The sequence below is a fragment of the Neolewinella agarilytica genome (assembly GCF_900110645.1).
Taxonomy (GTDB): Bacteria; Bacteroidota; Bacteroidia; order Chitinophagales; family Saprospiraceae; genus Neolewinella; species Neolewinella agarilytica.
The window spans coordinates 1-57,671 of sequence record NZ_FOFB01000032.1; the positions used below are offsets into that span (position 1 = coordinate 1).

General features: G+C 52.7%; 46 protein-coding genes (1 of these 46 running past the window's edge). 21 read left to right on the forward strand and 25 right to left on the reverse strand.

Features of this window, described 5'->3' with window-relative positions:
- Positions 1 to 62: 62 nt before the first annotated feature.
- From BM123_RS20865 to BM123_RS20880, 4 genes are all read right to left on the reverse strand, one after another.
- Positions 63 to 470: a hypothetical protein gene (locus tag BM123_RS20865; protein ID WP_090172560.1), complete on the reverse strand. Its 408-nt coding sequence runs from the start codon at positions 468 to 470 to the stop codon at positions 63 to 65.
- Positions 467 to 1,024 (reverse strand): hypothetical protein, encoded by a 558-nt coding sequence (locus BM123_RS20870; RefSeq protein WP_090172562.1) that lies wholly within the window; start codon positions 1,022 to 1,024, stop codon positions 467 to 469. The genes BM123_RS20865 and BM123_RS20870 overlap by 4 nt, the downstream gene beginning before the upstream one ends.
- A 149-nt stretch (positions 1,025 to 1,173) precedes the next feature.
- Entirely contained in the window at positions 1,174 to 2,391 is a 1,218-nt protein-coding gene (locus tag BM123_RS20875) for an aminotransferase class I/II-fold pyridoxal phosphate-dependent enzyme (RefSeq protein ID WP_090172564.1), read from the reverse strand.
- Between the two features lie 67 nt (positions 2,392 to 2,458).
- Entirely contained in the window at positions 2,459 to 3,163 is a 705-nt protein-coding gene (locus BM123_RS20880; protein WP_090172663.1) for an RluA family pseudouridine synthase, read from the reverse strand.
- Between the two features lie 141 nt (positions 3,164 to 3,304).
- Between BM123_RS20880 and BM123_RS20885 the strand changes: the two genes are divergently transcribed.
- The 4 genes from BM123_RS20885 (at position 3,305) to BM123_RS20900 (ending at position 6,608) form a co-directional block, all read left to right on the forward strand.
- Positions 3,305 to 4,252 (forward strand): menaquinone biosynthesis family protein, encoded by a 948-nt coding sequence (locus tag BM123_RS20885; protein ID WP_090172565.1) that lies wholly within the window; start codon positions 3,305 to 3,307, stop codon positions 4,250 to 4,252.
- 35 nt (positions 4,253 to 4,287) lie between these two features.
- A complete protein-coding gene (locus BM123_RS20890; RefSeq protein WP_090172567.1) occupies positions 4,288 to 5,067 on the forward strand; it encodes a hypothetical protein in 780 nt (259 codons plus the stop codon).
- 181 nt (positions 5,068 to 5,248) lie between these two features.
- Positions 5,249 to 6,016, forward strand: a complete 768-nt coding sequence (locus tag BM123_RS20895) for a hypothetical protein (RefSeq protein ID WP_090172569.1) — start codon at positions 5,249 to 5,251, stop codon at positions 6,014 to 6,016.
- A 64-nt stretch (positions 6,017 to 6,080) separates the two neighbouring features.
- Entirely contained in the window at positions 6,081 to 6,608 is a 528-nt protein-coding gene (locus BM123_RS20900) for a GNAT family N-acetyltransferase (RefSeq protein WP_090172571.1), read from the forward strand.
- Positions 6,609 to 6,625: 17 nt separating this feature from the next.
- On the opposite strand, the gene lptE is transcribed toward BM123_RS20900, so the two are convergent.
- From lptE to BM123_RS20920, 4 genes are all read right to left on the reverse strand, one after another.
- The gene (lptE, locus tag BM123_RS20905; protein WP_090172665.1) at positions 6,626 to 7,135 is read right to left on the reverse strand and encodes an LPS assembly lipoprotein LptE; all 510 of its coding nucleotides are present in this window, start codon (positions 7,133 to 7,135) and stop codon (positions 6,626 to 6,628) included.
- A 213-nt stretch (positions 7,136 to 7,348) separates the two neighbouring features.
- Entirely contained in the window at positions 7,349 to 8,041 is a 693-nt protein-coding gene (locus BM123_RS20910) for a Crp/Fnr family transcriptional regulator (protein ID WP_090172573.1), read from the reverse strand.
- Between the two features lie 225 nt (positions 8,042 to 8,266).
- Complete coding sequence (locus BM123_RS20915) at positions 8,267 to 8,809, reverse strand: NUDIX domain-containing protein (protein ID WP_090172575.1); 543 nt, start codon at positions 8,807 to 8,809, stop codon at positions 8,267 to 8,269.
- A 219-nt stretch (positions 8,810 to 9,028) separates the two neighbouring features.
- Positions 9,029 to 12,256, reverse strand: coding sequence for a S41 family peptidase (locus tag BM123_RS20920; protein ID WP_245748636.1), 3,228 nt, complete (start codon positions 12,254 to 12,256; stop codon positions 9,029 to 9,031).
- 301 nt (positions 12,257 to 12,557) lie between these two features.
- On the opposite strand from BM123_RS20920, the gene BM123_RS20925 reads away from it, so the two are divergent.
- The gene (locus tag BM123_RS20925) at positions 12,558 to 13,679 is read left to right on the forward strand and encodes an Sb-PDE family phosphodiesterase (RefSeq protein WP_090172577.1); all 1,122 of its coding nucleotides are present in this window, start codon (positions 12,558 to 12,560) and stop codon (positions 13,677 to 13,679) included.
- Between the two features lie 10 nt (positions 13,680 to 13,689).
- Positions 13,690 to 14,076 (forward strand): VOC family protein, encoded by a 387-nt coding sequence (locus BM123_RS20930; RefSeq protein WP_090172669.1) that lies wholly within the window; start codon positions 13,690 to 13,692, stop codon positions 14,074 to 14,076.
- Between the two features lies 1 nt (position 14,077).
- Here BM123_RS20930 and BM123_RS20935 read toward each other — a convergent pair whose 3' ends face one another.
- Both BM123_RS20935 and BM123_RS20940 read right to left on the reverse strand, forming a co-directional pair.
- Complete coding sequence (locus tag BM123_RS20935) at positions 14,078 to 14,338, reverse strand: GlsB/YeaQ/YmgE family stress response membrane protein (RefSeq protein ID WP_090172579.1); 261 nt, start codon at positions 14,336 to 14,338, stop codon at positions 14,078 to 14,080.
- A gap of 191 nt (positions 14,339 to 14,529) precedes the next feature.
- The gene (locus BM123_RS20940) at positions 14,530 to 14,775 is read right to left on the reverse strand and encodes a GlsB/YeaQ/YmgE family stress response membrane protein (protein WP_090172581.1); all 246 of its coding nucleotides are present in this window, start codon (positions 14,773 to 14,775) and stop codon (positions 14,530 to 14,532) included.
- A 186-nt stretch (positions 14,776 to 14,961) separates the two neighbouring features.
- Here BM123_RS20940 and BM123_RS20945 point away from each other — a divergent pair, with 186 nt between their 5' ends.
- Complete coding sequence (locus BM123_RS20945) at positions 14,962 to 16,143, forward strand: serine hydrolase domain-containing protein (RefSeq protein WP_245748640.1); 1,182 nt, start codon at positions 14,962 to 14,964, stop codon at positions 16,141 to 16,143.
- Positions 16,144 to 16,157: 14 nt separating this feature from the next.
- On the opposite strand, the gene BM123_RS20950 is transcribed toward BM123_RS20945, so the two are convergent.
- Both BM123_RS20950 and BM123_RS20955 read right to left on the reverse strand, forming a co-directional pair.
- Positions 16,158 to 17,348: a hypothetical protein gene (locus BM123_RS20950; RefSeq protein WP_090172585.1), complete on the reverse strand. Its 1,191-nt coding sequence runs from the start codon at positions 17,346 to 17,348 to the stop codon at positions 16,158 to 16,160.
- 68 nt (positions 17,349 to 17,416) lie between these two features.
- Positions 17,417 to 17,983 (reverse strand): phosphatase PAP2 family protein, encoded by a 567-nt coding sequence (locus tag BM123_RS20955; RefSeq protein ID WP_175489498.1) that lies wholly within the window; start codon positions 17,981 to 17,983, stop codon positions 17,417 to 17,419.
- Positions 17,984 to 18,109: 126 nt separating this feature from the next.
- On the opposite strand from BM123_RS20955, the gene glmM reads away from it, so the two are divergent.
- Positions 18,110 to 19,474, forward strand: a complete 1,365-nt coding sequence (gene glmM / locus BM123_RS20960) for a phosphoglucosamine mutase (RefSeq protein WP_090172588.1) — start codon at positions 18,110 to 18,112, stop codon at positions 19,472 to 19,474.
- Positions 19,475 to 19,817: 343 nt separating this feature from the next.
- Here glmM and BM123_RS20965 read toward each other — a convergent pair whose 3' ends face one another.
- Together BM123_RS20965 and nth are read right to left on the reverse strand one after the other, a co-directional pair.
- Positions 19,818 to 21,956, reverse strand: a complete 2,139-nt coding sequence (locus BM123_RS20965) for an HD family phosphohydrolase (RefSeq protein WP_090172590.1) — start codon at positions 21,954 to 21,956, stop codon at positions 19,818 to 19,820.
- Positions 21,957 to 21,968: 12 nt separating this feature from the next.
- Positions 21,969 to 22,616 (reverse strand): endonuclease III, encoded by a 648-nt coding sequence (gene nth, locus BM123_RS20970; protein WP_090172592.1) that lies wholly within the window; start codon positions 22,614 to 22,616, stop codon positions 21,969 to 21,971.
- A 177-nt stretch (positions 22,617 to 22,793) separates the two neighbouring features.
- On the opposite strand from nth, the gene BM123_RS20975 reads away from it, so the two are divergent.
- Positions 22,794 to 23,468, forward strand: a complete 675-nt coding sequence (locus BM123_RS20975; protein WP_090172594.1) for a hypothetical protein — start codon at positions 22,794 to 22,796, stop codon at positions 23,466 to 23,468.
- A 213-nt stretch (positions 23,469 to 23,681) separates the two neighbouring features.
- Here the strand turns inward: BM123_RS20975 and BM123_RS20980 are convergent, their stop codons facing one another.
- From BM123_RS20980 to BM123_RS20995, 4 genes are all read right to left on the reverse strand, one after another.
- Complete coding sequence (locus BM123_RS20980) at positions 23,682 to 24,368, reverse strand: YjjG family noncanonical pyrimidine nucleotidase (protein WP_090172596.1); 687 nt, start codon at positions 24,366 to 24,368, stop codon at positions 23,682 to 23,684.
- Positions 24,369 to 24,410: 42 nt separating this feature from the next.
- Positions 24,411 to 25,199: a class I SAM-dependent methyltransferase gene (locus BM123_RS20985; RefSeq protein ID WP_090172598.1), complete on the reverse strand. Its 789-nt coding sequence runs from the start codon at positions 25,197 to 25,199 to the stop codon at positions 24,411 to 24,413.
- 75 nt (positions 25,200 to 25,274) lie between these two features.
- A complete protein-coding gene (locus tag BM123_RS20990) occupies positions 25,275 to 26,732 on the reverse strand; it encodes a phospholipase D-like domain-containing protein (protein WP_090172600.1) in 1,458 nt (485 codons plus the stop codon).
- A gap of 16 nt (positions 26,733 to 26,748) precedes the next feature.
- Entirely contained in the window at positions 26,749 to 27,618 is an 870-nt protein-coding gene (locus BM123_RS20995; protein ID WP_175489499.1) for a tetratricopeptide repeat protein, read from the reverse strand.
- Between the two features lie 508 nt (positions 27,619 to 28,126).
- On the opposite strand from BM123_RS20995, the gene BM123_RS21000 reads away from it, so the two are divergent.
- Complete coding sequence (locus tag BM123_RS21000; RefSeq protein ID WP_090172603.1) at positions 28,127 to 30,730, forward strand: hypothetical protein; 2,604 nt, start codon at positions 28,127 to 28,129, stop codon at positions 30,728 to 30,730.
- Positions 30,731 to 30,936: 206 nt separating this feature from the next.
- On the opposite strand, the gene BM123_RS21005 is transcribed toward BM123_RS21000, so the two are convergent.
- The gene (locus BM123_RS21005) at positions 30,937 to 32,391 is read right to left on the reverse strand and encodes a S41 family peptidase (RefSeq protein WP_090172605.1); all 1,455 of its coding nucleotides are present in this window, start codon (positions 32,389 to 32,391) and stop codon (positions 30,937 to 30,939) included.
- Between the two features lie 326 nt (positions 32,392 to 32,717).
- On the opposite strand from BM123_RS21005, the gene BM123_RS21010 reads away from it, so the two are divergent.
- From BM123_RS21010 to BM123_RS21025, 4 genes are all read left to right on the forward strand, one after another.
- Positions 32,718 to 34,193 (forward strand): glycosyltransferase family protein, encoded by a 1,476-nt coding sequence (locus tag BM123_RS21010; RefSeq protein ID WP_090172606.1) that lies wholly within the window; start codon positions 32,718 to 32,720, stop codon positions 34,191 to 34,193.
- A gap of 346 nt (positions 34,194 to 34,539) precedes the next feature.
- Positions 34,540 to 34,803 (forward strand): co-chaperone GroES, encoded by a 264-nt coding sequence (locus tag BM123_RS21015; protein ID WP_090172608.1) that lies wholly within the window; start codon positions 34,540 to 34,542, stop codon positions 34,801 to 34,803.
- A 170-nt stretch (positions 34,804 to 34,973) separates the two neighbouring features.
- Entirely contained in the window at positions 34,974 to 36,617 is a 1,644-nt protein-coding gene (gene groL, locus BM123_RS21020) for a chaperonin GroEL (RefSeq protein WP_090172610.1), read from the forward strand.
- A gap of 145 nt (positions 36,618 to 36,762) precedes the next feature.
- A complete protein-coding gene (locus BM123_RS21025; protein WP_139212012.1) occupies positions 36,763 to 37,365 on the forward strand; it encodes a Uma2 family endonuclease in 603 nt (200 codons plus the stop codon).
- A 69-nt stretch (positions 37,366 to 37,434) separates the two neighbouring features.
- On the opposite strand, the gene BM123_RS21030 is transcribed toward BM123_RS21025, so the two are convergent.
- From BM123_RS21030 to BM123_RS21045, 4 genes are all read right to left on the reverse strand, one after another.
- Positions 37,435 to 38,574 (reverse strand): phytase, encoded by a 1,140-nt coding sequence (locus tag BM123_RS21030; protein WP_175489500.1) that lies wholly within the window; start codon positions 38,572 to 38,574, stop codon positions 37,435 to 37,437.
- Positions 38,575 to 38,722: 148 nt separating this feature from the next.
- Complete coding sequence (locus BM123_RS21035) at positions 38,723 to 41,491, reverse strand: TonB-dependent receptor (RefSeq protein ID WP_090172615.1); 2,769 nt, start codon at positions 41,489 to 41,491, stop codon at positions 38,723 to 38,725.
- 549 nt (positions 41,492 to 42,040) lie between these two features.
- Positions 42,041 to 44,956 carry a TonB-dependent receptor gene (locus tag BM123_RS21040; protein ID WP_090172617.1) on the reverse strand — a complete coding sequence of 972 codons (2,916 nt, stop codon included), beginning with the start codon at positions 44,954 to 44,956 and terminating at the stop codon, positions 42,041 to 42,043.
- Positions 44,957 to 45,179: 223 nt separating this feature from the next.
- Positions 45,180 to 48,260, reverse strand: a complete 3,081-nt coding sequence (locus BM123_RS21045) for a T9SS type A sorting domain-containing protein (protein WP_090172618.1) — start codon at positions 48,258 to 48,260, stop codon at positions 45,180 to 45,182.
- 297 nt (positions 48,261 to 48,557) lie between these two features.
- On the opposite strand from BM123_RS21045, the gene BM123_RS21050 reads away from it, so the two are divergent.
- The 4 genes from BM123_RS21050 to BM123_RS21065 all read left to right on the forward strand — a co-directional run bounded on the left by BM123_RS21050 (position 48,558) and on the right by BM123_RS21065 (position 50,918).
- Positions 48,558 to 48,995, forward strand: coding sequence for a DUF2147 domain-containing protein (locus BM123_RS21050; protein WP_090172620.1), 438 nt, complete (start codon positions 48,558 to 48,560; stop codon positions 48,993 to 48,995).
- 218 nt (positions 48,996 to 49,213) lie between these two features.
- Positions 49,214 to 49,423: a hypothetical protein gene (locus BM123_RS21055; RefSeq protein ID WP_139212014.1), complete on the forward strand. Its 210-nt coding sequence runs from the start codon at positions 49,214 to 49,216 to the stop codon at positions 49,421 to 49,423.
- A gap of 171 nt (positions 49,424 to 49,594) precedes the next feature.
- A complete protein-coding gene (locus tag BM123_RS21060; RefSeq protein WP_245748641.1) occupies positions 49,595 to 50,095 on the forward strand; it encodes a metallophosphoesterase family protein in 501 nt (166 codons plus the stop codon).
- A 97-nt stretch (positions 50,096 to 50,192) separates the two neighbouring features.
- Complete coding sequence (locus BM123_RS21065) at positions 50,193 to 50,918, forward strand: inorganic pyrophosphatase (protein ID WP_090172626.1); 726 nt, start codon at positions 50,193 to 50,195, stop codon at positions 50,916 to 50,918.
- 415 nt (positions 50,919 to 51,333) lie between these two features.
- Here BM123_RS21065 and BM123_RS21070 read toward each other — a convergent pair whose 3' ends face one another.
- Positions 51,334 to 52,491, reverse strand: coding sequence for a CNNM domain-containing protein (locus BM123_RS21070; protein WP_090172628.1), 1,158 nt, complete (start codon positions 52,489 to 52,491; stop codon positions 51,334 to 51,336).
- A 115-nt stretch (positions 52,492 to 52,606) separates the two neighbouring features.
- Positions 52,607 to 54,613, reverse strand: a complete 2,007-nt coding sequence (locus BM123_RS21075) for a LysM peptidoglycan-binding domain-containing protein (RefSeq protein WP_090172629.1) — start codon at positions 54,611 to 54,613, stop codon at positions 52,607 to 52,609.
- A 175-nt stretch (positions 54,614 to 54,788) separates the two neighbouring features.
- Between BM123_RS21075 and BM123_RS21080 the strand changes: the two genes are divergently transcribed.
- The 3 genes from BM123_RS21080 to BM123_RS21090 all read left to right on the forward strand — a co-directional run.
- A complete protein-coding gene (locus BM123_RS21080) occupies positions 54,789 to 55,532 on the forward strand; it encodes an HpcH/HpaI aldolase family protein (RefSeq protein ID WP_175489501.1) in 744 nt (247 codons plus the stop codon).
- Positions 55,533 to 55,766: 234 nt separating this feature from the next.
- On the forward strand, positions 55,767 to 57,134 hold the full coding sequence (locus tag BM123_RS21085; protein ID WP_175489502.1) for a M23 family metallopeptidase: 1,368 nt from the start codon (positions 55,767 to 55,769) through the stop codon (positions 57,132 to 57,134).
- A 232-nt stretch (positions 57,135 to 57,366) separates the two neighbouring features.
- A protein-coding gene (locus BM123_RS21090) for a hypothetical protein (protein WP_090172635.1) crosses the window boundary here: on the forward strand, positions 57,367 to 57,671 show its 5' portion. Its footprint extends 2,095 nt past the window's final position; only the first 305 of its 2,400 coding nucleotides appear in the window; its start codon is at positions 57,367 to 57,369; its stop codon lies beyond the right edge, outside the window.

Genomic DNA, 57,671 nt, shown 5'->3' on the forward strand with positions numbered 1-57,671 from the left:
GTTTCTCAAAAGATTTTGATAATCATGTATCGGCAATCCGTTATTTCATATGGAAGCGAAACCTAGCTTCTCACCCTTACATTTGATACACCGCCATGGTCTGAAACGTACAACCCGAGGTGGTCGAGCAACTCACAAACACAAAGAGAATCGGAAAGTACTTTCTGAACGATCAAGCTTTTAATTTTCGAGTGAATACCGTTATCGTACGGCATACGAAAATCTTCACGACGATCATTACCTATAAGATAAATCAATGTATCACATCCTTTCTCGTTGACCACTTCGATCATTCTGAAAGCAAGTGCAGTATCGGAAGCTATTGGGATATTTCTGTACCCTGCGGTATTTTGCTCAGCTCTGAGTTTATAATCCATCGTTTCTTGAGCAAAGACAAGGCTATTACAGTAAGCAGTAATGAAAACCAAAAAAAAGAACCGGATAAGGAAGGGTTGTAAATGTCTTTTCATGGTGTTACGAAAATTTGATTATTGGGGAGAACGGCTTGATTGAACACCAGAAATTGCAAGGGAATATTATTCGGAAAACGATTCCCTCCCCGTTTAATCAAAACTCGTAGATTGTTGGATTGGATTAGCCAAGGCCCTGCTGAAGAGGTATTAGAAACCGCAATAGAATCATACATATAAGGTACACTAGCAAATTTTAGCGTCCAGAAAACATCACCGGTCGAATCTGGCCTTGGAACTATTTCATAAGCATTAACCACCGATGTATCTGCCATACTTAGGGAGTCAATAATGATTTGGCCGTTAGCCCGGTAATTATTACTTTGACCTGCAACAACAGTGTCAATATTATCTACAATAGTATCTCCATCGGTATCGTTCAAATTGGCGACCGTGATCGCTCCCAATGAATATTCATCAGCATCCGGTACACGATCTCCACCAAACTGCCCATACAAACCATTGTGTATTTGAAGGTCGACTACGCCGCCGCATCCACAGTCTTGGTATTTGAAATCGCCAGATAAATTCTGTGCGAAACTGTTAACACTCATAAAGAGGCAAACAAGCGAAAAAATTACGCAGCGACTTGCGACTTGCGACTTGCGACTTGCGACTTTTCATAATAGGAATCTTAGTATTATAATGCTAGAACAAACATAGTGAAATAAACGGGAAATAAAAATCACGACTAAAAGTATTTCTATATATTATTTCCAACCAAACCCCCTACCAACCCCTCCACTTCTTCCACTGTATTAAACCCATGCAAACAAATCCGCAACCGCTCCTCGCCCACGGCCACCGTTGGGGAGCGAATGCCTTTGACGAGCAGGCCTGCCTCCCGGCAGGCGGCCTCGGCCGCCATCACCCGTTCGTTGCCGGGCAGGTGGAGGATTTGTATCGGGCCGTCGGCCTCCGATAACAGCTGAGCCAGGCCCGCTTCGGACATCCCCTGGCGGAACTGCTGGATGCGTTCGTTGAGCAAAGCCAGTCGCTCCGCGTGCAACGATGTCATCCGCTCGTACGCCTGGGCAATGCCTTCCCATTGAGCGGGCGCCGGGCCGGTGGTGTAGATGAAGGGGCGGCAGGTATTGACGAGGTACTCCCGCAAAGCAAGCGAGCCCAGCACGGCAGCGCCGTGGGCGCCGAAGGCCTTGCCGTAGGTAATAACGGTAGCAAAAACCTGCTCCTGCAGGCCCAACTCCGCCACCAGGCCGGCACCACCCTCCCCTTCGATGCCACCAGAATGGGCTTCATCAACTATCAGGTGGGCGCCATGCTGCCGGCACAGCGTCGCCATGTCGGCCAGCGGCGCCAGGTCGCCGTCCATGCTGAAGCGGCCTTCGGTGAGGACGAAGACTTGTCCGTCGGGCCGGCCGCCTGTCGCCAGCAATTCCCCCAGCGTACGCAGGTCGTTGTGCGGAAAGCGGATGGCCTTCGCCATCCCCAGCCGGATACCGTCGCGGCAGCTGGCGTGCATGAGCTCGTCGTAATAGATCGTGTCGGTGCGCTTTAGGACGGCGGAGAGCAGCCCCAGATTCGCCGTATAGCCGGAGTTGAAGACCAGGGCGGCGGGATGGCCGTGGTAATCAGCGATCATTTGCTCGACGGCGTGGTATTCGTCAGCATCTCCCGAAATGGACCTTGAGCCGGTGGCACCGGACGGGTTCAAGGACCTCGAAGCGTCCCGGAGCGAAGCGGAGGGACCTTCGAGCGTCCGGGTGGCCATCTCAGGGTACTGCGGCGCTCGGGTGGCCATCTCGGACGCTCGAAGGTCCCTACCGGGACGCTTCGAGGTCCTGGCCAGCCCCAGGTAATCATTCGACCAAAAGTCTACCCCATCGACCGAGCCCGCCAGCTGGCGGTAATTGCCCGCTGACCGAATTTTATCCAGCCTGTCCGCAAGAAATTTCTTCATCTCTATCCATTAAAACCGAAGCCCTGAAAGCCACGCAGCGGCGTCTAAAGAAAACGCCCAGCGTTTTCTACCACTCCGTCATCTCCGCAAACAGCTGCCACAATTGATCAATTTCGGGGATCGGTGCCTCGATCTTTACGGCTTCCTTCGTCACCGGATGCTGGAACTCCAGCTTGCGGGCGTGCAGGTTGATGTTGCCGTCCTGATTACGCAGGCGGGAACCGTACTTCAGGTCGCCGTGAATCGGTGTTTTGAGCTGATCGGCCAGCTGTACCCGGATCTGGTGCGGCCGACCGGTTTCGGGCTTCACTTCCAGCAATATGTTGGTCCCTACGCGACCCAGCAGGCGGTAATCGAGCTTTGCCATTTTAGCCCCTTTATGGCGGTTAGAATCAGCTTTGGGTACGATTTTACTACGGTTCTTACTCGTGTCTTTGTAGATGTAGCCCTTCAGGCTTCCTTCAATCGGATCGGGCTGTTCTGTCGTAATGGCCCAGTAGGTTTTGGTCACTTTCCGGTCGCGGAAAAGCTCCGTCATCCGCTTCAGGGCTTTACTGGTACGGGCGAAAATGATGACGCCGCTCACCGGCCGGTCGAGGCGATGGATGGAGCCCAGAAAAACGTCGCCCGGCTTGTTGTAGCGATGTTTGATGTAGGCTTTGACCCAGTCCATGACGGTCCGGTCACCGGTTTCATCCCCCTGACTCAGCAGGCCGGCGGGTTTGTTGACGGCGATAAGGTGATTGTCTTCGAAAAGGACTTGGAGATGCATGGGAAAGGGATTCTTGATTCTCGATTCTTGATTCTCGATTTTGGATTTGACTACCGCACGAGAAGGCACAAAGGTCAACATTTAAAACTATGTTTTCTCACTGGGGTTTAATCAAGAATCAAGAATCGCCAATCAAGAATCATGAATCTTTCTCTAGGTTACAGCCCCTGCCCCAACGACACCTTCATTTTTGACGCGCTCGTCCACGGCCGCATCGACACCGAAGGGCTGGAATTTGACGTCCGCCTGGGCGATGTCGAGGAGCTGAATCAGCTGGCGCTTGCGGGGGAACTGGACGTTACCAAGCTGAGCTATCACGCCTTCGGCTACCTGACCGGGACCTACGCTTTGCTGAACGCCGGCAGTGCATTGGGGCGGGGCGTTGGGCCATTGTTGGTGACGGCGGATGCGAATTTGGCGCGGACGCTGGTGCAGGGGGAGGTTCGAGGAGCTGAGGGAGGTCGGACGCTCGAAAATTTTGCGCCAGACCGGACGCTCGAAGGTCCCTCCGCTTCGCTCCGGGACGCTTCGAGGTCCCTGGCAGTAGCTATTCCTGGTAAGCTGACCACGGCGAACTACCTGCTGGGGCTTGCCTATCCCGAACTGACGGACAAAACCGAGGTATTGTTCTCCGACATCGAAGAGCGGGTGCTCTCCGGCGAGTTTGCCGCCGGGCTGCTCATTCACGAAAACCGTTTTACTTACCACGAGCGCGGCCTGCATAAGATCGCCGACCTCGGTGAATTTTGGGAAGGAAGCACCGGCCTCCCTATCCCGCTGGGCGGGATCGTGATCAAACGCTCCCTGCCGGAGGAGGTGCAGCAGACCTTCGATCGGGTGCTCGCCCGCTCCGTCCAGTATGCCTTTGACAACCCCGCCGCTTCAGCGGACTACGTCGCCGCCAACGCCCAGGAGATGGACCCCAAGGTGATGCGGCAGCACATCGCCCTTTACGTCAACGACTATTCGCTCAACCTCGGCCCGCAGGGCCGGGGGGCGGTGCGGGCTTTCCTGAAGCAAGGCCGGGAGCGGGGGGTGATTCCTCTTACTCCGGAGGTGTTTGTACCGCCGACTTCAGTCGGCGGATGAACCACCTCTAATAAACAAGTTTGCATCTTCTTCCTATGCGCCTTTTCCCTATTCTCTTCCTCCTTTTCTTTTTTTCCTGTCATTCCGGCCCGGAATTGAACGGACATTGGCACCTAATCCATAATCGAGATCATTCAATAGAGTCTACAATCGATTTTCTTGACGACACCAGTTTCCTTTATCAAAGTCATCCACTCTATTATGGCGGCTGGGGAGGATATATTGACCGGGAGGCGCAGACGATGCATTGGGGTGGTGAATGTATGATGGGCAACTGGCGCTATCAACTCGAAGCAGATAATCGCTGGGAGGTTTACTCCCTTAAGGATAACGATAAGCTGGTTGGCACAATGCTTCCACACCCAGATTGTAGTGGTGTTGACGACTTATTCCTTGATTCGAAAATGGCTATTCAGCTTCCGATACTTACGGACACCTTGTCGGATCTTGGTTCTCCCGCCCTTGTTTCTTTCCTTTATGTAGGGCCCGTCAAAGAAGAATATCACGCTATTTATCCTAACGAGTGGTATATCTCACTTGGAGATAAAATCATTGACTCAGACCTTTCAAATAATTTCTTGCTGTTTGACGAACAACACCGGGTAAAGCTACCGGAGAGATTACAAGAGAAAATAAAAAAACTAGTATTTCTGGATAAAAACACACCGTTGACTGCACTAGAACCGATTATCAGACACTATTGTCAAAAGGGCTATGGCGAACTGTATTTAGCGGGGATTACCGCATCAGGAAAAGAGGCTCGGCTTGTTTACCGCCGGGAATCGCTCACAGCCTTAGAAGAGCGCCTGGAATAAGAGTGCTTTTCTGGCCCGGCGTAGGCGCTCCTCCGCGCGCGACCGGCCAAAGCCTACTCCGTACGCGATAGAACTAAGTAGCGCGGCTGAAATCCGCTTTGGCCGGGCGCTGCTGGAAGCAGCGTACGCCGGGTAAGCTTTTCCACTTTAAAGCAATACCTTAGCAAAACGAAGCCCGAAGATGAAAATTCATAACGAAGCTGACAGACAAGCCCTCGATCAACGCATCCAAACCGAACTGGGGGTAGACATCAGTAAATACAGGGACCCTGAAGTGACGGAACGCCTCAGCGAACTGATCGTATTTCCGTTGTATGTGCTAAGCTGGACGATTCGCCCCGTTTTGCTGGCCTTTGTTCTCTACCTGCTGGGGTTCTTTTTGCTGGACCTGGTGCACGTCCAACATCTGATATATGCCGTGTTGGGGCTGGTTTTGGCCTTGATCACCGGCTTATTCGCCGGCCTGTTTTACCTGACCATCCGCTTCCGATCAGACATCCGGGCCATCATGACTTATTCGATGGACATACTGAAGGGCATCGTACAGGATATGGATGCCCTTAATACCAGCACCCACGCGGGTAACCGGAAGGATGTGCTGCAGCTACTATTTCTGGGCACGATGCATCTCATCACTATTCCCCTCACGTCGGACATCATTGGCAATAAGGTCCCTTTTATTGGCGGGCTGGTGGCCCGGCTCGTAAGGCGAGTCCTCACCGTGATGACGAACCTCTTCCGTTTCGACAAAATCAATTTGGAAGAAGCCAAAATTGAAGCAGGTGGAGAAGGGAAAATTTTGCCCATGTACCTGGCCTCTGTCACTGGCTTTCATGGTATTATGGACAAAGTGTTGAAGGTTGGCATCCGGGTTATACAGGCACCGATCGGGCTGCTGTTAGGATTCTTCGGCGTGCTGAGTTATTTGTTTATTTATCTGATCAATTGACGGGGCGGGCTTGCTTCACTTTGCTCAGCACCTTATTATTGCACCTGCGGTAAGCGCCCAAAACATGATCACTACTCCTCGACTCCTCCTCCGCCCCTGGCAAAAATCTGACCTCAAGGCCATGGCCGAGATCAACGCTGATGCCCGCGTGATGGAATTCTTTCCCTCCACCAAAACCGAAGCGCAAACCCAGGAATTCATTGATCGCCAGCACCTGCAACAACAGGAGCGAGGCCATTGCTATTTCGCGACGGAACTTCGCGAAAGCGGGCGACTCATCGGTTTTATCGGTATCTCGTATCAGGATTACGACGCCCACTTCACCCCTTGTGTAGACATCGGCTGGCGGCTGCATCCAGACGTCTGGGGGCAGGGCCTGGCTACGGAAGGCGCCAAAGCCTGTCTGGATTTTGCTTTTGAGGAGCTAAAACTACCCGAACTGGTCGCTGTAGCCGTCCAGCAAAATATTGCTTCTACCCGGGTGATGGAAAAAATAGGGATGCGTTACGACAGTTCCTTTGATCATCCGGTACTGGCCCACCGGCCAGATCTGCAAACCTGTGTACTCTACTACGCCAGGCCCGTTAAATAGCTCTCGGCCGGCGCCGTTTACCATTCTTCCGCAAAAGCCTTATTGAAGATTTTCTCGTTCAGGTTTTTCGTAATTTCTTCCAGTGCTTCGTCTTGCACAGAGGCCAGCGTTGCCGTTGATTCAAAGTCGAAGAACTCCGTAAAATTCTGCTTCCAACCTTCTTCATCGGGGTTCCGCAGGTTCTTAAATTCGATGGCAACGACGACGGTAAGGCGGTTAAGGGCTGAGAAGGCCGCTGTTTCGTCCCCCGGTCTTGCGCCTTCCGCAGAGACGCGAAAATCGACCAGTGTACCGTTGAGTTCCAGATCCGGGGCCGTTTCGGTAATGGTTAGCCGGGCTTCATCCCGAACCTTGTTGCGCAAACTCTCCGTCAGATCGAGGTAGAGCGTAGGCGGAGCTCCTACCGCATTGTCGGTAAAATTAGGAACATAGGCCGTTTCCACCCCTTCCGGAATAGAGATACCCCGAAAGGAGTAGCAGGAAGTCAACAGAATGGCTAACCAACAAACAAGTACAAAACGTGACATCAACATAAGCAGTGGAAATGGTAACTGCTAAACGCTATGAGCTTTCATTTTGTGGTCTGATCCTTCCGGAAGAGGCATAAAAAATGCCCTACGAACTGAATCGTAGGGCGTAAAGGACGTACCGTCCTTAATTTCGGTAATTGGGAAAATTTTCAAATATGAGAGAGACACTAAACAAAAATTACACAATCATCAGCCTTCTAACAAGACATATTATGCTGCGCTGGCGCGCAGCGTTTCCATGTCACGAACGAGGATACGGCCGCGATTGAAATAAATAAGATTTTCCTTCCGGAGCTCATTCAATACCAAAGTTACTGTCTGCCGACTCGTGCAAGTAATGTTGGCAATATCCTGATGAGTGAGACTATGCTTAAGTAGCATTTCATAGCCTACCTGGCGGCCACGTTCGGCCACCACCCGGTGTAAGAAGCTAACAATGCGGCTTCTTGCGTCCTTAAAGATAAGGTCTTCCAGTTTATTTTCCGCAGCCATCATCCTTTTTCCGAATAAAAGAAGGACTCGCTGGCTCAAAATGGGGTTCTTAGCCATGATTCGCTGAAAATCAGCGACACGAATAGTGTAGAACTGAACCTCTTCTTTCAGAGATTGAGCCGTTTCCGACCGACGGGTTTCCCCCACCAGGGCCAGTTCCCCGAAAATAGCTTCCGGATGAATCAATTGCTTAATCACTTCTTTGCCTTCACTACTGTGGGTACTGATTTTCAGCGATCCCTTGCAGAGCAGGTAAATGTGTTCACTCACTTCACCGGGCTGATAAATAATGGTATAGCGGGGCTTTTTTCTGAGCTCCATAGCATCAGCCAGCGCTAACTTTTCGTTTTCGGTAAGCGCATCAAAGAGGTCAAATTGCTCCAGGAGGGAAATTTTTGCGGCGGTTTGCATAGTTAACACTTTTGGTTGAGGTCAGGAACGAATAGCATTTGGCAAGGGAGGCAAAAATCCCCTTTTCAAATGGCGGTTATACCTATAGAACACCAAAAGAAGCCCATACCCCCAAGCAAGCGAAAAAAAATTTTGAAACAATGATTTGTCGCTCAGGATACCCAAAAGCGTGTAAGCCGTTCAGGCTTTGTCGTGCAGCCGCCCGAAACCGGCGGATGGCCAAAGTCAATACTTGTCCAAAAGCAAGGCCACCCGCTGTAAAACCATGATACTCAGGGCGTCTTTGATTTGTCCGTCCAGGGTCATTTCAATGGCTTCCCGAAGGGGAAGCCGGCGCAACTGCAATTCCTCCGTATCCTCCGGTTCTGCTTCTTCCTGAGACAAGCCCCTGGCCAGATAAGCAACGCCGTACTCGTTGGTAACGGAATTGGACAGATGAAAATCCATCAATCGGGTCCATTCCCGGGCTACCAGGCCGGTTTCTTCTTTTAGCTCGCGTCGGGCAGTTTCCAGCGGGTCGGTGTCTACGGGACAGCCACCTTCGGGGATTTCCCACTCGTAGGAATTCAGTGCATAGCGATACTGCCCGACGAGCCAGGTATAGCCTTCTTCATCCACCGGCACAATGCCGATGGCGTGGTTTTTGAAGTTCACTACGCCGTAAATCCCCGGGCTTCCGCCGGGGGTGATAACTTCGCTGTGCTCAATGCTGATCCAGGGATTGTCGTAGGCTATTTTTGTCGAGAGTGTTTTCCAGGGGTTTTTCATAGCGGTAAGATACCCGATAGGAGGGATTTGTGGCGGTGGCTACTTTGTAGACAGTAGACGGTAGACAGTAGACGGTAGAGGGTAGAGGGTAGACGGTAGAGGGTAGAGGGTAGACGGTAAAATGCTCCAAAAATGCGAATTACGGGCTAAATGCCCTCGGTGTAGTTTTACTGAGCGTTTTCACCCCGTAATTCGCGTAAACTCACTGTTTACCGTCTATCAATACTTCGCACTTCCCCGCTTCTCAAAGGGTGGTCGTTTGGGCTCAACCACGGGATTAGCTTTCAGTGACTTCAGGATTTCAGCGATGGCGCGCTCCAGTTGTGGATCTTTACCCGCCATTACTTCGGCGGGGAACTGCTCCACCTCAATATCCGGCGCTACGCCTTCATTTTCCACGCGGTAGCCATCCTTGTCCCAAAAGCCAACGTTGGGCGCCGTCACGGAGCCACCATCAATGAACTCGGGGTAGCCGAGTACACCGACCAGGCCGCCCCAGGTTCGCTTACCGATGATGGGGCCGAGGTTGTTTTTGCGCCAGAGGTAAGGAAAGAGGTCTCCGCCGGAGCCGGCTGTTTCGTCGGTCAGCAGCACCTTCGGCCCCTGAATGGAGGCTACGGGAGCATGCTGATCCTTCCCGTAGCGGTACGTCCAGCTGTTTTGGTAAGGGCGCATCAGGTGCTCGATGTAGTAGTCAGCAATCTGTCCGCCGCCGTTAAAACGCTCATCGACAATGATGGCTTTCTTATTCACCTGCGGGAAGAAGTAGCGCTTAAAGTACTGGAAGCCTCCACCACCGGTGTTCGGAACGTAGACATAAGCGACCTGCCCGTTAGTCGCTTCGTCAACTTTAGCGATGTTGCCTTCTACCCAATCGCGGTTTCTCAGCCCGTACTCATTGCTCACGGGCGTAACGGTTACCGTGCGCGCTCCGCTGCCATCCGCGTTGGGGCCTACTTTCAGCTCCACCAGCCGGTTAGCTTTCTCTTCGAAAAAGCGGTAAAGATTATCGTTTCCACTCACTTCTTCTCCGTCTACGGCCAGGATGTATTCACCGGTTTCCACGTTTACACCGGGTTCAGTGAGTGGAGAACGGAGGTTACCGTTCCAGTTCAGCCCACCGTAAATTTTGGTGATGCGGTAACGGTTGTTGGCCACCTCAAAGTCTGCTCCCAGCAGACCGCCACCCACGCGGGGTGGATTGTTCAGCCGGGTGCCCCGGCTGCCGAAGCGATGGTGGCCAACGCCGAGTTCGGAGCCCATCCACTCCATCACCCGATAGAGGTCAGGACGGGTTTTGACGTGCGGCAGGAAGACTTCATACTTCTTTTTCATGGCGTCCCAATCAACGCCGTGCATACCGGGATCGTAGAAGTAGTCCCGGTTGACGCGCCACATCTCGTTGAAGATGTTAGGGAACTCCTTCAGGGGCTCAATTTTCACTTTCATGCCGTAGGCGTCCGGAGATTTCAGGTCTTTTGGCGAAGGATTACCGACCGAGGTAACGCCCCACTGCCCGCGACTTCCAACGAACAGGTGCTTTCCGTCGCCCGTCACCTCAAACCAATTAGCGGGCATCAGTTCTTTGTCCTCCCGTTCGGAGAGCGAATAGCGGTGCATGGACGTGCCGGCGTCCGTGCGGGAGATGTAGAGTAATTCTCCGTCTTTGGCCGATTCGAGGTTGTAAAAATTACCGTTACCAATGGGCAGGTGAACAATACGGGTTTCGAGGCCGTCGAAGTCGATCGTTATCGAGTCGTCATCTTCTTCCTCTTCCTCCCCGGTTTCTTCCTCGTCTTCTTCTTCAATTTCTTCCAGATCATTGCGGCGGATGAGGGGAGAGACTTCGTCACGCTGCAAGGTCAGCAGGTAGATATCATTGGTAATCCGCATATCATTGCTCGACTGCTGAAACCAATTGATCACCGGCCCGGCATCAGTGGAGGCGGAGAGGTACAGGTATTTTCCGGAAGCATCGAAAGTGGGATCAGTCACGTTAGCCAGTGGGTCGGATACGGTCTTCGATTCTCCCGTAGACAGGTTGTAAATAAATGCCTGCTCGAAGTTGGTTTCCGTAATTTTAGAATAGGCCAGCCAGCGGCTGTCCTTTGACCAGGAACCGAACAGGTCCCGGAAATCACCCGGAAAATAGAAGGTGTCTTCGTCTACTTTTTTGACCATCCCGCTCTCTACGTCCAGTACGTAGAATGCCCGACCATTATCCACAAAAGCAATCTTTTTGCTGTCGGGCGACCAGTGCGGAAAGGCATAGAAACCGGATCCCGATAAGGGAATGGCCCGGGCTTCTTTACGCAAATTATCGAAAAGGTGAAGCGCATATTCTCCTGAAGCATCCGAGAAGTAGGCAATCGTCTTACCATCCGGGCTCCAGCGCGGGTGCGTTTCGTGTACGCCGGAAGTATTCGTCAGGTTGTTCACATCACCGTTTTTCACCGGTGCGGTAAGGACTTCGCCACGGAAGTCGGCCACAATTCGCTTACCGGACGGAGAAGCGCCGGCATGCCGGACGTTCTCTCCGCCAGACACCCAATAAGGCCGCACGTCAATGATGTCCGTATTAATGGTAACGTTGATTGGCGTTGATTTACCCGTTGCCGGGTCCAGCTCGTTCAGGTAACCGGCTTGTTCGAAGATGAGCTTTCCGCCGCCGGCCTTCAGGTTCAGCACGGGGAAGTCCTTGAATTTTGTGATCTGAGTAACGGCTTTGGAAGCAGGGTTAAAGCGGTAGACATTGAACTCCTGGTTGCGGTCACTGAGGAAATAGACTTCGTCTTTAATCCACTGCGGCTGGCTGTCATTGCTCCCGCCCTCCGGCTTGGGAATTTCGACGACGGATTTGTCTGACTGGTTCATTACCCAGATACGGGAGATGGTGCCGCCGCGGTAGTTTTTCCACATGGAGAAGCGATCTCTCAGGGGAGTGTAGGCGAGGTATTTGCCGTCTGGCGAGTAGACGGCGTGATTGATGGTGGGAATGCCAAGAGGTTCAGCTTTGCCCCCGTCCAGGCCGATGGTGAAGGCGTGGGTGAAGGCCCCGGTGAAAACATCGCGGGTGGAAGCGAAGAGGATCTTCTTACCGTCGGGGGTGAAGTCGCGGACGATGTCCTGGGCCGGGTGCCAGGTAAGACGTTTGGGGATTCCGCCCTGGGCGGAGACGGTGTAGATATCGAAATTACCGTCGTATTGAGCGGTAAAAGCGATCGTTTTTCCGTCGGGGCTGAATACGGGAGCGGCTTCAATGCCTTCGTCGATGGTAAGACGGCGGGGGTTTTCGCCGTTCCGGTCTGCAATCCATAGATCACCGGCGTAGGTAAAGGCAATGTTGTTTTGGCTGATGGCGGGAGACGACAGGAGGCGGGTCTGGGCCTGCATCGTCAGTGACGTTAGGCAGCAAGCCGCGATCAGCAGGCATAATCTGTGTAACATAGTGGTATGGGCTAAATTTTAAAAGGTTGGAAATTACGCGTAAAAACGCTGGTCCGGGCCATAGATGTCCATTCTTTCGACGAACGGAGTTGGCGCGGACACTTCGGCAGGCACGGCGCGGGTCCGCAGGTGCAGGGGTAAGGACGACAAAGAGCAATGAAGGGTTGCTTTGCCAGCCAACGAAGGGCTTAGCGAAGCCATGCCGCCCCGCCGGAGAGACCGATTAAAATCCTTGCTCATATATCCACACCTAGCACCTGCGGTGAGCGCCCAAAAGCGACAAACAGGTTACATTGCGGATATGAAGACCACTACCTGCCTCCTTTTCTCCCTGTTTTGCTTTCCGCTGTTGGCGCAGCAGCACCAACATCACAGCCATGAGCGGGGTATTCACTTCCCGGATACCAGGGATTACCTGACCTTAATCGTCGACCTGCACTCCCACAGCGTATTTTCCGATGGCAGCGTCTGGCCCGACATCCGGATTCAGGAAGCCGTCCGGGACAGCCTCGATGCCTTCTCCTTCACCGAGCATCTGGAATACCAGCCGCACGCAGCAGACATCCCCCACCCCGACCGCAACCGCGCCCATGACCTGGGCGAAGAACTCGCCCGCCCCTACGACCTGATGGTCATTCGCGGCGCCGAGATCACCCGCAGCCTGCCGCCCGGACACACCAATGCCGTCTTCATCGAAGACGCCAACAAACTCATCGTTGATGACCCGATGGAAGCCTTTCTGGAAGCTAACCGCCAGGGCGGCTTTACCTTCTGGAACCACCCCAACTGGGTGGCCCAACGCAAAGATGGCGTAGCCGAACTCACCCCCATGCACCGGGAATTAATCGACAAGGGCCTCCTACACGGCATTGAGGTGGTGAACGACCTGACAATCTCGAAGGAAGCACTGCAGGTGGCGTTGGACAACGACCTCACCATCATGGGCACCTCCGATGTACACGGCTTGGTGGACTGGCAATATCACGTCCATGAGGGTGGTCACCGCCCGGTAACACTCGTCCTTGCTGAAGAAAAAAACCAGGCCTCCCTGAAGGCAGCCCTGATGGCCGGCCGCACCGTTGCCTGGTTTCAAAACACCTTGGTGGGCAAAGAAGAGCACCTGAAAGCCGTTGTGGAAGCTTCCCTGTCCGTGGAAGATGCTGCCTATCGCGGACCGTCTTCCGTCATCGACATCACGATCCACAACGAAAGCGACTGCGAGTACATTCTGGAAAACACCAGCGGATACTCCCTGCAAAGCGATTTAGGTCTCATCGAATTGCACCCTAATGCCAGCACTACCATCCAGGTTATGACCCTGCGGCAACTGGCTTCGGTTGATCTGAAATTTAAGGTATTGAATGCGGTAACTGCCCCGGAGGAGCGGCTGGAGATTACCCTTTCAGTTAAAGCTGACAATTAGAAAACCGATGATCAAAATTGAACACCTGGCCCTTTGGGTTAATGACCTCGAAGGAATGCGGGCTTTTTACCAGCAATGGTTTTCCGCTACCGCGAACGCGATGTACCACAACGAAAAGAAGCAGTTCCGGTCCTATTTCATCACCTTCGGAGAAGGAGCCCGGCTCGAGCTGATGCAACGGCCAGACGTTGAGGATACGATAGCTCCGGGGGCAGAGTTTCGGGGCCTGACGCATTTTGCGATTCAGCTCGGCAGCGAAGCTGCCGTCGACGAAATGACGGGCCGGATGCAAGCTGCCGGTCTGAGCGTAGTCGGCCCTCCCCGCCGAACGGGAGATGGATATTACGAGAGTGTAGTACTGGACCCGGAGGGAAACCGACTGGAGCTGATGGCTTGATTTAAGCCTGCCGCCGTCCCTTGATCCGGTAATAGATCATCAGCACCAGCACCGAACCCGCCGTTGCGATGATGATGGACCAAAGGTCAAGGCCTGTAGCATCTCCCAAACCGAGCAAAGTGCTGACCGCTCCGCCAAGGGCTGCGCCCGCTACGCCGAGCAGCATAGTCATCAGCCAACCGCCGCCTTCTTCGCCGGGGTGAATCATTTTGCCGAGGTAACCGGCTACTAGTCCGAGAATAAGCCAGGATAGAATGCCCATGTAAATACTGTTTTGGGTTTGACAAAGAGGAAGCGACTTGAAAAGCTTTCAGTCTGTATTGATGTCCTCAATATAAGGTGTCTTCCTAAAACTGAAAGAGTGCCGCCGGGGTGGTGACTAGGGTTTAAAAACAAAAGCAGGCCAGCCGGAAATTTCCGGCTGGCCTGCTTTTTATTCGTCAGGTGAGCTAATCAGGCAAACCGGCGGTAAAGCGCCAGGCAGATTACAGCTCCTACGGTAGCCACGATAATTGACCAGAGGTTAACACCGGAGGCGCCACTCATCCCTACCAGGTTAAAGACAAAACCGCCCACCATTGCGCCCACGACGCCAATAATCAGCGAGGCAAGCCAGCCGCCGGGGTCTGGTCCGGGGTGAATGTATTTTGCGATAGCGCCGGCGATGAGGCCGAGAATGATCCAGGATAGAATGCCCATAGTATTTTTCTTGTTGGTTGTATCTTTTAAGCAGAAGCTACGGCCCACTTGTTCACTTCAAGCCGTAAATAAGTCTGTTTAACCACCTTTTCTGCGCTACCGCAGGTTCAATGGGGGTTGGACAGGCGATGAAAATCTCACTAAATAAGAGAATACCCTAACTTACCTGAAATAATACGCTTGACCATGATCCGCTTTCTTCTTCCCCTTTTATTCATTGGTTCTTTGCTTGCTGCTCAGGCACCAAGCACTTTTTCTGCCTACTCAACATTTATAGAAGAGCAGATTGCCGGGGAAGAATTTGCCGGAGCCGTTTCTTTGGTCGTCAAAGACGGCGAAGTGTTACACCGCGGCGCTTTCGGTCATGCTGATCTGGAAGAAGATATTCCCATGGCAGAAGATCAGGTCTTTCACCTGATGTCCATGACCAAGCCCATAGTCACCCTTGCCGCCATGTTGCTCTGGGAGGAGGGGAAATTTAAGCTAGACGATAAGGTTAGTTCCTATCTCGATGGGTTCGACAACTTACGGGTAGCCAAGAGTGTCACTGAAGGCAAGGATGGCCCGACGGTTCCCGCTGACCATCCGGTTACCATCCGTCAGGTAATGACACATACTGCGGGGTTTTCTCACGGCCTGAGTGGGTCTAAGCTCGATAATGAGATCGCTATGGCCCTTTATTATGTGCCGCAGGAAAACATTGCCAGCCGGGTTAAAACCCTTACGGAACTTCCCCTGATCGGTCAGCCAGGCAAGCAGTGGTCTTACAGCGCCTCGCCTGATATCCTGGCGCTGCTCATTGAGCATTTCTCCGGCATGACCGCCGCTGAATTCCTGCAGCAACGCATTTTTGCCCTACTCGGAATGTCCTCTACCGGTTACAACCTGCCCGAGGAAAAGGCAGCCCGGATGGCCAAACTGTATAAACAGGTAGACGGTAAGCTGGTACGCGACCCTATGCAGATGGGCGCCATGGGCAATCAGGTTTTTGGTGGTTCCCACGGTCTGTTGTCCACCATAGACGATTATGCAGCCTTCTGCCGGATGCTCGTTAATGACGGAAAATATAAAGGAGGTCGACTACTGAAGAAATCCACCTTAGAAATGATGACTTCCAATCAATTGGGAGATATCCCCTACCCTGCGGGTAAAGGCTTTGGCCTTGGCTTTGGTATCGACACCGAGATACCAAAAGATGGACTGGGAAGTGCCGGCAACTACTACTGGAGCGGTGCTTACTCAACGTTCTTTTTTGTGGACCCGGTCAATAATCTTTTTGCCATTCTGATGACACAGCGCAGCCCTTACACGGGATCCATCGGAGAGAAAATGCGGAAGCAGGTTTATTCTGCGCTGGGGAAGCAGTAGTAAAACACTCTTGCCTAAGGCTCAAAATACCCCAGGCTTCCCCCTACCCAGGTTTTCCCCTTGTTGTAACGTACTCCGATCATTTCTCCTTTGGAGAGGCGCACGAGGTTATTGAGCAGGATGGGCTTTTCTTCTCCATCGGGCCAGACGTACATCATGCGGACTTCCGTCCGGGCGGGGCCATCAGGCGTTTGAATAATATCTGCGTAGGTTACTTTTTTCTGCAGGATATAGTGTTCAGGCTGTTCAATGGCCGCAATCTTCTCCGCCGACGGGTGCAGGTCTACGCCTGCACCGGCAAAGCTGTAGAGTGGTTTGAGGACATATTCCTCCAGGTCCTGCGGGAGTTCTTTGACTTCGTGCAGGAAGCGGGTGTCCGGCACGTAGGGGCTGTCAATAAACGGAAGGGTAAACTTGCTGAGCAGGAAAAACCAGTTCGGGTGGCCGGCCCACTCTACTTCGGCCTCCTCAATCATATTGAAGGTTCGCTTCAGGTCCGGGCGGGCTTTCAACTCATCGAAAATAACCCGGTTAAAGATTCGGTGCACCTGGGTGCGTTTACCATCTCGCTGGTAGTAGAGTTTACCATCTTCCAGTTCTACTTCGCTGATGCAGGTCTCTGCAATACCTAACTCAGCGCAGCAGACGATGAAGTCGATCCGGGTGGTCTGTCCGGCAGGATCGACCTCCAGCAGGATAACGTTCTCCGGCTCGTGTTCTCCCAGAATAGCTCTGCGCAGTAAGGCCAGGTAATTCTCCTGATCGATGCCGCCGAAGCGGCAGGTAAAGTCTTCGGGAATGGGGAAATGTTTCCGGAAGCTCTGGTCCAGTAAGTACTGAAAAAAATACAGCGAAGGAAAGCCCTGGGCTTCAATGAGCTGCGGCGTAACCTCTCCCTCTTCGTCAAGGCACATGCCAAAATCAAACTGTAGGAAAAGTGGACGTTCGTTTTGTTTTGGGACAAACTCCCCCGGAGGGATAGCTGCTCGTGATCGCTCCGCAAAGCCAGGTGACAACACCACCTCCAGGCAATCTTCACAGGCCTGAAAGAGCCGGCCTCTTACTTTTGCAGGAATAAAAATGGGCGATTCCGCTACGTGAAACTTAGGGGCATGATTGTACTGCTCCTCCAGCCAGGCCATCATTTGCTGATAGGCCTCTTCGGTAAAAGTGTTATTAAAGTTTTGGCGTACCTGATTAATCATATGGAAGCGTGTGCGGGTGAAAATCTGTTGGAGGGGGACTCTTAGTCGGAAGCTTTGTTTGAAAGCCGTTAATCAATAATTGTGTCTTTATCCAGCCATTGGAAGTAAACCCAGGCAGTGGAACATGCAATACTACTTCCCAGAACAGCTCCGGCCAGGATGTCTCCCGGGTAGTGCTTACCAACGTAGACCTGCGCTACCGAAATAGTGGCGGCCCACAGAAAAACGGCCAGCCGCCAGCCAAAGGCTTTTCCCTTCAGCCAAGTTAAGCTAAGAATTGTTGCCAGCGCAAAATGATTGGTTGCATGGTTAGAGGGAAAGCTGTATTTCCCCCCACAGCCAACTAAAATCCGGGCATGATCCGCCACTGAGGGTTCTGCGCAGGGGCGCAGCCGCCCGATCCAGGGTTTAAGCAGGCTGGCGGCCAGTTGATCCGCAAGGGCAAGAGTTACGGCAATCAGGGCCAGCAACCAGAGGGTGCGCTTTACACCATAGGCGCGCCAGAGCAGAAAAACCATAATCAGGTACAGCGGTATCCAGGTCGTTTTCTCCCGGTATACCGGCAGGATGGCGTCAAAGAAAGGGTTAGCTAACCCCTGATTGATGAAATCGAAAATGCTTTGGTCTAAACTCATGCTAAAGGCAAAGGTAAAGCAGAAGGTGGTCAGCTTTACCTTTGCCCTCAAATTCGTATTACCTTCGCGACCGCTACGGTCCATCGGCTGTACGTTAAACGAGCATCAAACAAAATATCCACTCCCTTGCCTCTCAAAAAATCCATCTCCGGCTTTCGTGGCACCATCGGCGGTAAAGCCGGTGACAACCTCACCCCTGAAGACATTGTCACCAACGTAGCGGGCTACGGTGCCTGGTTGTTGAAAAGCGGGGCAGCGCCCCGCGTGGTGATCGGCCGGGACGGCCGGCCCAGCGGGCCGGTAGTGACCGCCCTCACCGCCGCCACCCTCCAGTGCCTGGGCATCGACGTCATTGACTGCGACTTTGCCACAACGCCTACCGTAGAGATGGCCGTCGTTTTTCATCAGGCCGGAGGCGGCATCATTCTTTCTGCCAGCCACAACCCAAAGGAATACAACGCCCTGAAGCTACTCAACAGCAAGGGGGAATTCATCTCCGCCATCGACGGAGCGGACCTGATGGCCATGGCTGCCGAAGGAGACATCACCTACGCTCAAGTCGATGACCTGGGCACCATCATCCGTGACACCACCGCCCTGGACCAGCACATCAAGGCGGTGCTGGAGCATCCTCTCGTTGAGGTGGAAGCCATCCGAAAAGCCGGCTTCACGACGGTTCTCGATGCCGTTAACAGTGTTGGTGCGATCTCCATTCCGCCCTTATGCGAAGCCCTCGGCGTCAGTTGTGAAGTCATCAACGGAGAGCTGAACGGACAGTTTGCCCACAACCCCGAACCGCAGCCGCAGTACCTCGGTGAGCTCATGGAGCAGGTAAAAAAGAGCGGCGCAGACCTGGGGATTGCCGTAGACCCGGATGTGGACCGCCTGGCCCTCGTTGGCCCCGGCGGCCGCTGGATCGGCGAAGAGTATACTTTGGCAGCAGTAGCGGACTACGTGCTGAGCAAAGACCCTGGCCCGGTTGTCAGCAACCTGAGCAGCAGCCGCGTTGTGGCGGATGTAGCCGCCAGCTACGGGCAGGAATACCAGGCTTCCGCCGTAGGGGAAGTTAACGTGGTAGAGAAAATGAAAGCCATCGGCGCCGTCATTGGCGGCGAGGGTAATGGCGGCATCATTGACCCGAAGCTGCATTACGGGCGCGACTCGCTCATCGGGCTCGCGCTTGTGCTCAGCCACATGGCGACCTCCGGGAAGACCATCAACGAACTCCGTGATGGCTACCCCCACTACGAGATGATCAAGGACAAGAAGGAAGTAGACAAAACCTACGACCTGGACGCTGCCTTTGACCGGGTACGGGCGAAGTTCCCCGACGTAAAGTCCAACGATATCGACGGCTTAAAGCTGGATTTCCCCGACGGCTGGGTACACCTGCGGGCCTCCAATACGGAGCCCATCGTGCGGGTTTATGCGGAGGCCGGGACGGCGGCCCGGGCGCAGGAATTGGCGGATGGGATTAAGGTAGTACTGTAGTTCGGTAGTAATGTAGGGCTGCCGCGCGTTGGAGGCGACACTGGTTGATTTGGGATAGGTGTTATGCCCTCATCGCGATGGGATCCCTCTGCGCCCGCGCCACCTCCCACACCTCCAAAATGCGGCAGCCTGCCAGACGACAAGACTATCCCCACACATCACGATGGGTTCCCTCGTCGGCTTCGCCGACTCGGTCAGCCATCGCTACCAATAGACGCCCTTCCAGGGCTATACGTACGGGATCGTTAGAGCACACTGCCTTTTCAACCTCCCTCTGCACCCGCGACCGCGCCACCTGTTCTTCCTCCCACGCCTATAAAATGCGGCAGCCCAAAAGACCAAATCACTCCTCCTCCGGATAAGCAATCCGCACATGATAAACACTCTTCAGGATAGTCTTGAAGATATCCCGGCTCGTTTCCAGTTCCTGAAAAGTAAGCTGACTCTGCTCCAGCTGTCCTGAAGTTAGCTTGCCGCTGATGATGTTATCGATCAAGGCATTCAGTTCTTCTTCGGTGGGTGTTTTGAGGCTTTTACAGGCTGCTTCCACACTGTCGGCAATCATCAGGATCGTCTGTTCCTTCGTCGTTGGCCTGGGCCCGGGGTAGCGGAAGGCGCCCTCCTCCCCTTCCCGCTCGGGGTGGTCTTTGACGTAGTTTCGGTAGAAATACTCGACCCGGGTATTGCCATGGTGCGTGCGGATAAAGTCAATAATCACCTCCGGCAAACCGGCCTGGCGAGCCTCCCGGACGCCGTCCGTCACGTGGCTGATGATAACGGCTGCACTCTCTTTTGGGCTCAATCGTTCGTGCGGGTTAGGGCCCCGCTGGTTCTCAATAAAGAAAGCAGGGTTTTCGGCTTTACCGATGTCGTGGTAAAGTGCTGCTGTTTTTACCAGCAGGGAATCCGCCCCGATGGCGCGGGCAGCCTGCTCGGCCATGTTGGCCACATTGAGCGAATGCTGCCAGGTACCCGCTGCCTGTCGGGCCAGTTTTTCCAGCAAGGGCCGGTTCATATCGCTGAGTTCCATCAGCGTAATGGGCGAAATCAAGCCAAACAAACGTTCCACCAACGGGATGAGTGGATAAGCCAACAGCACCAAAAATACATTGCCGCTGAGCCAACCAAGCGTTCCGTAATCTACTGTCCGCCAGGTGCCCCCACGCATCAGTTCCAGGCCGATGTAACCAACGGCGTAGAAAGCAAACAGCAGTAACAGACTCCGGAAGTAACGCCCCCAGTCCCGGGTATCGATATCCATAATGATGACCACCACTCCGGCCATGATGGTCAGGAACGTAAACTGATAATTCAGGTCGGTCAGAAAACTGGCAATCAGGACCACGCAAACGTGAACAAAAAAAGCAAGCCTTTCCGTGAAGAAGATACGCATCACAATGGGCACGATACAGAAAGGCACCACCCAGGTGCTGAGGTCCGGGCTCACTTCCACCGTTCGAACGATGATGGCGTACAGAACGGGCCAGATGAGCACCAACACCAGGTTTTTCAAGCGGCCATAAACCCAGGGGTAGAAAGACCGCAGGTAGAAAAAGAGGAGAAGAATAACCAGGCCAATCTCGGTGGCGTAGCCACCAAACACACTCCAGAAAGTAGTCTTCACACTCAGGTTCTGGTTATAAATCCGGCGGTAACTGACGAGCTTTTGATAGGCATCTTTCGTCACCGGATCTCCCTGCCGGATGATAAGCTCCCGTTCCCGAATCAGACCGTTATAAGGGCTGACATTCTCCAGTGCCTGTGCTTCCAGTCGCTGCGTAAGGGAGTCCGAATAAAAGAGGTTATGCTTGAATTTATCATCGAGCAACTCCAGGAGAAACTCCGGCGATTTAAGATCGGTATAGAACAGGCTGTCTTCCAGCCACTCCATCGCATCTCCGGGGCTGAACAGCTGCCCGATGGTTCGTTGCCTGACCTCCCCTCCGTTAATGGTGGTAATAACGGTAGACATCCCCTCCATCTCATCTTCCTGCCTGGCCCGGATGATTCCCTGATCGTAGAGCTTATCCAGCACCCGCAGTCCATAGCGGCGGTGGCGCTCAGGCTGTCGTAACAGGTCGGGGTTTTCCCGCCGGGCCCTGGCGCTATCCAGTTCCATCTGGAACTCTTCCAGAAAAGCTGCCCGGGCTTCACGGGCAACATTTTGGTCGTAGCGGTACACCGGGGTGGCGTTACGCTTCACCGCTTCCAGGTCAGCCTGCAAATCACTTTCCGGTTTTAGCACGGGCACATCATAGGGTGCCCGCAAGTCAGCATATCGCCAGGTTTGCCCTTCGTCAAAGGCGAAGGGAAACTTCAGATTATTGGGATATAGCAAACTGATGATTACCACGGCAATCAAGCCAAGCAGAACCCGCAGCAAGCGGCCCGAGGTAGTAAACTTCTGGGTGGTATCAGTTACTTTGATGGTTGGACAGGTTACAGGTTGAACAGGTTGCAGGTTGCAGGTTGCAGGTTGCAAGATAGGGCCTGTCTAGCGTTCTTCTTTGCGCAAGAGGGATTTACGACCGTAAATACTGCAGATGGGACATTCCAGCATTTTGTGGCCTCTCGCCGGGCAGTATTCCCGTCCAAAAAAAATGATTTGCAGGTGGAGTTTATTCCAGCTCTCCTCGGGGAAAAGGCGTTTTAGATCCTTCTCTGTTTTCTCAACATTCTTTCCGGTAGAGAGCCCCCATCTGTAGGCCAGGCGGTGGATGTGAGTATCCACCGGAAAGGCAGGAACGCCGAAGGCCTGGCTCATCACTACGGCGGCCGTTTTGTGTCCGACTCCGGGCAGGGCTTCCAGCGCCTTCCAGTCTTGCGGCACCACGCCGCCATAGTCTTCGGTGATAATACGGCTTAGCTCCTTGATGGCCTTACTCTTGCGCGGGCTGAGGCCACAGGGACGAATGATCTCACGAATCTCATCAACATCAATGTGCATCATCTCTTCCGGCTTATCGGTCAGGGCCCAGAGATGAGGCGTTACCTGATTGACCCGCACGTCAGTACACTGAGCGGAGAGGAGGACAGCCACCAGCAGTGTGTAAGGGTCCGTATGGTCCAACGGAATGGGCACCGTCGGATACAACTCATCAAGGATACGGTGGATGTTGGCGGCTTTTTCGGCTTTTAGCATGGGCAAGTGACAGTATCGTAACCAATCAAGCCTTTAAGAAGGTGTTTGGTTGAATAGCGCTGGCTTTTTTGGGCGCGGACGCAGGTGCAAGGGAAGACCGTGAGGAAGCAATGCTTTACCCAAAGTAAATTATCTTTAGAGCAACACTCATTATTCACCGCAACAAACCAGCTAATCGTGAAACTCCATTTTGTAGTACTCTTACTCTTCACCCTCCTGATTTCCTGTTCACCAACAAGCAACACCGAGGAAAATTCCATCTCTGTAGCTGTGGAGGCAGATGACTCGGCCACCGAACCAGTCCCGGAGGAAAAAAACACCGTAGCCATTGACTCCGACGAAGCCCTGATCGCCACCGCCCTCATGGCTGCCCCGGAGGCCAGTCGGGCAGATTGTAAAGTCATCGGTTACAATATGGCCGGAGAGTTCGTCACCCTCAGGGAAGGTACCAACGAATTCATTTGCCTGGCGGACGACCCGAAGAAAGAAGGTTTCAGCGCCGCCTGCTACCACAAAAGTCTTGATCCCTTCATGGCCCGGGGCCGGGAGCTGAAGGCCGAGGGAAAAAACCATAACGAGATATTTGACATCCGCGAAAAAGAGGCCAAAGCAGGAACCCTCGACATGGGTAAAACTGGTGCGACCCTACACATCTATTACGGCAAAGAGTCTACCTATGATCCCGAAACGAACTTGGTGGATGGAGCGAAGTATCGCTACGTCGTCTACATGCCCTTCGCTACAGCGGCATCCACGGGCTTACCCGAATCTCCCATTGCCCCCAACCACCCCTGGATTATGAACCCGGGTACGCACCGGGCGCACATCATGATTTCGCCGATTAATGAATAAGGCCTGTTTATTCAGCCCCTTCCTCTTTTTTTGCTTCTTTCTTCCGGGGAGCAAGCATATAGATCAGCCAACCAAAGCCCACTAACAGATGAAGAACAATAATGACCAGAATTATTTTTGTGACAACACTCATGATTTACCCGCTTGGTTACGGAGGTAAAAGTATTCGGCACCAGACTTTTTAATGATGACTAATGTCTTGCTGATAAATGATTAATCACTCAACAGAATTCCCCGCAATTCCCGAATATCCCGAATCCGGTACGTTTCTCCCAGCTTCGGCCGGTCCGCTACGCCGGGATGGCGGAGCCAGCAGGCATCGAAACCGTAACTGAGAGCACCGCCCACATCTGCGTTCGGGTTATCGCCAACGACGAGGCACTTGCTTTTGTCCGGGTGGCCAATCTGTTCCATGGTGTAATCAAAGAAGCCGGCATTGGGCTTAGCCACACCAATTTCGTCGGAGATCACAATGGCGGCAAAGTAATGCTCCAACTCCGTCGCTTTCAGGCGCGGGCGTTGGACTTCCTTCAGGCCATTGGTGATGAGCACCAGAGTGTAGCGCGCTTTAAGCTCCTGTAACAGCTCGACTGCACCGTCGAGCATATGGGTACTTTCGGAGAGGTAGGTCCGGTAGTCAAAGCTCAACTCCTCTGCCGGATGGTCCAGGCGATAATGATCCAACAGCCGCTGGAAGCGGATGGTACGAAGCTGTTCTTTAGGCAAAAGGCCCTTTTCGTAGTCTGACCAGGCCCGATGGTTAATCTGTCGGTATTCACCGAGTACCTCCTCGGACCAATCGATGTCCCGTGTGCGCAATGTCCGCTCCAGCGCAGAAGCTTCAGCGGCGGAAAAATCCCAAAGGGTATTATCGGCATCCAGGAGGAGGTGACTGTACATATCAGGTAGCGTTAGGCAGAGTACTTAGTTTCAATCAGCTTTCTAAGCTTTACGAATCAAAGCATAGCAACAGGTCGTATAAAAATCTCTCAGCCAGGGAATCCCCTTCAAAACCGGAGGTACTGCCCGGGGCGTAAGGTTAAACTTAATTTCGTAGTTAGGATTGATGAGCCAAAGGTCTTTTTGCTCAAAGGAGAAACCATTTTCCTTTACAAGACGCGAGAATCGATCAATGCTAATCCCCGTTTCTTTTACCTCCAGCAAATTATCCATGGTCGCTTCAGATTCACCAAAACCCTTCAACATTGCCCGATATAATGGGGCAGGCAGCAGGTGGAACCAGGGGAGCTTACTCAGAAAAGAACTCCTGCAGACTTGCTGGTGCCCACCAAAGGGCATTCGCCAGGGCGGAAAGCCAAAGAAAATCCGTCCTGCTGGTTTAAGAAACCGGTGCACCATACTGAGGAATTTCCCCTGATCATGAATATGCTCGATCACGTCCCGAAGAATAATCAGGTCAAAAGTTCCCAGCCGGTCCGCCGAACTATCGTATATATCCTGTACGAGCATTTCAATGTTAGCACCGGGTAGTTCATCCGCTATGAACTCAAGGCCCAAATTGATCTTCACCTGGTTAAGGTCTACTCCGACACATTCACACCCCAACTCCAGAAAAGGCAGCAGATTTCCGCCTTCTCCACAGCCGATTTCAAATACCCGGGTGGCGGAGGAAATCTCCATACTACCCTTTATATAGGGGATGACGTGTTGACGGGTGGTGAGAACCTGTTCGTTGAAATATCGACGCTTATTACTGTGCCTGTCGTGCATGGCGGCGAAGGTACTACGGGTTTTGAATTTTAATTCAAAAAGCCTTGGGGTTTGATCGGCTGATCGCCTCTATTGTTAGTCTGAAAAAGCCTCTTTCCCTGATCCTGTCAAGCGAAGCCCTTCGGATTTCTCCTGCTGAATCTTTGCGGCTTTGTTTTCCGTCCGAAGACGAAAAAGCTGATCTTCGAGTAATACTCTTGTCTCGTTGAAATAATCGTCCCAGTCGTCAATTGCGTTAATCGTTTTACTATTAGGCTGCCGCAGGAGTTCCTCCAGCTGGTTGTTCCATTCTGCCAGCTTGTCAATCAATCCTTTACGGGTACTCTCAAGTTTTTTCCGTTCGGTCAGCACCTCTGACTTATCAGCCATTCGGTTATTATTGAGTTGTTCCGTGATGGCCCTTAGCTGCTCCAGATCATTGTTTTTATAAGCTTCGGTAAGCTCCAAAAAAATGGCCTGTGCCTGATCGTGCAATTCATCAACGACCCGGTCCGGATGACATTTCATGGATGCCTTCCGGTAGAGTCGCTTAAGTTCTTTTTGCTCCCGTGCATCCAGGGCACGCGTTTTGTTTTTTCGTACAGCTTCCTGACTACTGGTATACTTTTCGTGGTCACTGGCAGCCTCCTCGTATATCTCCTGCTTACCGGGGTCAGCTTCGGCTAGTCTTTTCGCCTTTATTTTAGTTTCAAAGAGAATCCCCTCTAAAAGATCTCCAAGTTTTTCACCGTGCAGTTTGCTGAAAGCTGACATTCGTTTTTGAGTATCAGCGACCTCCTGACTAACCTCAGAGATTTGCCTTTCCAATTGCTGAATCTCGTGTAAAAGATTATCAATAGGTGGGTTAATACAAGCAAGGGCCAACCGATGATTCTCAATAAAGGCAGTTACCTCATCGTAAGCAGACGCAAACTCCTCCTCTTCAATTTTATCGACGATGAAAGCGATGTCCGGGTCTTCAGAAAATTCACGCAGACCATCGAGCCGAAAAGCAAGGTAGTCCGTGTCTTCCATTTTAAACAAGGTCTGCATCACCTCCAGTCGCTTTATCAGGTCCGGCAGCCCAAAAGTTGGCTTAGATGCTCCGGAAGCCATCTCTCCATGATGGAAGAGGTAATTAAATTCCTGTCGATAAGCGGTGGCTAGAGTATGTGCATCAGAAGACAAGATGATCTCACGCCCTGCACCTGCGGTTCCCGCCCGCCACCGATAATCTCCTTCAATAACTATTTCCCCTCCGTCAATGAGTCCGAACTTAGCATCAATCAACTGCTCTTTCAGTGATTCGCCTACCCTCACCAGGCGTACACTTTCCGAGGAGGTCTGCCCATTAAAGAGGGTATTCTGACTATCTCCGTCCTGGAAAAGGATGATTTCCACCTCAATGCCAGCCAAAGCTTTTTTTTGCAACAGGCCGAGAATACCGGGTTCAGAAATCCAACCAATGGCCAGCTGGATAGAGCACTTCGCACTGGTTAGTGCAGCCACTAAAGCGGGATGAATTTCAGCCTCCTGATACTTTGTTCGCCTCATGCTTTTTTCATAATGGTTAGGAAGTCAAAGCTTCAATCTTTTCAATGGCATATGCTGCTGCTGGGTGGCCAAGTTCGAGTGCTTTACGAAGATCACTCAGTGCACTATTGAAATCCAGGAGATCAGAATAGGCTACCCCACGGTTATACCAGGCGTTGGCGGCCATGGAGTTTCCCCTGATAACCGTTGTGAAGTCCGCTATCGCTCCACGGTGACGTTGAAGTTGGTAGCGGGCCTCTCCCCGGCTGGCGTATGCTTTGAGGTGATTAGGCTGCTGGCGAATAGCCTCCGTAAAATCCGTGACGGCACCTCTGAAGTCTTCGATGTCCATTCTGGCAAAGCCCCGGTTGTACCAGGCTTCCGCATGTTCCGGCTTTACATCAATACAGGCTGAAAAGTCAGCAATTGCCCGTTCATGCTCTTTAAGTTCATGATAAGCAAAACCCCGGCAAAACAAAGCTTCTGCATGCTGCGGGTCTAAATTCAACAACTGGTTAAAATCAGCAACTGCTTCTTTAGTACGCTCTTCCTCAAAAAGGAGACAACCGCGCTCAAAATAACTTTCTACCTTCTTCGGATCCAGTTTGATGGCCATGCTGAAATCATCAAGAGCGTCTGCAACATCTTCCAGCAGGTGTCTGGCCAGGCCACTACAGTGGTAAGCTTCTGCATCTTCCGGAATCAACGCTATCGCTCTCTCACAAGCGTCAATGGCTGAGGCGTATTGCCCTTCTTCCAGCAAATCGTATGCTCTTGCCACCCAGTTTATCGCATCGCGGCGTATCACCTTCGCGGTAAGGCCTAGTTGCAAAGAAGTAAATTCCATTAAGGCACGGTTCTGCGTAACCAGTGCCCGACGATCCCGATCCGTGTTATCCTTGTTCATAGATTCTCTTTGGGATGACGTTTGGGGAAGTTTCATTTCAGGTTTGAAAACATATTCAAACTGACTTCCACTTGGTCTTTAGACAATTAGGCGAAATTTAATTAGCTCTTTGCCTTCTATCCTGCTTCTTTCCCCCAGAAGTCGCCCCCAAAAAGCAAATTTTAATCGCGAATAAATGTGACAAATTGTGGTTGTCACGTCCAACCAATTGCAGCTCAAAAGTAGATTGTTATTACGAAGGTACGTCAGTAAAGTTGGAGTCCCGCAGCAATTAGCAACAAAATTTAGCTTCCCTGAAATTAACAAACAATTGCCTTTACGGCAATAGCACAGTAGATTTCATATTCAAAATACTATTGAGTTCATAAGGAACCATTCTACCGAATGAGATCCTGGCATTTAAACCATTAAGCCTGCTAAACTGGCTCAACAGTGCCATTTAGCCTGGCTTCTTTCCTACTTCAGCGACGGATATAATTTTTCGTCAACAAAACATTCATTTTCCCACATGCAACTAACTAAACAGAAATTTATTAATCGTCTCCATCAGGTTGTCGGCCTGTCAGCGAAGCAAGCAGAGAAGGTTTTCGAGATGATGTCCAATGACCGGATGCTCCCCTCTCGGGAAATCGCCCGAACAGTAGAGGTTACCAAAGAGGTTCCGGTTGAAGTCTTGAAAACCGTAGAGGTCATCAAAGAGGTGGAAGTCATTCGGGAAGTCCCCGTGGAAGTCATTAAGGAGGTCACTAACTTTAAGGAGGTAGAGGTGATTCGTGAAGTACCCGTAGAAGTGGTTCGCGAGGTAAAAGTCTTCCAGCCAATAAATGTTACCCGTGAAGTTGCCGTTGAAGCCGTAAAAGAACTTACGACCGTACAGGAAGTAGAGGTAATTAAAGAGGTATCCGTTCCACTGACCAATGAGGTGGAAATCTTCAAAGAGGTTTCCGTTGTTAAGGAAGTTCCCGTAACGGTGAACAGTGAAACGGAAACGATTAAGGAAATTCAAGTCATTAAAGAAGTCCCCGTACCCGTTTACCGTGACCGCGAAGTAATCAAAAAGGTCGAGGTGATCAAGGAAGTTCCCGTCGAAGTCGTCAAAGAAGTCGAAGTCATCAAGGAAATCGAGGTCATCAAAGAGGTTCCCGTCGAAGTCATCAAAGAAGTCGAAGTCATCAAAGAGGTGATCGTCCGGGAAGAAGTTCCGGTAGAAGTCATCAAAGAGATCGAAACGATTAAAACCGTCGAAGTCATTAAAGAGGTTCCGGTACAGATGATCAAGGAAGTTCAGGTCATCAAGGAAGTAGAAGTGATTAAGGAAGTACCCGTCGAAGTTTTCGTTGAGGTGCCCAAGATCAAAGAAATCGAGGTTATTCGGGAAGTACCCGTAGCCGTCGAGAAGATTCTCCATAAGGTAGACATCGTACATCTGACGAAGGAAGTCACTACGCCGGTCACTGAGTCCATCGAGAAGCTCAAGCCAGTAGAGATGTTCCGCGATAAGACCGTTCCCGTGGAAACCGTCTTCGAGAAGGTCAAAGAGGTTGAGGTCTTCAAGGAAGTACCGATTCCCGTAGAAACCCGCGTCGAAAAGATCAAGGAAGTTGAGGTAACCCGCGAATTGCCGGTAGTAACCAACAACACCGTTGAGACCGTAAAAGAGGTTACGCTTAAGGTCGAAGTTCCCGTTATCCTGAACACTACCAAGGAAGTAATTAAGGAAGTGGAAGTAGCCCGTGAAAAAGCGGTACTGGCCACTAACGAAGTGGAAGTCATCAAAGAGATTGAGGTTATTCAGGAGGTACCCGTAGAGGTAACCAACGTAGAAACCCGCTTCCAGGAAGTGGAAGTGGTTAAGGAAAAGCCCGTTGCCGTAGTTGAGGAAACGGAGGTCATCAAGACCGTTCCGATGATGCAGGAAGTGCCCGTTACGCTGGTGAACACCATTGAGGTACTCAAGCCAGTTGACATTGTCCGCGAAATCCCCGTAGAAGTATCCCGGGAAGTTCAAACGACCCGCGACGTCGTCCGCGAAGTGCCCGTTGAAGTGATCAAAGAAGTCGAAGTCGTACGCGAAGTCGAGGTCGAAGTCATTAAGGAAGTCGAAGTTATCAAGGAGGTCATCAAAGAAGTTGAAGTCATCCGTGAGGTCCCCGTCGACCGGATCAAGGAAGTCGAGGTAATCCGTGAGATTGAAGTCATCAAAGAAGTGCCCGTCGAGGTCATCAAAGAGGTTCAGGTCACAAAGAAAGGCGAGGAGATCAGCCGCGCAGTTGTTAATCGCCCCAACCTAAAGACTTACCGCTCCGGGAAAGAACGCGTTATCCGTACCGGCCGCCGCTACGAAGAGATGGACCGCAAAGCCGGGGAAGCCATTCCCGCCGTGGCCAACCTCGAAGATCGCTACCTTCCCTGTGGTGGTTATGAAGGTCGGACCGTCAACGACAAGGCCAATAACGCAGCCCTGTTCAAGGAAGCTGACAAATACTACTTTGCCCTCTACTACCCCGAAGGAGGCGTTTACCTCCGCGGTGAAGGTTTTGAAAAAGCCAAAGACCGCGATGATCGCCTGAAGCATGTACTACGCCTGAAGGATGACACTATCTTCTTCGACCGTATTGAGAAGGGTGAGTACTTCATGGAGATTCTCAACAATGAGGACGACAAGGAAATCGCCCGTGGTTGCCTCAAAATGGCAGAAGCAAAAGCGAAGCCCGCCCCGAAAGAGAAAGCGAAGCCAACTGCTAAAGCCAAAGCAACCGACGAGGTCTACAAAGACGAGCTGTATGGCTTCAAGTCTGACAATCTCCAGCTGGTGGAAGGCATTGGCCCAAAGATCAATCAGTTGCTCAATGCTGATGGCATTGTAACCTGGCGACAACTTTCTCAGGTAAAGGCAGATCGACTGAAGAGAATCCTTACCGATGCCGGGCCACGCTTCCAGATGCATGATCCTTCTTCCTGGCCAGCCCAGGCAGGCTTTGCCGCTGACGGCAAGTGGGAGGAAATGATCGAATTCCAGAAGTACCACGATGTTGACGAAGACCACGACGGAGCGACAGACTCCAAGCTGGAAAAGATTCTTATCAAGAAAGGTAAGCGCAAAGCGAACTAAAAGTTCTAACTTTCACTGTATACGGGGAGAGTGGGTTTCGGCCTGCTCTCCCTTTTTTTATTTAAAAAGTCATAAGACCATCAGGTAGTGGATTTTTCCCTTAGCCCGCAGCCCGTCTTCTACCTCTCTCGACCGCTACCACCGCAAATCTGTCATACCCCTTCCCCTCAGCCGCTTGCGGCGCTCCCTGCTCCCAGCGTCAGCTACTATCTGACTACTTGCCCCCCTGAGTCTTTGACTCCCAATATCTCCAGCGCCCGCTCCATCCTTACATCCTCACCCGCCCGCAAGCTTTCCGGGTCTAACAGTACAATCTCATCTGGCGTAAAGGTTCCCTCTCCAGAGCGATATTGCTCAAAGCGCCAGTTAGGAATCGTCACCCGGAATTTGATACGTTCCCCGATGAGGTACCCTCTTATCTTACCACCGTAGGTGTATTTCCGTGAGCCACCCGTCTTCGCTCCAATAACCGTTGCGGATCCCGTTTCTTTCAGCACGTGGGCTAACATAACCGTTGCGGAGAAGCTTTGCTCGTTAACGATAATAACCAGGTCTCCCCCAAAAGCATTTTTCCGGGGAGAAAACACGCGCGTTTTACGTGGCTGCTCAAAATGATCTCCTTTTTTTCGGACACCGCCCACAAGGTAATATCCCATTTTGTTGAACAGACCAATACCGGGAGCCGTAGGCGTTTGGGAGTACATATCCTCCGTAAACTGATAGTCTTGCCTGGCCAGATAACGACAGAATTTGTTAGCCAGCTCCAGACTGCCACCTCCGTTTCCTCTCAGGTCCAGGATTAGTTTATCAATGCCACTTTCCTGGATGGTCCTGAATGTCTCCCTGAATAGTTTAGCCTCGTTGACGTGCTCAAAAGCATTCCCGGAAAAAGACCGTACCGCCAGAATCCAGGCAGAGCTGTCCTCACTTTTCCTCAGATTGAAGTAAGCTTTGTAACGCTCTTTTTTAGGCAAAGGCTTAGACTGCTTGAACTTGACTCTGGTGTCCATCCACACCATTCTCTGTTCTTTCGTATCCGGATCAACGATGGTGAACTGCAGGCTATCCCTATAGCCATAGTAATTCTGATAATAAGCCCACAGACTTGTACCTAACTTATAGTGCGTTGCTCGGTCGTACCCAAGATCATTGAGTCCCTGAAAGGCGGACAACCGGCTAACCAACGATCGGATCGGCTCTTTTTCGAATAAAACAACCTCCGTCCCCCTCCCCAATAGTTCGTTTGCCGTTGTCCGTACAGAATCCGCTAACACGTACCGGCTTCCGTCTCCCACGGGGTAAACCCCCATCCGGCGAAAATGCCGGCGTTGCGCCGCCAGGGTAGCCGTATCCAATACCGGCCGCAGCTGAAGATGCCCACAGCCCGAAACTGTCTGTAAAGCCGATGCGTGGTAAATGAAGTCCGGCACGGCCATTGAATCTCCCCTCTGATTGGCGAACTGAGCCCGCAACTCCGTTTTCACCCGCTCCAGCGCTGATTTCATTTTCTCCCGGGTCCCGGCTTCATACCCGATGGGGTGATGGTAAACAATGGTGTCATGCAATTGCGTCAGCAGGGAAAATGCTTCATGCTGCGCAAGAGAGTCTTGTCCGGCCAGCAGCAAGGGAAACGTGAAAAGAAGCAGGAATAAAGCCTTCAAGTTTGGGGAGTTTAGTGTTCAGGATTTCAAAGTAGCCACTACCTTCGCAAAAAGCCAAGGTCGGGCGGTAAATTAACGCAGCCTTAAGAGCGTGTCTAAAATTGGCTTTTGTGGCGACTGCTGACAATTTTTTTTCTGATCAAGGCGCAATGAGGGAGCTTGGCCAAAGCCAAGTGACCGAAGAAGCAACGTAGATCAGGATAAAATTTGGCGCAGGTAGCCCGAAGTGTTAAATTTAGACACGCTCTAAGTTTGTCCGCTTAAACCGCCTGAAAGGAAGAGCACTGCAATGATGTCCTCTTTCTGCCAATACCTCCAACCCTTCTATGCCAGCAATGATGCCCGTAAAGTACCTGATAGTTGCCTCCTTCCTGCTCATCCTCTGCTGCTGGAACGCCGTAGGCTTTTTACAGGGAGACGAACACTTCCAGATTCTGGAGTTCGCTGCTTACAAACAAGGAATCGTCGCCGCAGCAGACTTACCCTGGGAATTCGCAGAACGAATGCGGCCAGCTGCGCAACCAGCCATTGCCTGGTCTGCTTACAGTCTCTTTGAGCTTTTCGGCACCCCACACCCCTACTGGCTGGCTTTCTTTCTGCGCCTCCTTTCTGCTGGTTTGTTCACAGTTCTGGCGGTTTGCTTATTTCGCCGCTATTCGCCGCAGCTGTCTTCGGATCGCTTAATCAAATGGTTTGCCTTACTGCTACTATTCAACTGGGCATCAATCTATAGCGGCATTCGGTTTTCAGGAGAAAACTGGTCAGGAATGGCGCTGGCAGCAGGTTTCTTATTGTACCCGATGGCCCCATCAAAGAATACGGAGCACTACTTTACACCAGGCAAAAAAGCGGGACCTTCCATTTTCGCCTTCTACGCCGGTCTCTTGTTTGGCCTGTCCTTCCTCTTCCGTTACCAGATGGGATTAATGGTAGTAGGCTTCGGCGCCTGGCTACTCTTTTTGGCGCGGGAAAAATGGCAGCGGGTGGGCTTACTAATCCTGGGCGGACTCACGACACTAGCCATTGGTACGCTATTGGATTACTGGCTCTACGGCGAGTGGGTCATTGCCCCCTGGCATTACCTGGAGCAAAACCTGGTGGCCGGTAAAGCCGCTGAGTTTGGCACCCTACCCTGGTACGGTTATTTCCAGAAGGTCTTCGAGCGGGGCGTGCCCCCGCTGAGTCTGATTTACCTCGGCGCCTCTCTATGGTTTTTATGGCGCTACCGACGGGATCCCATTAGCTGGATGATCATCCCCTTTTTTGTCGTGCACTGTTTCCTTTCCCGTAAGGACGTCCGCTTCCTCTTTCCCCTCCTACCCTTCCTGCCGGTGATGATCATTGCGGCGGCGCAGGAGTTACAAAAGGCCTACGGAGCGCACTTCTTTGATCGTAAATGGGTCAGGGGAACAATCGGGCTTTGTGTCCTGCTGAACGGGCTGCTGCTCGCCTCAATCGCCTTGCGGCCCGCTACGACGGAGGTGCTCGTCAACCGCTACATCTACAATCACTACGATGAGCCGATAACCCTCTTTGCTGATGGCAAGCACGCTTTCTCCTATGCCAACCTCATCATCCGGTTTTACCAGCGGCCGGGTGGCGTTCGCATTATCAATGGTGAACGATCAAATTGGCCGGCATGCCAAACGGCACATTGCCTCTATTCGGAGCAGACAAAGACCCCCAATCCTCCGCCGGGAGCCAAACAGGTATACACCAACCGCCCAGCCTGGGCCGAACCCTTCAATTTCGGGGGATGGCTCGACGGGATGAGATGGTGGTACATCTACGAGTTGGAATAGTAGGGCGCGGGACCGCAGGTGCAGGGGAGGTTAAGGGCGCAGTGGTGGCGATAGAGATTGGTTGAGACGCTGTGCATCTCAACCCTCATTTCACTCTGCCTTGCTCCTTCCTCCTCCCCCATTTGGGGCCGGGCCGAAGGCCCGACCGGGGTCCTTGCACCTGCGGCCGCGCCCCCTGCTGAGCTTACCGGAGCACCAAAATTGTCAGAATTGCCATCAATGACTGACAGATTGTCAATCTCCCTTTACTGGCACGACCTATGCAGGGTAATCGCGTGCGCGAAAGTCAGTTTGTCTGGCGGCGCATGAATTGCACTAAATTTTTTACGAACCAAACCATAGACACATGAAGCCGATCAATGATCGTGTAGTGGTAAAACCCGCTCCCGCTGAAGAAAAAACCAGTGGCGGAATTATCATCCCCGACACCGCAAAAGAGAAGCCCCAACGTGGCGAAGTTATCGCGGTTGGCCCCGGTAAGGATGGCAACAAGATGACCGTTTCAAAAGGAGACATCGTCCTCTACGGTAAGTACGCTGGCCAGGAAGTTAACCTGGAAGGCAATGACTACCTGATTATGCGGGAAGATGACATTCTGGTCATCGTCTAAGGATTGAATGGGGGAATGAGTGAATGGGGGAATGAGTGAATAAAGGAATGGCTACCGCAAGGACCATTCAAACTCTACGCTTACTCCTCTAACTGCACTCAGTAGTTGTCACAATGACACACTGGCCACATTCCATCATTTTATTTATTCAACAACTCAAACATTAAATTATGGCTAAGGAAATTAGCTTTGACAGAACCGCGCGGGAAAAGCTCCACGCCGGTGTAGACGCACTTGCAAACGCAGTAAAAGTAACCCTCGGGCCTAAGGGCCGTAATGTGGTTATTCAAAAATCTTTCGGCGCTCCACAAGTCACCAAAGACGGAGTTACGGTAGCTAAAGAAATTGAACTGGAAGACCCCGTAGCCAATATGGGTGCTCAGATGGTGAAGGAAGTTGCTTCCAAAACCGCTGATATCGCCGGTGACGGAACCACTACCGCTACCGTACTGGCCCAGGCCATGATCCAGGCCGGTCTTAAAAACGTAACCGCTGGTGCTAATCCAATGGACCTCAAACGAGGCATCGACAAGGCCACCAAGCTGGTCATCGAGCACCTGAAAGGACAGAGCGAAGAAGTCGGTAGCGACTTCGGCAAAATCGAGCAGGTAGCTTCTATCTCCGCCAATAACGACAATGAGATCGGCGCGCTGATCGCTGACGCCATGAAGCGCGTAAGCAAAGATGGTGTTATCACCGTTGAGGAAGCTAAAGGCACCGACACCTACGTTGACGAGGTGATGGGTATGCAGTTTGACCGCGGCTACCTGAGCCCCTATTTCGTTACCGATGCCGAGAGCATGGTGACGGAGTACGAGAACCCATACATCCTGATCCACGACAAGAAGATCAGCAACATGCAGGACATCCTGCCCGTGCTGGAGCAGGTCATCCAGAGTGGTCGTCCGCTGCTGATTATTGCTGAAGACATCGAGAGCCAGGCACTCGGCGTATTGGTAGTCAACCGCCTGCGTGCGCAGCTGAAAGTAGTAGCCGTTAAGGCACCTGGTTTCGGTGATCGCCGGAAAGCTATGCTGGAAGACATCGCCATCCTGACGGGCGGTACGGTCATCAGCGAAGAAAAAGGTTACAAGCTGGACCAAACCACAATGGACCTCCTCGGTACCGCCGAGAAGATCACCGTTGACAAAGACAACACCACCATCGTCAATGGTGCTGGTGCTGATGAGAACATCAACGGCCGTATCGGTCAGATCAAGCAGCAGATTGAAACCACGACGAGCGACTACGACCGCGAGAAACTGCAGGAACGCCTGGCCAAGCTGGCTGGCGGTGTTGCCGTCCTCTACGTTGGTGCTGCCACCGAAGTGGAAATGAAAGAGAAGAAGGACCGCGTTGATGATGCTCTCCACGCTACCCGTGCCGCCGTTGAGGAAGGTATCGTAGCTGGTGGCGGAGTTGCGCTCGTACGCGCTATTGCGGCCCTGAAGGACGTGAAGGGCGAAAACGAAGACCAGACCATCGGCATTCAGATCGTACGTAAAGCCATGGAGGCTCCCCTGCGGACGATCTCTGACAACGCTGGTGTAGAAGGCTCTATCGTTCTCGACAAGGTCATCAACGGCAAGGGTCACAGCTTCGGCTACAATGCCCGCACCGATGTATACGAAGACCTGAAAAAGGCTGGTGTCATTGACCCAACCAAGGTGACCCGTATTGCGCTGGAAAACGCAGCGTCTATCTCCGGTATGGTTCTCACTACGGAGTGTGTTATCAACGACAAGCCTGAGCCAGAAGCAGCGGGTGGTGGCCACAGCCACGGTATGCCCGGCGGTATGGGAGGGATGATGTAAAATCCCCGTTTCACGGTTTTCCGACTGAAGTCGGGGCTGTGTTACGAAGCTCTTCGAGCTTGCCAGACATGCTTAGAGAAACCCGGTCAGCAAACTGCTGGCCGGGTTTCTTCGTTATATCCGTACCTTGTTTAAAATTAATACCATGGGCCAACCGCAATTGAAAAACGAGAAGTACACCATTGAAGAATGGCAGAAGCTGGAGCAGTCCGGAGACATTCGCTATGAGTTTCATTTCGGAGAAGTTTTTGCGATGGCGGGGGGGACGATTAATCATGGAAGAATCAGCCGAAACGCAACTACCATTCTGGATAATCACTTCAACGAAAATGATAAAAACTGCGAAGCATTTAACTCTGAATTGAAAATCGAAGTAAAGCCAAATGGACAGTATGTCTACCCCGACACCTTAGCTGTCTGCGGCGAGATCAAAGAATCGGACACCGTAAAGGGCTCCATCATTAACCCGGTACTCGTCATTGAGGTGCTGTCAGAGAGTTCAGAAGCTTACGACAACGGCGTTAAATTCCGCTACTACAAAAAGCTCCCTTCCCTGAAAGAATACTTTCTGATCGACCAGGAGAAGGCCATCGCTATTCTTTACCGACGTAATGGCACTGGGGACATCTTCTCCCGAATCGATTTTGAAGGTCTGGATGCTGTCATTGAACTCGAAAGTGTCGACCTCACGCTCCCATTGTCGGCCTTTTACCGGGGGGTGGAACTTACGGAGGAATCGATAGGTTAGATGCTATAGTTTTCCGACTAAAGTCGGGGCTGTGTTACAAAGCTCCTCGAGCTTGCCAGACACAGCAGCCTATTCCATTATTTCACTAAGGCTTAGTGCGCTAATTACTTCCCGCCAGTCAACCAGTTTAAAGTTCTGCGGGCGAAGGGTTTGATCATCATAGTTAAACCCGTCTTGCACCACTAACATTCCCTCCGGGAAGTCGGGACCAAAGTTACCGGCGACGACTTCCAGCCCATCGGTTTCTTCCACGCCGTCAATGCCGGGTCCATCCACTATTTTGAAGCTCCCGAGGAAGGCATTGTCTCCGGCGCGGTCGAAGACCGCGTAAGAGAAGTTACCCTGGGAGCTAAGCACGAGGTAGCCCGTTCCCGCTCCGGTGCTGAGGAGAGAGAGGCCTTCCACATCGGCTACGAGTTGATCGTTGGTAGCGATCTCTGCGCCCTCAACGATCCATTGCACCTGCGCTTCGGCGCCCAAAACTTCTTCCTCTCCTGGTACGAGAGGCAATTTCCAAAGACCTCTGTTTTCTTCTCCGATGTATAACCATCCCAGCTCATTGTCCGCCACCATCCCTTCTGTTTGAGAGGGGATGGCAATTTCACGGACCAACTTTAGCGACAAGCGACCTTCGGACTCTTCCAGTAAAAACTGTTGCACGCGACCGTTTTTGCCGTTAATGATGGCATAAACGTCTTCATTCTTCACATTTCTGGCCAGACAAAAGCCGTAGACATCATCAATCTTCGTGGAATCAACCGGCAGGCTTCCGGAAGCCACATCCGTAAGCTTTCCCGTTTCCGGATCAATGCTAAAGAGATCCACCGACTGATCCGTCCGGTTACTACAGCCGAGTAAACTAACGGTCGCTCCCCCCAGCCTGACTCCCTCCAGAATATCTACGTTATTGATTTTTCCGATTGGATAATAATCGACCTCACGCCCTTCAAGATCATAGGCCGCTAATCCTCCCGTTTTATTAGAGCCAAAAATGAGGCTCTTTTTCCCATCGGTTGGGTGCCTCCATACTGCAGGATCATCAGCAGCATCGGCTAAAGAACCTGCGCGAGCCTGGTCCGTTTCTGTTTTTGCGCTTACCGCCGGAATAATCAGATCCTGCGCCGCATAGGCTGCCCGTAAAGCAAGGCTGTCTTCTCTGGCTTCTGCGCTTTCCGCATCCATAACCGGCGGAAGAGTTTCATCGGCCATTGACGGTGGTTCACAGCTCATTAAAAGTAGCAGTGGGAGTAAGATCAGGTACTTGATAATTCAGCGATTTACAATAAAAAATAGCACTCCACGCAGAAACAATCATACGTGGAGTGCAGGAAGTATGGACTAATGGGACAGCAGTTTTCTATTTAGCCAGGTCAAACTTCACGCCCAGATCAAAACGGACATTGTAGTATTCTGCCTGAAAAGTGCGTTCGCTGCTTCCCTGGAAGTAGCGCAGCGGCTGGTTCAACAGATTATTGGCATTACCATAGAGTGTAAAGCGGGGGCTTAGACTGTAATTGAAATTAAAGTCGAGGTAAGTAACCGCATTATAGTTGACATCCGTAAAGGCTTCGTCACCTACCTCATCGATGAAGGAAGAGGCGTAGTTTAAAGATAGGCGGGTCGTTAAATTACCCGTATCGTAGGCAAGGGAAGCATTCAGGGTATGCTTTGGTGCGCCAGGCAACGAGAGGTCTTCGTTTTCGCGGCCTTCGAAGTTGAACTCCGTGACCTTTGAGTCAATGAAAGTATAGTTGAAGTAAAGACCAAAATTACGCAGGGCCGGAGCGATAAAGTCCAGCTGTCGCTGAAAGGCAACTTCGAGCCCTAAGAGATTCGCATTTCCGCCATTGATGGGCTGGGTAAAGCTGCCGTACTCCGTGCCCTCGAAGGTAAAATCATCCAGGCTCTGGTTTACGATGAAATCACTGATATCCTTAAAGAAAACACCACCAGACACAAGACCGATATTACCAAAGTAGTGCTCTACCATCAGGTCCAGGTTAAGGCTGCGGGTAGGGTCAATATCGGGGTTACCAATACTGAGGTCTTCCCCGTCTTCTATTTGACGATAAGGTACCAGGTCGAAGTAGTTAGGCCGCGCCAACGTGTTGGTGTACGCAAAGCGGAGAATGGTATTCTTTTTCAGGTTGTACTTCAGATGTAAGCCGGGCAGCAGGTTGGTATAGTCCGAGGTAGCCTTCCCGGTTGCGGTCAGTGTTTCCTCTTCATCGTCATAGCGGAAGCCGGAGTACTCCAGGCTTGTGCGCTCCAGGCGCAGACCAGCTACGGCCAGCAGCTTAGGGCCTAGTTGTTGCTCCAGCATAGCGTAGGCACCAATGATGTTTTCGTCAGCATCGAAGTTGCCCGCCAGCTCACTCAGGGCTTGTTCGCCTTCGAAGTCCGCACCCCTCAGGTTCAAATCTCCTACGTATTCCCGGCTGATGAAAGAGCCGGCCTGATAGTCGCCAGCCAGGAAGTTGTCCCGGCTCTGGTCCTCCAGATTATTGAGTCCCTGATTGAATACATTGTCTCCAACGGGTTCGTACTCGTAGAAATCATTATCGCGAACTTTGTTCTTCGTCCGCAAGCGAGCACCGAATTTGAGGGCATTGCGGCTTGGTCCGGTAGTGGCTAGGGGCAGCTCAAAATCAAGCCGGCCGTTCACATCCACATCTTCGGTAAACTGCGTTTCTTCGGTAATTTCACTGAGCTCCCATGCAGAAGAAGGGTTTTGAAAAGCGGATTCCGTAGCATTAATCAGTGGCTCTTCGGGATTGTCAAAATCAACGTTTACCGGCACTACATCATCCGTGGCAATTTCGTAGTACCGCTCATTGGGGCGGTCTTCAGAAGCACGGGCGTAGTTGGCACTCCAGGTAGTTTTCAGCTTACCGAAAAGGTGCTCGCCGCTAAGGCTGAAGTTCATCATTTTCTGATCTTCCAGACGGGCGTACTTTTCGTCTTCGGTGCCAGACTTCGTCTGCCGCTCTAACTCAGCCACCCATTGGCCGTCCTCCTCTTCAATATCTTTATAAACTGCCCGGTAGCGGTTTTCCCAATCGTTGCGATGGTTGTAGATGCCCCGGAAGAAAATGGTGTTTTTGGGATCAAATTTATAGTCAAGGCTCAGGGAATAACTCTGGCGAATACGCTGCAGGTAGTATTGGCGAATCTGAATTTCTTCGGGATAGTTGTTCTCGCCTTCGTCAAAGCGATCATTGTCGTTTTCGTCGTCATAGGTCCATTCGGCTTCCACATTATCGGAGCCCAACTGGTTATTGAAGTAAGAGCCGCTGAAGATGACACCAAGTTTGCCATCAGCGTACCGATCCCCATAGATAAGCCCGCCGTTAAAAGTAGGTTGCTCGGCCAGCAGGTTGTAGCCCCCACCTAAGGTTCCGCTAATCCGACGTTCGTAGGGCGCTGCGCGGGTAACGAGGTTGGCGGCTCCACCAATGGCGTCGGCGTCCATATCAGGCGTAACGGCTTTGCTAACCTCTACGGCCTGGACCATGTCAGATGGGATGAGGTCCAGCTGGATGGAGCGTACTTCCGCCTCCGCAGAAGGAATACGCTCTCCGTTGATCATGACCGAGCTTAGCTGCGGAGCCGTACCCCTGATGTTCCCGAAGCGCGCTTCTCCCTGATCATACTGAACGTTGATACCGGGAACCCGCTTAAGGGCATCCCCGATGTTCTGGTCGGGGAAGCGTCCGATCTGATCAGCGGCAATCACGTTGGTGATATTTACGGCCGCCTGCTGAGTACTCAGGGCGCGGGCCTGCCCGCGCAGTTGGCTCACAATGGCCACCTCGGCCAGCAAAACGCCCGGCTTCATCAGCACATCCATTTCCGTCGTTTCACCAGCCGTGATGGTGATAGGCTGATCGAAATCCGTAAAACCAATATAGGTTACTTTCAGGGCGTGCTCTCCTGTGGGAAGGCTCCGCACGTTGAAAAAGCCATTGGCATCCGCAACAGTAATCGCTTCGGTATTGACAATAACCGTGGCTCCCGCCAGGGGTAGATTACTTTCATCAACAACCCGTCCGGTAAGCGTGCCCGTTTGGGCGCAGACGCAGGTGCAAAGAAGGGTTAAAAAGCAAAGGAGTAGTAAGTTTCTCATAGTGTGTTAATATTCCGCAAAGGTCAGCGGGTTCCATTAACGAGAGACTACCTGTCCGTAAAGGCTGAGTGAATAAGTTGGGAGGGTTTATTAAATGTTTGTGAAGGGGTGGTGGGCTTCCCAGTTGAGCGGTTTTGGACCTTTACCGCCGACTAAAGTCGGCGGTACAAAAGCGCCCCCCACAATCCGTGAGAGGCGCCTGATGATTACAAAGTAATCTAGTGCAAATTCTTAAACCGCTAAGGACCTTTGAGCGTCCGGCAGGACCTCGAAGCGTCCGGGCCTGGCAAGAGCCTCGAGCGTCCAAGCGTGGCACGACCTTCGAGCGTCCGGCAGGACCTCGAAGCGTCCGGGCCTGGCAAGAGCTTCGAAGCATCCGAACGTGGCAAGAGCGTCCGAGCGTGGCACGACCTTCGAGCGTCCGGCAGGACCTCGAAGCGTCCGGGCCTGGCAAGAGCATCGAATCGTCCGAGCCCGGCAGAGCGTCCGAGCCCCGGCTGCGCGGACGCTGGCAGGTCCCGCAATACTGCGGGACGCAGCAAGGTCCGCTTACAGACTGTAGCTTACCCCAAGGGAAATATCCCGTCCCCGCGTATACTGGCTGAAGATGTACTCTTCCCCCTGGAAGTCGCTGAAGGTCTTGTAGTCCGGGTTAATCAGGTTCCGGGCCCGGAAGCTGAACTTGAAGTTATTGATCGTCTTGGAAACGGAGAGGTCCAGCTGGCTGCGGCCCTGCTCGAAGATATCGGGGGAGCCAACGGCACCGATGCTCTGCAGGCGGTCGCTGAAGTAGTTGTAAGCGATGATGGCATCCCAGCCCGTTTCCGGAGTGCGGAAAGACAGGTTGGCGTTTCCGACAAAGTCCGACTGGCCGTTGAAGACGCGCTCTGCGCTAAAGTCAGGGTCCACCTCACGGCCAAGCACCACTTCACGGGCGTCAATTTCCTGACTGGACTGAATAAAGGCCAGGTTACTGCTGAAGGTGAAGTTCTGAAGCTTCTCCCCCAGGAAGGCGAGTGACTTGCGGAATTCCAGCTCCAGACCGTAGAGATCAGCGCTCTCCGAGTTCGTCCAGGTAAATTGCTGCTCACCGGAGAGACGGAAAGTTGTCACGATCGGGTTCGTGAACTGCTTGTAGAAAGCACTGACGGCGATTACTTCTCCCGCATTCGGGAAGATCTCGTAGCGGAGGTCGTAGTTGTCGATGTTCGTCAGCTGAAGGTCGGGATTACCAAAAACCGTTGGCTCACCGAGGAAGCCGAAGCTACCGAAGGGCGCTACTTCCCGCATGTTCGGACGGGCAATTGTCTGAGAGAAACCAAGACGAAGGTTAGAAGACTCTGTTGCCTTGAAGATCAGGTTCAGCGCGGGCATGAAGTTCGTCTCATCGATATTGGCCGTGTTGTCATCAATGCGGTCCTGATCAATTTCACGCTCATTCTCTGCGGCCATCATGATTTCGTTGGGAACAACCGCACTCTCGACCAGGATAGTCGTCTGCTCCGCCCGCAGGCCAGCCACTGCTTTCAGCCGAGGCGTAAACTCATAGGTAAACATACCGTAGGCAGCAGCTACGTCAAATGTGCCTGTGTAGCTGTTTGCCAGGTTAGAATTGTCAAAGAGAAATACTCCGATAACATTGCTTCCTGGCTCACCACCAATTACCCCGAGATTATCAGGGCCGAGCCAGGTGTTGAAGTCTCCTCCAGCCTCGCTGAAGGAAATACCGGAACGGTTGTCGTAGGCGAAGATGTTCTCGTTGAACTCCCGCTCTTTAGTTTGGTACTGTCCACCAAACTTGAAGTTGTTAGCGCGACTCTTCTTCTGTAGGAAAGGTACAGTAATGTCCAGTTTCCCCTGGTAAGACTGGTCATCCAACTCCCGGAAGAAGCGACTCGGACGACTAAACTGAGAAGGGTCAATGATGAAGTTTTCGCCCTGCTGGATATATTCGGCGAAGCGTAGATCTGGCTCGTTTTGCTCACTATCAACATAGTTAGCCGTCCACTCGATCTTTGTCCCACCAAGGCCCGTCAGCACGTGCTCTCCCTGAGCGACGTAGTTAATCAGCTCCCGTTCAAGGAAGGTAGAAGCCTGTGAGCGGTAGAAGTTATCGGCCTCGCCGCTGGCACCTTTATTTTCGTTAGATCCCTGAAGAATACGTCCTTCGGTGAACCCCTGATGGCTGTACAGACTGTAAAGGGTAATCTCATTGGAAGGGCTGGGCTTGAAACTCAAACCAAGCATGCCGCCAACCTTACCGGCCTGGGTACTCTTGTTATCCTGAACATTGTAGATTTCCTGTAGCGGACCTCCATCTCCGGGGTTAACGTAGTTACCACGGATACCGTCGTTGTACTGGCTAAAGTCCTGGCTTACGCTTACTGTTCCAAATACACCTATGGGCATAGAGCCCAACTGAAACTGGTTGCCAATGTTGGCACTCAGGCTGTAGTCAAGCCCGGAGTCCTTATTGTATAGATTGAAGCCGTTACCCAATTCGTTGGCTACTTCATCTACAGCACCGGCGAGTTCATCATCCCGGCGGGCGCGTCGTCCGGCGTTGCTCGTCAGTACACTCAATTCACTGTCAGCATATTGTACCAGGCTGGCCGGCCGGTCCAACGTCCCATCATTATACCCCAGGCCAATACCATCACCAGCATCGTAGGTCAGGAAGTTGTCCTGAAAGTTAGACTGACCGTTGTAGCCACCAGAAGCGGATACGCCCCAGGTAAACCGCTCGGGCAGCGCCTTGATCTTGATGTCCACGCTACCGCCGGTGAAGTCACCGGGCAGGTCGGGCGTAAAGGTCTTGGAAGCAGAGATGTTGTCGAGGATGCTCGTCGGGATGAGGTCCAGCTGAGCACTGTTGCGATAGGGGTCGATACTCGGCAGGCGCAGACCGTTGATGGTCGTAGCGGAGTAACGGTCACCGAGGCCGCGAACGTAGACATACTTACCGTCCACGACGGTGGTACCGGTCACTTTCGTCAGGGCCGCGGCGGCCGTTCCGGCACCGAGGCTCTTGATCTCCTGGGAGGAAATCATGTCCTTAGCGTTGATATCGTTTTGGCGGAGTTTCATCACGGCAACTTCGCCGCGCTCCAGGGCTTTGGCCGTCACCGTTACGTCGAGCTCCAGCTCGACACCGGAATCTGCTTTGAAGTTGACGTCAAGGATCGTTGTTTCATTGGCTACCACTTCCACGCCTTCAATGATCTGATCACCGTAGCCGACGTAAGAGGCTACCAGGGTGTAAGTGCCGGCATCGGCCTTAAACTGATACTTGCCTTCGATATAATCCGTTTGGGCACCCGTAGTAGTGCCTTGGATGACGACATTAGCCCCCAACATCGGGAAGCCATCTTCATCATAAATAGTGCCCGAGATGGCACCTTGTTGCCCGTAGGCGGTTCCGGCGAAAAGGATCATCGCCAGGAAGAAGAAAAATTGCTTAAACATTGTTATTCTATTTTGCACTAGAATGGAAAAGTAATCGTGGTTCGCGGGGAACCTTAAAGTTTTTGGGTTTGTACCGCCGGCTTCAGCCGGCGAGTGCCGACTGAAGTCGGCACTACAAACTGCACTCACGCCTTAGTGTGACGTTTACACTAAGTATAAGTCACGGTCGGGGAGTTGCACTCCGAGTAAAAAGAACTCAAAGTGCAACTCCCCGACCGAAACACTATTTCTGCACCACCATCTTCTGCAGCAAACGAGCACCTTGCGCGTCGAGAACGACGAGGTAAGTACCGTTCGCCAGGCGGCTGGCGTCAAAGTTTTCGGTCTGCTCGCCGGCTCCGTAAGTCCGCGTCTGGCGGGCAACGGGGCGGCCGAGCATGTCAGTGATCGTGATCGTCACGTCGGAAGTCGTTGGCAGTTCGAAGCGGATCTGCGTCAGGCCGTTCGTTGGGTTAGGCACGGGTGCATCAAGCAGCATACCGCTCTCCACTACCCCGTTTACGCTCGTCGTACCGTTCTGTACGATGTCCGTTGTTTCCAGGGCCGTCCAGCCGGTCAGCCAGTTAGGATTGCTGTTGCCGTTATCACCTGCTGGTTCGAAAGCGCCATAGTACTCAACACTTGCAAACCCATCTACTGCTGCGGGAGCACCGTAGCCAGCGATAGCGAACTCGTTAGGGCGAGGGTCAAGGCTACCGCCATCAGCGTCTCGCTCCATATCCAGCAGTACCGGATCAACGATTTGGTTGTTGGCCGTTAGCATTGCAGCGGACAGGATTGCCGTAGAAGTTGGAACGATGTTTTCTCCCTGATCAACAGCCACGAAGAGGGTGGCTGCATCCGTACCGGCTCCGAAGGAGAAGAAGATATTGTCTTTCAGCTCCAGGTCACCAGCTTCAAAGCGGGCAAAAGCGTCAACGTCTGTATCATCCCGGTCTTCGATGGCAATGGCCGCACCGTTGAAATCGGTGAAGATGGAGTTGCGGTAGAAACCACCGGCATTGTCGCGGAAGAGGACAGAAAGTGGAAGCGCGCGGTTAGCGTCACCACCCGTAGCCGTCTGGCCGTTACCGATACCTACGTAGGTAGCGTTGTAGATGGTTGGCTGGCTGAAGGGTGCCTGACCGTCGGGGTTAGCGCCATCGTGCTCACCGGAGCGGCCCGTGCCGGTGCCGGGGCCCTGCAGGGCGTACCAGAACTGACCACCACCGCGCCAGCCGAAGTCGTAGTCAAAGCCATCGTCTCCGCAGAAGGAAACGGCCGCGTGGTCTACCCGGACCGTACCTCCGAAGAACTCGATGCCATCGTCTTCGTTAGCGAATACCTCGACGTAGTCGATGGAAGTACCGGAGCCTACGCCACCGAGGGTAAGGCCGTTGATTTCGTTGTCCGTTGACAGCTGTGCTCCACCGTGGCGGATGGAGACGTACTTCAGGATACCGGAGTTGTCAGCATCATCCGGGTTATCACCGCCGCCGAAGCGGGCGCGGGCTTCGTCGGCGTCAATGCCTTCGATGCCGTCTTCGCCGCCGGGGCGGGCGATGGTGGCATTACCGAGGATGATCAGGCCACCCCATTCGCCGCGGTCGGCGCTGGTGAAGTCCCCGTCGTCTTCCAGGTCGTCGTCTTCAGCGGTGAAGATGACCGGGTTGTCCGCCGTACCGACGGCATTGATCGTAGCGCCACGGGTAATGATGAGGGCGGAAGTATTGTCTCCCGTGCTGATGTCAGCACCACCGCGTACCACAGTACCAGCAGCGATGTTGAGTGTACCTCCTTCTTCGAGGTAAACCAGTCCGTCAAGGATGTAGCAGCCACCGTTCCAGTTGTAAGTTTCGCCGCCAATCAGATCGTTGTCCGTAATGGTCACACACACTTCGGTGTTGATGGGGGTAACGAGGTCACCAAGGTAGCCGTTTTGGCTCAGGGCCGTCCAACCGGAGAGCCAGAGAGCAGAGTTACCGAAAGCTCCACGGTAGGTGACAGCCGTAAAGAAGTCATCATCAGACGGTGTGGCACCGCCAAGTACGGCGGAGCTTGCGTTCAGGCGTGGGTCGAGGCCTCCGTCGTTCGTCCGGCTGATGCCGGCGATGCCCGTGGCTCCGATGGTGTTATTGGCAGCGAAATCAGCCGCAAGCGTGGTGGTAGAGGCCGCAACGATTTCTTCGCCCTGGTCAACGGCCAGGAAGAGGTCACTGGCGTCGGTACCGGCACCAAAGTCTTCGAACACATTGCCAGAGAAACCAAGGTCTCCTGCCTGGAAGCGGGCGAAGGCGTCAACGTCCGTGTCGTCGCGGTCTTCGACTGCGACAGCAGCACCGTTGAAGCCCGTGAAGATGGAGTTATTGTAGTAGCCGCCGGCGTTGTCGCGCAGCATAATAGACAGTGGGATGGCGCGGTTAGCGTCACCACCGGAAGCAGTAGCACCGTTGCCGATACCAATGTAAGTCGCGTTGTAGATCGTTGGCTGGCTGAAAGGAGCTTGGCCGTCAGGGTTAGCACCATCGTGCTCGCCAGAGCGGCCAGTACCCGTGCCGGGCTCCTGAATGGCGAACCAGAACTGGCCCTTGCCGCGCCAGCCGAAGTCGTAGTCAAAGCCATCATCCCCACAGAAAGCGACGGAAGCGTGCTTTACGGAAACGGTGCCACCAAACCACTCGATGCCGTCGTCTTCGTTAGCGAATACCTCAACGTAGTCAATCTCCGTACCGGAACCTACACCACCGAGGGTAAGTCCGTTGATTTCGTTATCAGTTGACAGTTGTGCACCACCGTGACGGATGGAGACGTAAGTAAGAACGCCGGAGCTCTCCGTATCATTTGGGGTGTCGCCACCACCGAAGCGGGCACGGGTTTCATCGGCGTCGATACCTTCGATACCGTCTTCGCCGCCGGGGCGGGCAACGGTGGCGTTACCTAGAATGATGAGGCCACCCCACTCGCCGCGGTCAGCACTCGTAAAGTCACCATCGTCGGTCAGGTCATCTTCACGAGCGGTGAAGATGATCGGGTTGTTTGCAGTTCCACGGGCAAAAATCTGGGCACCGCGGGCAATGATGAGGGCGGAGGTGTTATCTCCGGTAGAAATTTGGTCATTCTGAATGCCGCGGATCACGGTGCCGGCTTCGATGTTAAGTACGCCGCCTTCTTCAAGAAATACAAGACCGTCGAGAATATACTCGGTGTCGTTTGTCCATTCATAGGTTTGTCCGCCAACCAGGTCAGCGTCGGTGATTATAGTCTGGGCAGTAGCCAAAAAGCCACAACACAGTAAAGAGAATAAAAGGGTAAATTTGGTTGTCATTCTATGCGAGTTGATTTCTGCCGCAAAGGTCACCTCATCCCGTTAAGCCGTCTTTACGGCTGTGTTAACTTATTGTAAGTTAGACACGAACTAATGTTATCTCTTTGGTTTTTGACGTTCTGCATCCCACCATTGCTCTTACGGGAGACACCTTGCACCGGCGGTCCCCCGCCCAAATGACGCTCCACTTCTCCCGGCAATAACTCCTGGTCGGTTTCTTCCCAAAAAATAACAGACGCCTAAATAAGAAACCTTGTTTGAAAACCGTTATCTTACCAACATACCAATATACACTGAATGGCTAAACGCTACTTCCTCCTCTTTTTCATCGCGGTTTTCACTTTAGGTATCCAGGCGCAGAGCATGGACGCCCCAACCGGCCGTTGGAAAACGACCGATGACGAAACCGGTGAAACCAAATCCATCATCGAGATCTATGAAGAAGGCGGCTCTTATGCTGGCCGTATCGCCCAGATCCTGACCGGCAACGATGATGCCATCTGCGACAAATGCTCCGGCAAGCAAAAGAACAAACCGATGCTTGGCCTGGTCATCATTAATAATCTAAAGCCCGAAGCCAAAGGCGAATGGAGCGGAGGAACCATCCTCGACCCTCAGAAGGGCTCGGAATACCGGCTCTCCGCCTGGTTTGAAGATGGAGACGCTAATAAACTTTACATCCGTGGCAAACACTGGACCGGACTATACCGGACGCAGGTTTGGACGCGGGAGTGAGGTAGACTGTAGACTGTAGACTGTAGACTGTAGACTGTAGACTGTAGACTGTAGACTGTAGACTGTAGACTGTAGACTGTAGACTGTAGATAACCTACCTGAGACGAAAACGAAGCCCTCGGGCCACGAAATATTGACTTTTCCCATCAACTAAATATTCACCTTATTCTCTCACTCTTCAAGTGTTTATCATGCACAAAACCTTTACTCAAGATGACATGATCGCCTATTTGTACGGCGAAAGCACCCCAGCCGAGATGGAGGCGACGGAGGCAGCTCTTGCTGCTGACCCGGTCCTCCGCGGTGAGCTGGCGGAGCTAACCCAGGCACAGGCCAGCCTCCCTCGCGTGCGTTTCAACGCCCGTCGTCGGTTGATGGACGTGATCCGTAGCTATGCTATGGGGCCTGATTTGCAGCTGTCTGTTTAGTACTGTAGTCGGTAGTATTGTAGTATTGTAATACTGTAGTGCTACCGTACGAGGCAGACGCGATTGGCGTTACAGGAGTGATCGCATCACTTTTGTAACGCTTTTTTATTGCACCTTGCCACCTCCAAGATGCGGCAGCCCAAAAGACTAAAGAACCAAAATACCACCCCCTTGAAAATAGGCCTCCTATCCGACACCCACTCCTTCCTCGACCCTAAAGTTTTTGTGCACTTTAAAGACTGCGATGAGGTCTGGCACGCAGGAGACGTTGGGGATTCTTCCTTAATTGATGAATTAGAAGCCTTTAAGCCATTTCGCGGGGTATACGGTAATATTGACGACCCCACCGTTCGGCAGCGGCTGCCGCTGAATCAGTTTTTCACCGTAGCAGGCTTACCCGTGCTGATCACCCACATTGGCGGGTATCCCGGTCGGTATACCTCCAGAGTCCGGCAGTTGATTGACGAGACGAAGCCAGGGCTTTACATCTGCGGCCATAGTCACATCCTTAAGGTAATGATGGACAAAAAACGAGGCGTCCTGCATATGAATCCGGGAGCCTGCGGAAAGCAAGGTTTCCATAAAATCAGAACCGTTCTCCGTTTTGACATAAATGCCGGTCGGGTAGAAAATTTAGAAGTAATTGAATTGGGCCTTAAAGGGGCCATTTAGTCTTTAGGAAAAATCATTAACCGTACCTTTGTGCCTCTTTTCGATAAACGGCGTCTCAAGGTCGTCTCCCCTCTCTCTTATATAATCCCCAAATGACATGGCTCAGGAAGCTTACGACAAACTCTGGAAACTTATTGGTCTCCGTTACACCTCTCACCCCTGGCACGGAATCGACATCGGCAGCCGCGCACCGGAATACGTCTCTACCTTCATCGAGGTAATCCCTTCGGACACCGTCAAATACGAAGTAGATAAAAAATCCGGCTATCTGAAAATTGACCGCCCTCAGAAATTTTCCAACATTGTTCCGGCGCTCTACGGTTTCATTCCACGCACACACTGCAAAGAAGAAGTAGCCGCTTACTGTATGGAGAAGACCGGACGGACGGACATCGTCGGTGACGATGACCCGCTGGACATTTGTGTCCTCACCGAACGGGAAGTAACCCATGGAAACATCATCGTGAAGGCCCGCCCCATTGGCGGGTTCCGGATGCTGGACGGCGGCGAAGCCGACGATAAGATCATCGCTGTCCTCGAAAACGATGAGGTTTACGGCAAGTGGGAAGATGTCTCCGAACTACCTCCTTCTATCGTTAATCGACTACAGCACTACTTCCTCACCTACAAACAACTTCCGGAAGAAGACCCCAAGTGTGAGATAACCCACATTTACGGACGGGAAGAAGCTCATGACGTAATCCGCGCCAGCCAGCGCGACTATAAAGCCGTCTACGGAGACCTGGAAAGCGTTATGTCCGCCACGCTCATGGAAGCACTCACCTTCGGGAAGCAGAAGCAGGACATTTTGAATGACTTGTAGGCTGGAAGCGGAGGGCTGTTCCTCCTCCTGTCTGCTACGGTTCCGGAGGGATCGGGGCCGCGCAATCATTAGTACAGCGTAACATAAGTTGCCGAATACTCTATTGGCCCTCGGTGCGCGCCCACTGAGCTTGTCGAAGTGTACCTCGGCTCGCTGCGCTCGCTCGGCACTTACTCTGTGGACCGGCGGGCTGTTTCAGGGCCATCGGCGCGCTACGCGCCGACGGTTCGCCCCCCTAAAGCCCGGTCCCCGATCAAAACCCTGAGCCCATTCGGCAAGCTCAGGGACCACGGCACTTTGACCGGAGGGAAAAGAGAGCCAAAGGGTGCGCCGAAGGGGCACCCCAATGACCGATAATTTAGAGTACCGTGTAGTAGTGCTCTTGTTAACCCAGAGATGGCTTGTGCTTTTCATTCTAGCCCTTCGGCTCCGTCGGAGAATCCGGCAGCACGTCTACGCCCTGGTTTCTTTCCAGTTCGGCCAGGTCGATACCCATCGACTCTGCACGCTTACGCCAGCGCTTACGGGCCAGGTCTTGCATGTCCTGGCTGGTATCCATCTCATCCATGATTTCCAGCCCGAGCAGGGTTTCCATCGCGTCTTCCATCGTTACGAGTCCTTCCAGTCCGCCAAATTCATCCACCACCATGGCAATCGGCTCCCGGCGCTCCAGCATCAGATCGATCAGCTTGTGCAGTGACGTCGTATCCGGCACCGGTAGCAATTCCCGAACGAGGGTACGAATGGATTCTTTTTCTTTTTTCTCAATGATGGCCTTATAAACCATATCCTTCAACACATAGCCTTCCACCTGATCTCGCGTTTCTCCGAAAACGGGGTACCGGCTGAAGGGGCTGTTATCGAATTTCTCGTAGAAGTCTTGTATGGTCATCGTTGCCTTGGCACCGACGACTACGGTACGAGGTGTCATCACATCGTGCACGCTGAGGGATTCAAAAGCCAGCAGGTTTTTCAGGATGCGGCCTTCCTCTTCCTTCAGTTCTCCCTTTTCGGTCTGAGACTCCGCCATCGCAATGAACTCCGTACGGGTAAGCGCCGTACCGTGTGGGTCCTCCCCGCGGAGTAAAAGCTTTTTGATCTGGTCAGAAATCCAGATGAAGCCCGTCCAGGTAAAGATGGTCACCATCACGTTGAGGGATTTCACCGTAAAGGGTGCCAGTTGCTTCCAGTAGGTCGCGCCCAGGTTCTTCGGGATAATCTCCGAAAGAACAAGGATAGCAATCGTCATAACTACCGAGACGATCACTTCATAGCTCACATCAATGGGGTAAGAAGGAATCGGGATGGTAAAGGCGTTTCCGTCACCAAAAGCTGCTCCCGTGCTGGCGCCAACCAGGATAGCGCCCACCGTGTGGGCCACCGTGTTCAGAGAAAGAATAGCCGTTAGCGGAGCGTTGACATCGTTCTTAAACTTCTGTAAAAGCTCACCGGTCTTGCCGCCTTCCTTGACTTTGATCTGGACGTAAGAAGGGGTAACGGAAAGCAAGACGGCCTCCCAAATCGAACAGAGGAAAGAGAAGGCAATGGAAATGAACGCGTAGATAAAAATCATGTGGGGGGGAAACGGGGTTCCTGTTTTAGTCAGTGGCAAAGATAAAAAAGCGCGGCCAAGACGGTACTATCCGTCTTCGCCGCGCTTGCAAAGATAATCGTTTTATAACCTTTGCTTAGTTTACGTACAGTTTCTGGAACGGCACGATGACATCCGTGGTTTTCAGATTATTGAGCCGGCGGATTTCGTCGGTCGTAATGCCATAACGACGGGAGATCGAGTAGAGGCTCTCTCCTTCCTGCACGAGGTGGAAGGCCCGGTTAGAGGGAGCCGTTGCGGGAGCGGAGTAATTCACGTTGGCGCCTACCGGAGTTCCGTATGCACTGGGGGTAGCTGCCGGTGTGCTGTAAGTAGAGGGCGCATACGCAGGTGCAGTGGTCGTTTGTTGAGGAGCAGGGTAAGAACCGTAAGTGGACGGGTTCGTAGCCGGAGCAGCCGTTGAAGGTCCGCGGCTCTCTAATGTCCCCATACTGGAAGACGAAGGAACGTTCGCATCAGGTACCACCTGCCCGAAGTTCGGGTTGTTATTAATCTGGGTAGACGGAGCCTGAGTAGCTGGCTGCTGATACCCCTGTGGCGCCCGGTAAGTAGGAGTGGTCGTTCCTACCGGCGTACCGGTTTGCTGTTGCTGCACCTGCGGAGCGGGTTGCCCGTACGCCTGCGGAGTCGCTGGCTGCTGACCGTAAGCCTGTGGTGCTGCTGTCTGGCCGTAGGGCTGCGGTGTGGCCGGGGCCTGCTGCCCATAGGCCGCCGGAGCCGCCAGGCTTGCTGCCGCAGTAGGAGCCGGGCAGTTGCAGTCCGAGGTTTTCAGCCGCTCCCCAACCCGTGGAACCGTGTTAGCGCCCAGGTCATTGATCTCCCGGAATTTAGCGGAGGTGTAGCCATACTTCAACGCGATGCTGGCCACCGTTTCGCCCGGCTGAACGGTATGAAGATCTTCTCCGTATACCGCCTGACCACCACGGCTGGTCTGATCCTGGCCATAGGCCTGGGGCTGTGCTACCGTACCGTAAGGAGTCGGTTGGGCAGATCCGGTGTTAGCGTTGGCAACCTGACCGCCACCGTAAACAGGTACCGTAGGCTGGTTTTGCGCAACAGCCGCCTGGGCGGTCGTCGTGGAAACAGCCAGTTGCTGGCCGGGGAAAAGGTCGTTACTCGTCAGGCCATTGTTGGCGCGGATGGCATCTGGCGTGGTACCGTATTTACGGCTGATGGCGTAGAGCGTTTCTCCCTTAACCACGGTGTGAACAACGCTGTTGGTGACTGGGGTGGTTGACGATGACTGCCCGCCATACCCACTGGATTCCGGCTGGCGCACGATCGGCGCCTGTATATTCGGTGGAGTGTATACGGGTTGGGTACCGTAAGCAGCAGGAGCTGGAGTAGCACTGGCCACGGCGTTAGCGTTGGCGCACACGTTACTCAGGTAGTTCGCTACGGGGAGGCCGTTTACCTGCTTGGCGAGAATAACGCCGCCGGTAGTGGAAACACCGTCACTACCCAACCGGCGTTCAAAGACGCCGATCTCTGGTGAAATCCGGTAATCAATAACCGGGTAGGAAGAGTTAGGCTTGAGTTGGCGGAAGAGGAAGTAGCCTTTACAGGGGCTGGTTTCGCGGCCCTCAAAGTAGACTTTAGCCCCCGGGTTGTTGTAGGCCAGGTTCTCTCCAATAATACCGTTCTCGGTATCGAACTGAAAGCCCGTAAGTGGAGAGTTGTAGCTAAAGTTATTGCCTCTCCGCTGGAAAACGGCGCCCATCACGACGGGCTGAATGAGGTACTGATTGTTAGCCGTCGGCAGCAAAATAAATACGCGGTCAACACCAGCATTAACGCGGTCAGCCAGGTCAAGGCTCAGTCTGGGGTCGTTGCAGTAAACATAGCCCTGCGGAAGGTAGCTTTGAACGGTGGCACCTTCAGCGCCTGTTTCCAGAATCAGACGATCACCGCCCGCCAACGGGAAGTGGTAAGCGTAATATTCCATGCGGGGCTGAGTGGCAATGGCCTGCTCATACAGCACACGGTCACCACAGGAACCGTCAAATAAGACAAATATCTGTTCGGCCTGTAAAGAGGCTGTTGCCACCAGCAACGCGGCGACAAAAGAGGTTAAGAACTTCATTAATTGGGACGTTTTGGTACAGTAAGTTTTAATATAACACCCTACAAATATAGATGTTTCCTATCTATAGGGTCAGGATTTAACTTTAGTGGCTGGGTATTTCAGACGTTCAGGTATGGAGAAGGACACCCCAAACCTGACGCCAGTAAGCCTCTTAAGAGAGTATATTAACGCCATGAATCTCCGCCAACGTCTGCAACAACCCACTCCTCTGCACAATCTTTTTCTTGTCACTCCCGCCAACTGGGAAGCTGAATGGATCGCTGATAGCTGGGAAAGCCTCACCCTTGACTTACAACACGGCATGATTGAAGGCCCCCACCTGCTTCCCATGCTACAAGCCATCAGAGCGGGAGGGAGCATCCCGCTGGCGCGGCTGGCCTGGAACCGGCCCGAAGGGGTTATGAAAGCTTTGGACTATGGCGTAGAGGGCCTGATCTGCCCGATGATAGACACGGCAGCAGACGCCGCGGCCTTCGTTCGCGCAACCAAATACCCGCCACTGGGGAATCGCAGCTTCGGCCCCTTCCGGGCCGGATCCCTGAACTGGGACAATTATTTTGATACCGCCAATGAAGAAACCCTTTGCTTTGCCATGATCGAAACTGCCGCCGCTGCCGATAATCTGGAAGCTATTGCCGCTACTCCCGGCCTGGATGGGCTCTACGTCGGCCCTTTCGACCTTAGTGTAAGCATGGGGCTGGAAAAGAAAGCGGATTTCTCCGATCCAGGCTTGCTGGCGATCATCGATCGCGTGTTAGCCGCCACCAAGCGGCATGGCTTGTTCTCCGCCGTATTCACCATCGACCCTGACGATGCTAAATTGATGGCGGGCAAGGGCTTCGATCTGATTACCTGCGGAACAGAGGATTTGATTTTTCGAGGGGCAATGCGTCGATGGCAAAAAAAGGTTTTCTGATAGTCCCGAAGGATACCATTGCTTCATTAGCTACAAACAACCTCCCCCTGCACCTGCGACCGCGCCCAATAACATCAGCAACCTGTAACCTGCAACCTGTTAACTTGCAACCCGTAACCTGCAACCTGTTAACAACCTGCAACTTTTTCCTATATTTGCCCCAGAACCCCCATGGTTCGAAAAAAGAGCAAAAGCGGCGTCGACGAGAAAGCGCCCGAACGAAACAACTCAAACGTGAATTTACCGCATCGACTGCGGAAACTCCACCTTCCCCGGGTGGCTCTTGTTTCCGCGTTTTGCCTGTTAATCTGTGGTGGTATCCTCTACTCTTTAGTAGCGCTATCTCCTGCTCCACCGGCTCCCCAACTATCTGAGACCTCGTTCCCGATGACGTCGCCAACCGTTCGGTATGGCCTCGCACTGGATACTATGAACCTGCGGATAGACACCATCCAAAATGGTCAAACGCTTTCTGACATTTTGCTGGCGCAGGGCCTGGACAATCAGCAAACCTTCGACGCTGCCAACACTTTCAACGAGCTGCTGGACGTCAGGAACCTTCGGGCCGGACGTTTATTCAGCATTCTGGACGACCCCGACACGGAAGGGGCAGACTATCTCGTTTATCAACCCTCCATCTACGAATACGTACGTCTTGATCTTCGGGGAGAAGAAAAATCCGAGCGTGTACGGCTGCCCGTAAGAACGGAAACCGCGCTTGCCGCCGGTCGTATTGAAAGCAACCTCTGGAATGCAATGACGGGGGCCGGACTCAGTTATGCGCTCACGGACCGGATGGAAGACGCCCTGCAATGGTCCATCGATTTTTACCACGTACAGCCCAACGATGCTTTTCAGCTCGTTTACGAAAAGAAATTCGTGGAAGGGGAAGAAGCAGCCCCGGGCATGGTTCTCGGTGCCCGCTACAGCACTGACGGTGAAGATATTTATGCTTTCTGGTATGAGAGCCCCGACAGTACCTACTCTGGTTACTTCGGCCTGAACGGGGAACCGATGAAGTCTACCTTCCTGAAGTCCCCCGTCCGTTTTAGCCGGATGAGCAGCGCCTTTAACATGACCCGCTTTCACCCGGTACTCAAGCGGGTGCGCCCTCACCTGGGAACGGATTATGCTGCGCCTTACGGCACGCCCATTCTCGCCGTCGCTGATGGCGTCATCGTAGAGCGTGGACGCCGTGGTGGCAACGGAAACTTCGTTAAAGTTCGCCACAGCAAACAGTACACTACCCAATATCTGCACATGCAGAAGTTTGCCGATGGCCATAAAGTTGGCAGCCGCGTCAAGCAGGGAGAAACCATCGGCTACGTTGGCAGCACGGGTCTGGCTACCGGTCCGCACGTTTGTTTCAGGTTCTGGAAAGACGGTCGCCAGATCGACCATACCAAACTCCGCTTCCCGCCGGCCAAGGCGATGCCCGATAGCCTGCTGCCTGAATTCATCGTCCAGCGGGATGCATTTCTCGAACAGCTCAATTCAATCGGGCAGCCCGTTCAGGATACGGAGCAACAAATTCTTGATGGCGCCCAACTGCTAAAGGAAATGGCTGAAATCAAGAAAGAAAACCAACCGGAAGCAAAGTAACTTTCACCGAAGGTTTTTTCACTTCATTTTCATGACGTAGCCGCTGGCCGGAACACTTTGTCAGGCTTAGCGCTGCCCGCAGGTGCCCGCTTAAGTTGAAGGGCAGAGAAAGGCTGACGCCAACCCTCCGATTGCCTCCTTAGAGTAGCGGAAAAAGGTTGTTTATCAACCAAAAAAAGGTCCGCCCCAAAATCCCGGCGATCTCCGCCGGGGATTGCGTAAATTGCCCTCCATGGCAACAAGCGAACTTCTTATCAACAGTCAGGAAGCCTTTACGGAGACCGTCAGTATGGCCATCGAGCAGGTGGCTTCGCCTGACAGTAGTTTCCACGACGACATCAACCACCTGGCCGATCGGACGCGCCAACTGGCCAGTCGGATCATCGAGCAGGGGGATGCCTGTCCTGTTGGAGCAGCTGAAACCGAAACGGACATCAACTGCCGCATTACCCATTTTGAATGGGCGGATCAGGCCAAGCATTTCCTTCTCCTTTACCGAAACATCCAGCTACAACTACAAACGGCCTCCTTGCTCGT

Bases quoted from the DNA above. Each gene is read 5' to 3' on its own strand.
- BM123_RS21055 (WP_139212014.1), top strand. From the start codon at position 49,214: ATGATCGCCTATTTGTACGGCGAAAGCACCCCAGCCGAGATGGAGGCG.
- BM123_RS20870 (WP_090172562.1), bottom strand. From the start codon at position 1,024: ATGAGTGTTAACAGTTTCGCACAGAATTTATCTGGCGATTTCAAATAC.
- BM123_RS21070 (WP_090172628.1), bottom strand. From the start codon at position 52,491: ATGATTTTTATCTACGCGTTCATTTCCATTGCCTTCTCTTTCCTCTGT.
- BM123_RS20865 (WP_090172560.1), bottom strand. From the start codon at position 470: ATGAAAAGACATTTACAACCCTTCCTTATCCGGTTCTTTTTTTTGGTT.
- BM123_RS21065 (WP_090172626.1), top strand. From the start codon at position 50,193: ATGGCTCAGGAAGCTTACGACAAACTCTGGAAACTTATTGGTCTCCGT.
- BM123_RS20925 (WP_090172577.1), top strand. From the start codon at position 12,558: ATGAAGACCACTACCTGCCTCCTTTTCTCCCTGTTTTGCTTTCCGCTG.
- BM123_RS20995 (WP_175489499.1), bottom strand. From the start codon at position 27,618: ATGAACAAGGATAACACGGATCGGGATCGTCGGGCACTGGTTACGCAG.
- BM123_RS20915 (WP_090172575.1), bottom strand. From the start codon at position 8,809: ATGAAAAACCCCTGGAAAACACTCTCGACAAAAATAGCCTACGACAAT.
- BM123_RS21040 (WP_090172617.1), bottom strand. From the start codon at position 44,956: ATGTTTAAGCAATTTTTCTTCTTCCTGGCGATGATCCTTTTCGCCGGA.
- BM123_RS20940 (WP_090172581.1), bottom strand. From the start codon at position 14,775: ATGGGCATTCTATCCTGGATCATTCTCGGCCTCATCGCCGGCGCTATC.
- BM123_RS20900 (WP_090172571.1), top strand. From the start codon at position 6,081: ATGATCACTACTCCTCGACTCCTCCTCCGCCCCTGGCAAAAATCTGAC.
- BM123_RS21010 (WP_090172606.1), top strand. From the start codon at position 32,718: ATGCCAGCAATGATGCCCGTAAAGTACCTGATAGTTGCCTCCTTCCTG.
- BM123_RS21000 (WP_090172603.1), top strand. From the start codon at position 28,127: ATGCAACTAACTAAACAGAAATTTATTAATCGTCTCCATCAGGTTGTC.
- nth (WP_090172592.1), bottom strand. From the start codon at position 22,616: ATGCTAAAAGCCGAAAAAGCCGCCAACATCCACCGTATCCTTGATGAG.
- BM123_RS20910 (WP_090172573.1), bottom strand. From the start codon at position 8,041: ATGCAAACCGCCGCAAAAATTTCCCTCCTGGAGCAATTTGACCTCTTT.
- BM123_RS20945 (WP_245748640.1), top strand. From the start codon at position 14,962: ATGATCCGCTTTCTTCTTCCCCTTTTATTCATTGGTTCTTTGCTTGCT.
- BM123_RS21050 (WP_090172620.1), top strand. From the start codon at position 48,558: ATGGCTAAACGCTACTTCCTCCTCTTTTTCATCGCGGTTTTCACTTTA.
- BM123_RS20985 (WP_090172598.1), bottom strand. From the start codon at position 25,199: ATGCACGACAGGCACAGTAATAAGCGTCGATATTTCAACGAACAGGTT.
- BM123_RS21035 (WP_090172615.1), bottom strand. From the start codon at position 41,491: ATGAGAAACTTACTACTCCTTTGCTTTTTAACCCTTCTTTGCACCTGC.
- BM123_RS21075 (WP_090172629.1), bottom strand. From the start codon at position 54,613: ATGAAGTTCTTAACCTCTTTTGTCGCCGCGTTGCTGGTGGCAACAGCC.
- lptE (WP_090172665.1), bottom strand. From the start codon at position 7,135: ATGTCACGTTTTGTACTTGTTTGTTGGTTAGCCATTCTGTTGACTTCC.
- BM123_RS20950 (WP_090172585.1), bottom strand. From the start codon at position 17,348: ATGATTAATCAGGTACGCCAAAACTTTAATAACACTTTTACCGAAGAG.
- BM123_RS21030 (WP_175489500.1), bottom strand. From the start codon at position 38,574: ATGGCCGATGAAACTCTTCCGCCGGTTATGGATGCGGAAAGCGCAGAA.
- BM123_RS21045 (WP_090172618.1), bottom strand. From the start codon at position 48,260: ATGACAACCAAATTTACCCTTTTATTCTCTTTACTGTGTTGTGGCTTT.
- BM123_RS20955 (WP_175489498.1), bottom strand. From the start codon at position 17,983: ATGAGTTTAGACCAAAGCATTTTCGATTTCATCAATCAGGGGTTAGCT.
- BM123_RS20920 (WP_245748636.1), bottom strand. From the start codon at position 12,256: ATGTTACACAGATTATGCCTGCTGATCGCGGCTTGCTGCCTAACGTCA.
- BM123_RS21015 (WP_090172608.1), top strand. From the start codon at position 34,540: ATGAAGCCGATCAATGATCGTGTAGTGGTAAAACCCGCTCCCGCTGAA.
- BM123_RS20895 (WP_090172569.1), top strand. From the start codon at position 5,249: ATGAAAATTCATAACGAAGCTGACAGACAAGCCCTCGATCAACGCATC.
- BM123_RS21025 (WP_139212012.1), top strand. From the start codon at position 36,763: ATGGGCCAACCGCAATTGAAAAACGAGAAGTACACCATTGAAGAATGG.
- BM123_RS21080 (WP_175489501.1), top strand. From the start codon at position 54,789: ATGAATCTCCGCCAACGTCTGCAACAACCCACTCCTCTGCACAATCTT.
- BM123_RS20880 (WP_090172663.1), bottom strand. From the start codon at position 3,163: ATGCATCTCCAAGTCCTTTTCGAAGACAATCACCTTATCGCCGTCAAC.
- BM123_RS20980 (WP_090172596.1), bottom strand. From the start codon at position 24,368: ATGTACAGTCACCTCCTCCTGGATGCCGATAATACCCTTTGGGATTTT.
- BM123_RS20935 (WP_090172579.1), bottom strand. From the start codon at position 14,338: ATGGGCATTCTATCCTGGCTTATTCTCGGACTAGTAGCCGGTTACCTC.
- BM123_RS20875 (WP_090172564.1), bottom strand. From the start codon at position 2,391: ATGAAGAAATTTCTTGCGGACAGGCTGGATAAAATTCGGTCAGCGGGC.
- BM123_RS20885 (WP_090172565.1), top strand. From the start codon at position 3,305: ATGAATCTTTCTCTAGGTTACAGCCCCTGCCCCAACGACACCTTCATT.
- BM123_RS20990 (WP_090172600.1), bottom strand. From the start codon at position 26,732: ATGAGGCGAACAAAGTATCAGGAGGCTGAAATTCATCCCGCTTTAGTG.
- BM123_RS20890 (WP_090172567.1), top strand. From the start codon at position 4,288: ATGCGCCTTTTCCCTATTCTCTTCCTCCTTTTCTTTTTTTCCTGTCAT.
- groL (WP_090172610.1), top strand. From the start codon at position 34,974: ATGGCTAAGGAAATTAGCTTTGACAGAACCGCGCGGGAAAAGCTCCAC.